41 protein-coding genes and 2 pseudogenes (1 of these 43 running past the window's edge) are annotated in these 44,508 nt (G+C 64.2%); 20 read left to right on the top strand and 23 right to left on the bottom strand.

Annotated elements, in window-relative coordinates; all coding sequences use genetic code 11:
- Positions 1-218, top strand: a 218-nt coding sequence (locus tag AC5ZFO_RS34405; protein ID WP_496123191.1) for a hypothetical protein, incomplete at its 5' end; no start/stop codon positions are given.
- Here AC5ZFO_RS34405 and AC5ZFO_RS34400 read toward each other — a convergent pair.
- Positions 215-1,162, bottom strand: a complete 948-nt coding sequence (locus AC5ZFO_RS34400) for an AraC family transcriptional regulator (protein ID WP_496123190.1) — start codon at positions 1,160-1,162, stop codon at positions 215-217. The two genes, AC5ZFO_RS34405 and AC5ZFO_RS34400, sit on opposite strands and share 4 nt — an antisense overlap.
- Before the next feature lie 248 nt (positions 1,163-1,410).
- Here AC5ZFO_RS34400 and AC5ZFO_RS34395 point away from each other — a divergent pair, with 248 nt between their 5' ends.
- Positions 1,411-1,980 carry a LabA-like NYN domain-containing protein gene (locus tag AC5ZFO_RS34395; RefSeq protein WP_496123189.1) on the top strand — a complete coding sequence of 190 codons (570 nt, stop codon included), beginning with the start codon at positions 1,411-1,413 and terminating at the stop codon, positions 1,978-1,980.
- A gap of 232 nt (positions 1,981-2,212) precedes the next feature.
- Here AC5ZFO_RS34395 and AC5ZFO_RS34390 read toward each other — a convergent pair whose 3' ends face one another.
- Both AC5ZFO_RS34390 and nagA read right to left on the bottom strand, forming a co-directional pair.
- Positions 2,213-3,415, bottom strand: coding sequence for an aspartate kinase (locus AC5ZFO_RS34390; protein ID WP_496123188.1), 1,203 nt, complete (start codon positions 3,413-3,415; stop codon positions 2,213-2,215).
- On the bottom strand, positions 3,416-4,600 hold the full coding sequence (nagA, locus tag AC5ZFO_RS34385) for an N-acetylglucosamine-6-phosphate deacetylase (protein ID WP_496123187.1): 1,185 nt from the start codon (positions 4,598-4,600) through the stop codon (positions 3,416-3,418).
- A gap of 113 nt (positions 4,601-4,713) precedes the next feature.
- Between nagA and AC5ZFO_RS34380 the strand changes: the two genes are divergently transcribed.
- The 7 genes and pseudogenes from AC5ZFO_RS34380 (at position 4,714) to AC5ZFO_RS34350 (ending at position 10,361) form a co-directional block, all read left to right on the top strand.
- Positions 4,714-5,682 (top strand): glucosamine kinase nucleotide-binding domain-containing protein, encoded by a 969-nt coding sequence (locus AC5ZFO_RS34380; protein ID WP_496123185.1) that lies wholly within the window; start codon positions 4,714-4,716, stop codon positions 5,680-5,682.
- Between the two features lie 19 nt (positions 5,683-5,701).
- Positions 5,702-6,658 carry an N-acetylmuramic acid 6-phosphate etherase gene (locus tag AC5ZFO_RS34375; RefSeq protein WP_496123184.1) on the top strand — a complete coding sequence of 319 codons (957 nt, stop codon included), beginning with the start codon at positions 5,702-5,704 and terminating at the stop codon, positions 6,656-6,658.
- A gap of 124 nt (positions 6,659-6,782) precedes the next feature.
- Positions 6,783-7,355 carry an SIS domain-containing protein gene (locus tag AC5ZFO_RS34370; protein ID WP_496123183.1) on the top strand — a complete coding sequence of 191 codons (573 nt, stop codon included), beginning with the start codon at positions 6,783-6,785 and terminating at the stop codon, positions 7,353-7,355.
- 71 nt (positions 7,356-7,426) lie between these two features.
- The gene (locus AC5ZFO_RS34365) at positions 7,427-7,615 is read left to right on the top strand and encodes a hypothetical protein (RefSeq protein ID WP_496123182.1); all 189 of its coding nucleotides are present in this window, start codon (positions 7,427-7,429) and stop codon (positions 7,613-7,615) included.
- A 190-nt stretch (positions 7,616-7,805) separates the two neighbouring features.
- Positions 7,806-8,286: pseudogene (locus tag AC5ZFO_RS34360) on the top strand (transposase); the annotation flags it as partial.
- Between the two features lie 964 nt (positions 8,287-9,250).
- Positions 9,251-9,877: a hypothetical protein gene (locus tag AC5ZFO_RS34355; RefSeq protein ID WP_496123181.1), complete on the top strand. Its 627-nt coding sequence runs from the start codon at positions 9,251-9,253 to the stop codon at positions 9,875-9,877.
- Positions 9,878-10,172: 295 nt separating this feature from the next.
- Positions 10,173-10,361 (top strand): hypothetical protein, encoded by a 189-nt coding sequence (locus tag AC5ZFO_RS34350; protein WP_496123180.1) that lies wholly within the window; start codon positions 10,173-10,175, stop codon positions 10,359-10,361.
- 191 nt (positions 10,362-10,552) lie between these two features.
- Here AC5ZFO_RS34350 and AC5ZFO_RS34345 read toward each other — a convergent pair whose 3' ends face one another.
- Both AC5ZFO_RS34345 and AC5ZFO_RS34340 read right to left on the bottom strand, forming a co-directional pair.
- The gene (locus AC5ZFO_RS34345; RefSeq protein ID WP_496123179.1) at positions 10,553-11,152 is read right to left on the bottom strand and encodes a DUF2147 domain-containing protein; all 600 of its coding nucleotides are present in this window, start codon (positions 11,150-11,152) and stop codon (positions 10,553-10,555) included.
- Between the two features lie 107 nt (positions 11,153-11,259).
- The gene (locus tag AC5ZFO_RS34340) at positions 11,260-12,288 is read right to left on the bottom strand and encodes an NAD(P)/FAD-dependent oxidoreductase (protein ID WP_282523690.1); all 1,029 of its coding nucleotides are present in this window, start codon (positions 12,286-12,288) and stop codon (positions 11,260-11,262) included.
- A 182-nt stretch (positions 12,289-12,470) separates the two neighbouring features.
- Here AC5ZFO_RS34340 and AC5ZFO_RS34335 point away from each other — a divergent pair, with 182 nt between their 5' ends.
- Entirely contained in the window at positions 12,471-12,938 is a 468-nt protein-coding gene (locus tag AC5ZFO_RS34335) for an acyl-CoA thioesterase (RefSeq protein WP_282523689.1), read from the top strand.
- Between the two features lie 15 nt (positions 12,939-12,953).
- On the opposite strand, the gene AC5ZFO_RS34330 is transcribed toward AC5ZFO_RS34335, so the two are convergent.
- The gene (locus AC5ZFO_RS34330; RefSeq protein ID WP_014493954.1) at positions 12,954-13,274 is read right to left on the bottom strand and encodes a 2Fe-2S iron-sulfur cluster-binding protein; all 321 of its coding nucleotides are present in this window, start codon (positions 13,272-13,274) and stop codon (positions 12,954-12,956) included.
- Between the two features lie 166 nt (positions 13,275-13,440).
- Complete coding sequence (locus AC5ZFO_RS34325; protein ID WP_282523688.1) at positions 13,441-13,815, bottom strand: Hpt domain-containing protein; 375 nt, start codon at positions 13,813-13,815, stop codon at positions 13,441-13,443.
- A gap of 397 nt (positions 13,816-14,212) precedes the next feature.
- Between AC5ZFO_RS34325 and AC5ZFO_RS34320 the strand changes: the two genes are divergently transcribed.
- Positions 14,213-20,053, top strand: a complete 5,841-nt coding sequence (locus AC5ZFO_RS34320; RefSeq protein ID WP_496123178.1) for an apolipoprotein A-IV repeat region-like domain-containing protein — start codon at positions 14,213-14,215, stop codon at positions 20,051-20,053.
- Positions 20,054-20,232: 179 nt separating this feature from the next.
- Here the strand turns inward: AC5ZFO_RS34320 and AC5ZFO_RS34315 are convergent, their stop codons facing one another.
- From AC5ZFO_RS34315 to AC5ZFO_RS34305, 3 genes are read right to left on the bottom strand one after another with little or no spacing between them, the layout of a single operon-like run.
- Positions 20,233-21,114: an MlaD family protein gene (locus AC5ZFO_RS34315; RefSeq protein WP_028153328.1), complete on the bottom strand. Its 882-nt coding sequence runs from the start codon at positions 21,112-21,114 to the stop codon at positions 20,233-20,235.
- 16 nt (positions 21,115-21,130) lie between these two features.
- Positions 21,131-21,913 (bottom strand): ABC transporter ATP-binding protein, encoded by a 783-nt coding sequence (locus AC5ZFO_RS34310; RefSeq protein ID WP_496123177.1) that lies wholly within the window; start codon positions 21,911-21,913, stop codon positions 21,131-21,133.
- Between the two features lie 2 nt (positions 21,914-21,915).
- On the bottom strand, positions 21,916-23,049 hold the full coding sequence (locus AC5ZFO_RS34305) for an MlaE family ABC transporter permease (protein WP_038944308.1): 1,134 nt from the start codon (positions 23,047-23,049) through the stop codon (positions 21,916-21,918).
- Positions 23,050-23,192: 143 nt separating this feature from the next.
- On the opposite strand from AC5ZFO_RS34305, the gene dgcA reads away from it, so the two are divergent.
- Together dgcA and AC5ZFO_RS34295 are read left to right on the top strand one after the other, a co-directional pair.
- On the top strand, positions 23,193-24,188 hold the full coding sequence (gene dgcA / locus AC5ZFO_RS34300) for an N-acetyl-D-Glu racemase DgcA (RefSeq protein ID WP_496123176.1): 996 nt from the start codon (positions 23,193-23,195) through the stop codon (positions 24,186-24,188).
- 28 nt (positions 24,189-24,216) lie between these two features.
- On the top strand, positions 24,217-24,528 hold the full coding sequence (locus tag AC5ZFO_RS34295) for a hypothetical protein (RefSeq protein WP_496123175.1): 312 nt from the start codon (positions 24,217-24,219) through the stop codon (positions 24,526-24,528).
- Here AC5ZFO_RS34295 and AC5ZFO_RS34290 read toward each other — a convergent pair.
- Positions 24,516-25,694, bottom strand: a complete 1,179-nt coding sequence (locus tag AC5ZFO_RS34290; RefSeq protein WP_496123174.1) for an MFS transporter — start codon at positions 25,692-25,694, stop codon at positions 24,516-24,518. The genes AC5ZFO_RS34295 and AC5ZFO_RS34290 overlap by 13 nt on opposite strands.
- A gap of 75 nt (positions 25,695-25,769) precedes the next feature.
- On the opposite strand from AC5ZFO_RS34290, the gene AC5ZFO_RS34285 reads away from it, so the two are divergent.
- The gene (locus tag AC5ZFO_RS34285) at positions 25,770-27,104 is read left to right on the top strand and encodes a hypothetical protein (RefSeq protein WP_496123173.1); all 1,335 of its coding nucleotides are present in this window, start codon (positions 25,770-25,772) and stop codon (positions 27,102-27,104) included.
- Between the two features lie 112 nt (positions 27,105-27,216).
- On the opposite strand, the pseudogene AC5ZFO_RS34280 reads toward AC5ZFO_RS34285, so the two are convergent.
- From AC5ZFO_RS34280 to AC5ZFO_RS34270, 3 genes and pseudogenes are all read right to left on the bottom strand, one after another.
- Positions 27,217-27,629 (bottom strand): annotated as a pseudogene (locus tag AC5ZFO_RS34280) (SDR family NAD(P)-dependent oxidoreductase).
- On the bottom strand, positions 27,547-27,984 hold the full coding sequence (locus AC5ZFO_RS34275) for an SDR family NAD(P)-dependent oxidoreductase (RefSeq protein WP_496123171.1): 438 nt from the start codon (positions 27,982-27,984) through the stop codon (positions 27,547-27,549). Before AC5ZFO_RS34275 ends, AC5ZFO_RS34280 begins: the two are co-directional and overlap by 83 nt.
- Positions 27,985-28,105: 121 nt before the next feature.
- The gene (locus tag AC5ZFO_RS34270; RefSeq protein ID WP_496123170.1) at positions 28,106-28,465 is read right to left on the bottom strand and encodes a hypothetical protein; all 360 of its coding nucleotides are present in this window, start codon (positions 28,463-28,465) and stop codon (positions 28,106-28,108) included.
- A 293-nt stretch (positions 28,466-28,758) separates the two neighbouring features.
- Between AC5ZFO_RS34270 and AC5ZFO_RS34265 the strand changes: the two genes are divergently transcribed.
- Both AC5ZFO_RS34265 and AC5ZFO_RS34260 read left to right on the top strand, forming a co-directional pair.
- Positions 28,759-30,447 carry a Na/Pi cotransporter family protein gene (locus AC5ZFO_RS34265; protein WP_496123169.1) on the top strand — a complete coding sequence of 563 codons (1,689 nt, stop codon included), beginning with the start codon at positions 28,759-28,761 and terminating at the stop codon, positions 30,445-30,447.
- A 380-nt stretch (positions 30,448-30,827) separates the two neighbouring features.
- Complete coding sequence (locus AC5ZFO_RS34260) at positions 30,828-32,573, top strand: caspase family protein (protein WP_496123168.1); 1,746 nt, start codon at positions 30,828-30,830, stop codon at positions 32,571-32,573.
- A gap of 79 nt (positions 32,574-32,652) precedes the next feature.
- On the opposite strand, the gene AC5ZFO_RS34255 is transcribed toward AC5ZFO_RS34260, so the two are convergent.
- From AC5ZFO_RS34255 to thiD, 4 genes are all read right to left on the bottom strand, one after another.
- The gene (locus tag AC5ZFO_RS34255; RefSeq protein WP_282523676.1) at positions 32,653-33,636 is read right to left on the bottom strand and encodes a threonine/serine dehydratase family protein; all 984 of its coding nucleotides are present in this window, start codon (positions 33,634-33,636) and stop codon (positions 32,653-32,655) included.
- A 64-nt stretch (positions 33,637-33,700) separates the two neighbouring features.
- Positions 33,701-34,774 (bottom strand): glycosyltransferase family 4 protein, encoded by a 1,074-nt coding sequence (locus tag AC5ZFO_RS34250; RefSeq protein WP_496123167.1) that lies wholly within the window; start codon positions 34,772-34,774, stop codon positions 33,701-33,703.
- Between the two features lie 13 nt (positions 34,775-34,787).
- Complete coding sequence (locus tag AC5ZFO_RS34245; protein ID WP_282523674.1) at positions 34,788-35,600, bottom strand: UDP-2,3-diacylglucosamine diphosphatase; 813 nt, start codon at positions 35,598-35,600, stop codon at positions 34,788-34,790.
- A gap of 228 nt (positions 35,601-35,828) precedes the next feature.
- Positions 35,829-36,629, bottom strand: coding sequence for a bifunctional hydroxymethylpyrimidine kinase/phosphomethylpyrimidine kinase (gene thiD, locus AC5ZFO_RS34240; RefSeq protein WP_496123166.1), 801 nt, complete (start codon positions 36,627-36,629; stop codon positions 35,829-35,831).
- A 128-nt stretch (positions 36,630-36,757) separates the two neighbouring features.
- Between thiD and AC5ZFO_RS34235 the strand changes: the two genes are divergently transcribed.
- Complete coding sequence (locus AC5ZFO_RS34235) at positions 36,758-37,003, top strand: Lrp/AsnC ligand binding domain-containing protein (protein WP_014493934.1); 246 nt, start codon at positions 36,758-36,760, stop codon at positions 37,001-37,003.
- Positions 37,004-37,030: 27 nt separating this feature from the next.
- Here the strand turns inward: AC5ZFO_RS34235 and AC5ZFO_RS34230 are convergent, their stop codons facing one another.
- Positions 37,031-37,960 (bottom strand): c-type cytochrome, encoded by a 930-nt coding sequence (locus AC5ZFO_RS34230; RefSeq protein ID WP_496123165.1) that lies wholly within the window; start codon positions 37,958-37,960, stop codon positions 37,031-37,033.
- Between the two features lie 154 nt (positions 37,961-38,114).
- Between AC5ZFO_RS34230 and AC5ZFO_RS34225 the strand changes: the two genes are divergently transcribed.
- Positions 38,115-38,531 (top strand): CHRD domain-containing protein, encoded by a 417-nt coding sequence (locus tag AC5ZFO_RS34225; protein ID WP_496123164.1) that lies wholly within the window; start codon positions 38,115-38,117, stop codon positions 38,529-38,531.
- Between the two features lie 90 nt (positions 38,532-38,621).
- On the opposite strand, the gene AC5ZFO_RS34220 is transcribed toward AC5ZFO_RS34225, so the two are convergent.
- The gene (locus AC5ZFO_RS34220; protein WP_496123163.1) at positions 38,622-40,190 is read right to left on the bottom strand and encodes a winged helix-turn-helix domain-containing tetratricopeptide repeat protein; all 1,569 of its coding nucleotides are present in this window, start codon (positions 40,188-40,190) and stop codon (positions 38,622-38,624) included.
- Between the two features lie 171 nt (positions 40,191-40,361).
- On the opposite strand from AC5ZFO_RS34220, the gene AC5ZFO_RS34215 reads away from it, so the two are divergent.
- Positions 40,362-40,634: a DUF1127 domain-containing protein gene (locus AC5ZFO_RS34215; RefSeq protein ID WP_496123162.1), complete on the top strand. Its 273-nt coding sequence runs from the start codon at positions 40,362-40,364 to the stop codon at positions 40,632-40,634.
- 34 nt (positions 40,635-40,668) lie between these two features.
- Here the strand turns inward: AC5ZFO_RS34215 and AC5ZFO_RS34210 are convergent, their stop codons facing one another.
- Complete coding sequence (locus AC5ZFO_RS34210) at positions 40,669-41,952, bottom strand: cystathionine gamma-synthase family protein (protein WP_496123161.1); 1,284 nt, start codon at positions 41,950-41,952, stop codon at positions 40,669-40,671.
- Between the two features lie 364 nt (positions 41,953-42,316).
- Between AC5ZFO_RS34210 and AC5ZFO_RS34205 the strand changes: the two genes are divergently transcribed.
- A complete protein-coding gene (locus tag AC5ZFO_RS34205; protein WP_496123160.1) occupies positions 42,317-42,595 on the top strand; it encodes a hypothetical protein in 279 nt (92 codons plus the stop codon).
- 154 nt (positions 42,596-42,749) lie between these two features.
- On the opposite strand, the gene AC5ZFO_RS34200 is transcribed toward AC5ZFO_RS34205, so the two are convergent.
- Together AC5ZFO_RS34200 and AC5ZFO_RS34195 are read right to left on the bottom strand one after the other, a co-directional pair.
- Positions 42,750-43,196, bottom strand: coding sequence for a c-type cytochrome (locus AC5ZFO_RS34200; protein ID WP_496123159.1), 447 nt, complete (start codon positions 43,194-43,196; stop codon positions 42,750-42,752).
- 131 nt (positions 43,197-43,327) lie between these two features.
- Positions 43,328-44,508 carry the 3' portion of a xanthine dehydrogenase family protein molybdopterin-binding subunit gene (locus AC5ZFO_RS34195; RefSeq protein ID WP_496123158.1) on the bottom strand. The gene runs 1,129 nt beyond the window's last position, so only the last 1,181 of its 2,310 coding nucleotides appear in the window; its start codon lies off the right edge, out of view — the gene reads right to left on this strand; it ends in the stop codon at positions 43,328-43,330.

Genomic DNA, 44,508 nt, shown 5'->3' with positions numbered 1-44,508 from the left:
AAGCCGATCTCCAATCAGAGATCGATCATTCCTCGCTCAACGCCTTCAATGGAAGGTGGGGCCGAAACAGCGCTTACAAGCGTGCGACGTCCGCAATAACCTCAAAAACAGACATCAGCGCCGCCTATCGGAAAATCCGCAAGAGGCCCACAAGCAGAAATCATCCACCGATCAATAAACCAACGGAATCGAGCACAGGAGCCGCTAGAACCATTTAATCAGCTGTTGCCGAGCCTGCGGCGGAACGTAGTTCGGTAGGAGCAATTCCATACCACCGCTTAAACGCGTGCGTAAATGTACTCACTTCCTGATAACCCAGCAGCCAAGCAATTTGGGATATTGAGAGATCGCCATGTGTCAAATAAGACTTCGCAAGATCGGCCTTGCTTTGATCCAATATCCCGGAATAGGTGAGTCCTTCCGCTGCCAATAACCGTGCAAGGGTGCGACGGCTTACGCCCAGCTCCTTTGCAACGATTGCGGCCTTGGCTTTCCCGTGCGGCAGCAGGGGACCAATCGCATGCTCTACTCTTGAGCGAAGGCTGGTTCGTTCCGGCGCCCAAGTCGCTAGGGCTTCATCTGCGTACTGCACCAGCATCTCGTGCAAGTAGCGGTCGGCGCCGATAATCGGAAGCGTCTTCACCTGCGCAGGAAGAACAATTTCGTCAACATCCGCTCCGTATGTCACATCACACCCCAGAAACGTGCGACATTCCGGTGGCGTTGCCTCGCGCGAATGCCTGAAGCTAAACCGTTTCGGCGCAAGTCGCGTCCCGGTGATTTGTCGGCACAAACGCACTATCGAAAATAGCCAAAATTCAAATTGATGCCGGTCAGATAGGCGCTGCACGCCGACGCAGTCGATTGTAATGGCTGCGCGGTTGGCCTCAAAGTTTATCTTAATGCTGTCATTGACGATACTCGTGTAGCGCTCGCTATTGCTCATAGCATCCACGAAGCTGTCGGAGGACGACAGAATATAGTAGAGCAGCCCGATTTCGCGCATCTCATAAGCCTGAGATAGTCGAAATCCAAGAAGATCGTCTTGCAGCGCATCGGCTGCAATCTTCAAAAACTTCACCTGGGCCACAACTTCAAGCCGACGGGTCGGGTCTTCAACTTCGTCGACTGTCAGACCTGCCCTGTCCAGCAAGGGCGCCACCGGCACTCCGATGGCGTGCAGCTTTGCACATGCCATTCGCGCGGCAGCGCCGGCCGCACTTGGGACTGCATGTAGCGGTGACCTCGCGGGAAGGCCCATACCAATTACCGTCCTGTCGCAGCTTCGCGACGTAGGCACCAAACATCAAACAATTGGCTCGAAATGACAACTTGCGACACGGCATGTCTCCAAAATTTGCCATCGACGCATCCGAGTTGATCAGCTTAAGAAATTTGAAGAGGAAGTAAATGGCATTCCAGCCATCGTCCAAGATCGGCCTCTTTATTGATGGCGCCCATCTTCATGCAGTGTCCAAAGCGCTCGGCTTCGACATCGACTTCGCGCGCCTTCTCCGGGAATTCCAGTATCTCGGATCAACTTTGCGCGCGTTCTACTACACCACCATTTCCGAGGAGGCGAACCGTTCGATCGGTCCACTAGTCGGGTGGCTCAACTACAACGGCTACACGGTAGTCACCAAGCCAGCCAAAGAGTTCGCCTACGCAAATGGTCGCCGCAAAATCAAGGGCGATAGGAATGTCGAGCTCGCGGTGGATGCAATGGCGCTCGCAAAACAATTTGACGAGATGGTGTTGTTCTCTGGCGACGGCGACCTCCGGCCGCTAGTGGAAGCTGTTCAGCGTCTGGGCGTTCGTGTTTCCGTGGTGTCAACGATTACAACCCACCCGGCAATGATTGCCGACGAGCTCAGGCGTCAGGCTGACGAATTTATTGATCTTGCCGCGCTGCGGCACAAATTTGGTCGCAACACGGCCGAACGTTCGGCTGCGGTCGGACGGGAGGCCGATCCCACATAAAATCGTCACGTCCCTTGAGGGTCACACCCGGGGGCGCGCAGCGCGGGTCTCGCGGGTCGGCGTATCCTCTGGTAGCCGACATGCGGAGACGGCTGCCGCGTTCGCAAATCAGATGTTATGGAAGAAGTGGGCTTGTGGCCGACTTGAGCGGGACGGCGCACTGACTGACGACCAACCCAACTGGGTCCGCTTTGCGCCACATGCTGCCGCTGCACTGACCGCCCGCTTGAAGCTATGTTTGCTGGACAAGCGCATGCAACGCTTTAACAGCGGCCTCCCGACTTTCCACAGGAACAAACAGACTGACCGAATGTGGCGACAGCACGTACTTATCAGGGACAATCCCGTGTCGTTCGAGAACCTGCAATGCCCTGAATGGCAATTCGAACGTGACACCGCCGAAGCAGGTGAGACTCACCGAGCTTGACGCGTCGCAGTGCTGGCGCAGGTCCTTGCTTCGTTTTAGCGTGCGCAGCAGAGCATCGAGCCACTCCGAGTCGCATGCCATCGTCATGTTAGTTTTTCCCGACGCGAAGCTCGAAGCAAGGAGCTGCGGCCAGGATAGGCTGTTTTGCTTGAGATGTTGCGCGAATTTCTCGAAACCGTGATTGAGATCTTTGGAATCGATTTCCACATGCTCAATGCGGGCCATCGAGTTGACGGCCAGAACCTTTCCGTTTTCCATGCCAGCGACCTCTTTCATCACTTGGGTACTGTGTTGAATGCCACCCCACTGCTTGAGAACCAGAGGCACATCCTGACTTTGCGCCAGCTCTACGCTGCGAACATGCAGGATCTTTGCACCCCAGAAGCACATTTCAGACAACGATGCGAAGTCCACTCGCCGCAGGGGCTTTGCATCCGGCACGATGCGCGGATCGGCCGAACAAATGCCGTCGACCTCCTTGATGATTTCACAGCGCTCGGCTTTAAGCGCCGCAGCCATCGCGACGGCCGTGGTGTCGCTGCCGCCCCGGCCAAGCGTGGTGATTTCCCTTGTCGCCGGGCTCACACCCTGAAATCCAGCCAGCACCACAACGCGCCCACGATCAAGTTCCTCGAGCACCCGAGTGGGCCGTACATCCAGAATGCGTGCCGAGGAATGGGAGTCGTCGGTCATCACGCCGGCCTGACTGCCGGTGAAGCTGATCGCGGGCACGCCAAGATCGGAAAGCGCCATGCTCATCAGGGACATGCTGATGCGCTCGCCGGTCGTTAACAGCATGTCGAGTTCACGGCGATTGGGAGTCGGGCTTACCTCATAAGCCATCTGGATCAGCTGGTCGGTCGTCGTGCCCATGGCGGAGACGATCGCCACGACGTGATGACCACTGCCATGCAGGTCGGCGAGACTGCGCGCAACCGCGCGAATTTTCGCCGGTGTTTGAAGACAGACCCCGCCATATTTTTGCACGATGATGGGACGGTTGTGCATCTAACCTCGCTGACAGGCCTCGCTCGCCTCGCCCATCGACCCTGCTCCTCCTATCCATGTGTCGACGATTTCCAAATTCGGGAGGAAGGCGACAAGGTCCGCGCGGTATCCGGGCGCAATCCGCCCAAGCTCGGGCTCAAGGCCCAGAAATGTCGCGGGCGTCCGAGAGGCCATGGTGAGGGCATCAACAAGCGAGATTCCGGCCAGCGCAACAGCGTTACGCACCGCCTCGATCATGGTGAGGTGAGCGCCCGCGAGTGCGCCACCGGGGCCAGTCAGGCGATTTTCGTGCAACGTGATCTGCCGTCCCTGCAACATGAATTGCCGGTCGTTCGTGCCCACCAACGGCATGGCGTCAGTGACCAGCATCAATCGGTCGCGTCCCTTGCAGCGGAAGGCAATACGCAAACCGGTGGGGTCAACGTGGATACCGTCGCAGATGATCCCTGCAAACAGCCGGTCATCCCCCAGCGCGGCGCCCACCAAGCCCGGCTCCCGGGCGTTCAACTGCGACATGGCATTGAACAGATGGGTCACCCCCGAGACACCGCGATCGACCGCCTGCCCGATTTCGGATGCCGTGGCATCGCTGTGGCCGGCCGCGATACGCAATCCGGCGCTGATCAATTCATCGATCATGAACGCGGGCACGCATTCCGGGGCCAGGGTCACAACGGACCGGCCGCAGTCCCCAAAACTCTTGATGGCGGCGAGATCGCGCCGATCGGGCACGCGTATCTCGGCTTCCGGATGGATGCCCTTGCGAGACTTGTTGAGGGCCGGACCTTCCAGATGAAAGCCGTGCACGCCCGGAATTTTGAGGCACGCCTGAGCTGCTGCAGCCAATCGCTCGATGACGTCGCTGCGATCGGTAATGAGGGTTGGCAGGCAGCCCGTGGTCCCCGCCTCGCGGTGCGCAGCGACGATGCGTCGAACGCCAGCCTCGGTCGGCTCGTCGTTGAGAAGAACGCCCCCGCCTCCGTTCACCTGAATGTCGATGAATCCGGGTGCAAGGATCGCATCTGGGGGAAGCTGGATCGACGCGTGCGGCTCTGACTCTCCGAAGGCGACGCCTTCAATTCGGCCATGCGAAATCCTGACCAACCCCGGCCCACCCATGGTGGTACCGTCAAAGATTTGCGGCGCAGCGATCGTGAGAACATCCGAAGAGGAGCAGGCGCCCATCAGGTTTCATCCGAGAGTGGCAGTCACAGACCCGTGAGACGAGCGTCGTAATTTCAAATGGTCCCCATCTAGGCATTGGGGGACCCGGACCGAGGCCCTGGCGTTAACATCCGATGGGAACAAAAGGTACCACGTATCTTGGCATTGATGGTGGCGGAACTCGCTGCCGCGCCCGGATTGAAGACGAAAACGGCAGGCTGCTCGGCGCAGCAAGCTCGGGACCTGCGACTACCCGCATTGGCGTCGAAAAGGCCTGGCATTCCATCGTGGAGGCGACAGAAGCCGCGGCCGCGCAGGCGGGTTTGGCGCGCGAGGATTTTTCGCGGATGCATGCCGGAATTGGTCTCGCCGGGCTTGGTCGCCGGGGCGCGGAAGCGGCGCTTAGGAACATCGCCCTTCCTTTTGCATCCGCGATCTTCATCAGCGACGGCATGGCCGCCTGTCTCGGCGCCCACAGCGGCGCGGACGGGGCGATCGTGGTCGCCGGCACGGGCTCAGTTGGCGTCGGCCTGATCGACGGCCGCGAAATCCGTCTCGCCGGTTATGGCTTTCCCGTGTCGGACGAAGGCAGCGGCGCCGACATCGGCCTGCAGGTCGTTCGACTGGCGCTGCGGGCCGCGGATCGCCGCGGCGAGCTGACCCCGTTGCTTTCGGCGGTGATGGGCGCGTTCGATCACAATCCTTATCAGGCAGTGGCCTGGTCTGAAGAAGCCAAGGCCACAGACTACGCGGCGTTCGCGCCGATCGTGATGCGGCACGCCAATCAGGGCGATCCAGTCGGCCGTCGCATTGTCGAACGCGCGGCCGATGCCATTGGCGATCTGCTCGATCTGTTTCTGGCGAGAGGAATCGATCGGCTCGCGCTGGTGGGCGGGCTCGCTGATGCCATTACGCCCTGGCTGACGCCGGATCTACGCGCGCGCCTGAGGCCTCCTGACGCCGACGCGGTGGCCGGCGCGCTGTTGGTGGCGCGAAGGCGGCTTGATCTGCCCAAGCCAGATCTGCCGAAGCCGGATTTGCCCAAGCTTGATTTGCCCGAGAGAGAAACCGATCATGAACAGGCTTCGAAGTCCCGCGGATGAGGGCGCATGGATCAACTATATGGCTACCGAAGACGTCGATCCTCGCTTTGCCGACCTTGATGCATGGTCGCTGACCTCAGCGATGGAAGCCATGTGGGAGGGCCAGCTTGCGGCCGTCGCAGCGATCGGCCATGCCCTTCCTGCGATCACTGCGGCGACCGAAGCCGCCAAGGCGGCGCTGGGCGATCGCGGACGCGTTGTGTATGTCGGCGCCGGCACCTCGGGCCGCGTGGCGGTCCAGGACGGCGCCGAGCTGACGCCGACCTTCGCCTGGCCCAAAGAGCGCGTCCACTTTATTGTCGCCGGCGGAGACAGCGCGTTCGTCACCAGCGTCGAGGGCGCGGAGGACGATATCGACGATGCGGTCGCGCAGATTGATGCGGCGCGGCTCACGCCGCACGACGTGGTGATCGCCGTTGCCGCCAGCGGGACAACGCCATTCACGGTCGCGGCACTGCAGCAGGCAGGCTCTTTCGGTGCCGTGACGATCGGTGTCGCAAACAATCCCGGCACCGCACTCCTGGCATCGGCAAAGTTTCCGATCCTGATCGAGACCGGCCGCGAGCTGATCGCCGGATCGACGCGGATGAAGGCGGGTACCGCGCAGAAGGTCGTGCTCAACCTGATCTCCTCAGGGATCATGCTGCGCCTCGGCCGGGTGTATCGCGGCATGATGGTGAACATGCCGCCGACCAATGCCAAGCTGAAACGGCGTGCAGAGGCCATGGTGGCGCAAATCGCGCACTGTGATCCCTCGCACGCGGCACGCTCGCTCGAGCAGGCCGAGGGAGATATCAAGACGGCGGCCCTTCTGGCGTTGGGCGTCGACAGGATCGATGCTGAGACGGTTTTGAAAAACTGTGACGGCAACCTTCGGCGCGTGTTTGCCGAGCTCGCCCGGAATCGTGGATCGCATCGCGACCGGCACCCGAATGGAACGGCCACACTCAATCGAGGCGGAGCGGTCGAGCCGTGACGACATCCGCGATGGCGAGTGAAATCGTGGAGAGCGCGGATGTCGTCGCCAAGATTGTTCGCAGTCGCCCCGCCACGCGCGACATCGCACAGCGAATTGGGATTGGCTCAGCCCCCTGTGTATCGTGTGCGGCCGGGGAAGCTCCGGCCATGCTGGAGTTTTCTTAAGATACCTCGTCGAGACGCGGCTTCGCCTGCCCGTTTCTGCCAACGCTCCGTCGGTGATCACCGCGTTTCGCATGCCCTTGATGCTACGCCATGCGTTGTTCATCGTGATCTCGCAATCCGGGCGCAGCCCAGATCTCGTCGCGGCAACCCGGTCAGCCCGCGCCGCGGGCGCCCGCACTGTTGCCATCGTCAATGCGACGTCGTCGCCTGTGGCTGACGAAGCGGAGTTCGTCGTTCCGATCGAAGCCGAAGAAGAGCACTCCGTAGCGGCGACCAAGACAGTGATCGGCTCGATGGCCGCGAGTGCCGGACTTGTTGCCGAGCTGGCGGACGATCATGCGCTGCGGTCGGCCCTCGACAGGCTGTCTGAGCGCCTGCACCAGGCGCTGGCGCTCGACTGGTCCGATATTGCCGATAATCTCGCCAAGGCGTCAGCCGTGTTCGTGGCAGCTCGGGGCCTGGGCTTGGGCTCGGCGCGGGAGATCGCGCTCAAACTTCGGAGATCCTACGCCTGCCTTCCATTGGCCTGAGCGCCGCCGAGTTGCAGCATGGGCCGCGCGCCGCATTGTCATCGCACACGCCGGTTCTCATGATGCGCCTCATGGACGAAACGGCGGGCACGGTTGATGCGCTGGCAGAAGAGTTACGCGAGCAAGAGATCACGGTGCATTTGTGCGGCGGACCACATGGCTCGCTGCCCTGGCTGGCCGTAGATGACCCCGCCACCGACCCGATCACAATGCTCGTCCCGGCCTATCGGATGATCGAGCAGACGGCTCGCGCCCGCTGATTTGACCCGGATCGCCCTCCTCGTCTGAGCAAGATTACCGAGACCTTTTGACACCTAACCAGTCGCTTTTGTGACCCATCGGACTTGGCCGGGATGTTCGCTTTGCGCCGATTTTGTTGCAAAAGTCGGTTGAGACAAGCGAGCAGGCGTGATTCCGTTGTGTTGACGCGAATCGCGACGAGGTCGATCCATGATGGGCCGTCTGAAGAGTGACCAAGGTCAACTGTTCTACGAGCTTCATCTCAGCGACGCGGTCCCCGAAGATCATCTGGTGCGGAAGATCGACACTGCTCTCGATCTGTCTTGGCTTCGCAGCGAACTTGCTCCTCATTATTCGTCCACGGGTCGCCCGTCCGCTCGGAGCGGCTGATCTGTCGTGAAGTGCAGGTGAACCTCGCCTATCGCTGGTTCTGCAAACTCGGTATCGAGGATGCTGTGCCGGATCATTCGGCGTTCTCGCGTGCCCGCAATGAGCGTTTTCGCGCGGGGGATGTTTTTCGTCGCGTGTTTGAACGTGTCGTGAGGTGTGCATTGCAGCCGGTCTGGAAGGCTTTGCCGTTGATGCGAGCCTGATTGCGGCCCACGCCAACAGGCAGCGCTCGATTGCGGGTCAGGATTGGCGCAGGGATCGTGATCCGGCGAGGTCAAGCCGCGCGGTGAAGGAGTATGTGCTGCGCTATCAAGAACGGAGATCGCAAATGAGATGTTATGGAAGAACTCGGCCAATAGCCGATTTCGGATCAGATTTGCCGCCTGGATTCGATGGGTTGCTACGAGAGTTGATCTTGGATTTTCGTTTGCGCCGAATGCTTACATTCATCGTACCGCTGCCCGGCCGCGGGTGCCCTCCGCAAATTTCAATCCGTGTAACCCTAGCTGCCAGCGAGGGTTAGACGGATGGCGAACTCGGCTGCCCGTGCTCGTGCAGTCATCGAACGGCGCCCCGAAAATACGCGCGGGCGGGAAAAAAATCCCTGAATGAGAGTGAGGCCGGTACGTGCGCGGGCGGGCTTGCAGGATCTCAACACCCCCACCTCCTGCCAAGCCAAGTGGGCTTTTTGTTTTTATTTCTGAACTTTTTGCGTGTGAACCAGGAAGACCGGTCCCGCCTAGGAGCTCCTAAACTTTTGACCACCCCCTACCGCGCACCTCGACCTCACCTGCGAGCAACGCAGCGGGCAGCAAGCACCGCCTCGCCAAGCGTCTTATCGTCTAACCGCCCCTGACGCTCCAGCTTTGAGAGGTGAGACCGCTGGTGGTCGTTCATATCACCGAGAATAAGCCAGCCCTCAGAGCCAATCCGCTGAGCGATGCGATTCTGAACGACTTCCAACGGCTCCACTCGCGACTGGAAGGCGCTTAACCTCTTTCACGGAGAGCTTGTGCAACTGTCTACGGGCCATTCGCTACCCCACCTTTTACCCCCCCTTTTGGCTCCGGTTGGGGCCGGTTTCGGCGGGTCACGCGTGAACTAATGGGAACGTTCTAGTCGATCTAAGCCTTTGAATCAACTTTGCTATTTTGAATGTACTTGAAGTGCCTTGAACTACTCAGGTCCCCCACCATGACTGGCATTGGACCGTCAGCGCTATGAGTTCGAGAGAGTTGCTTCCTGGCCAGCAGGATTCGACCGACTTGCCCGCAAGCGAAGTGCAGTTTGCGCTCGTGATTTCGCGCATGCTCGAGACGGTGAAGGACGACGCCGAAGCCAGGCGGCAGATGGTCTACGACCTCGCCCGCTACAAGCTCCAGGAGCAGTTCACCTACGCCGACGCCCGAAATATCGACCAGATGAAGCGGGCGCTCGAGGTCGCGATCGAGGAGGTCGAAAAATTCTCGCGCGACGAGGCGCCGCTGGAGCGCTTGCCGTCCCAACAGCTCACGCCGTCAAAGGCGACTGAGACAGGCGGTCTTCTGATGTCTGGCGACGCGACCGTTTTGCGATCGAGGATAGAGATATCCCGCGGCAAGCTGCCTGCGATCTCGGGCCCGCTCCTACCGGTGATCAAGCGTGCGGCGGCCATCCTGCTTGCCGTTGGCGCGGTCATCCTGATCGTCTCGCAGCGAGACAACATCGCCGCGCTGCGCCGGCAGATTTCGTCCCAGGCCCAGGAGATCGCGCAGGTATCTGCCAAGCCGGAGACGACGATCACGGTCGCCAAACCGGAGATGGTCGCCCCCGCTCCGCCTCCGCCTACGCGCCTATTGCCAACCGACTACGGCATCTACGCATTGACGACGACAAATCGCTGGCGGAGTTGAATGCGACCGGCGTGATGGCGCCGGACATACGCATCGCGATTTCACCGGAGTTCAAGAAGCCCGATCGCCCGCATCTGCCGAACGGCCGCGTCAAATTCATCGTGTTTCGGTGGGACGCCGCGAGCGTGATCCCGGAGCGCGTCGAGGTTCGGGTCGTCGCGAAGATCGCCAGGGAGTTTTCGACCGATGCTGCAGGCAAAAATCTAGGCGGCGGAGAAAAAAATCTAGGCGGTGGAGAAGATATCGGGGTGATCCGAAACTTCTCCTATCCGTTCCGGGCCCGGGGAGGCCCGAGATGTACGAGCTTCACACCGGCGATTCAGGGCTCGAGCTTGCGCCGGGACATTACGTCCTGAGCCTGGGATCGCAGGCCTATTATTTCCAGGTCGACGGCGAGATCACTGATCCCCGGCAATGCCTCGAGCGGGTCGTCGCCGGCAACGGCACGTTCTACACGCCTTGCAAGAAGGCACGGACCTATTGACGGTCTCTCACTGTCATTACGATCGCACCGACACTCAGCTGTCATCGCCCGACTTGATCGGGCGATCCAGTATTCCAGAGGCAGCGCGAGAATACGAAGAAGCCGCGGCGTACTGGATTCCCCGCCTTCGCGGGGAATGACAGTGGCGCGTGAGGCAACAGCCGTGACGGCAACAACGGCCGACGGCGAACCTACTGCTTCGGCGCCGGCGCCATCATCGCGCCGCCCTTCTTCGCCGCGGGCGCGGGCGCAGGCTTCGTCGTCGCGGCGGTCGCCTGTGCCGGAAGATATTTGGCGACGATGGCAGGATCGACCTGGGCGATGTAGGCGTCGGGAAGACGCGTCCAGGTCTCGTCCTTGCCGAACAGGGAAATGCCGAGGAAGCCGCGCATGGTCAGCGTTTGCCCGTCCGGGCTCACCGACATCTTGGCCTTCCAGATGTTGCCGTCGCGCGGATTGACCACGTTGCCGCCGTCATACTTCAAGCCGTCGCGCTTCATGTCGCGGATGAAGGAGAGCCCGAGCACCGGCGCGTTCTTGCGATCATCCGTGCATTTCGCACAGACCTCGTTCGGATCGTCGCCGGGGCGCGGAAAGGTTTTCGCGATCACGCCTTCGAAGATGCCGTTGTGGTCGACGAAGAGGAACCATCCCACCGTCTTGCCCTCCTCGGTCTTCTGCCAAAGACCCGCGGCGGTCGCCTGCTGCGCCTGCGCGGCTACCGGCCCAACCGCGCCAAGCGTCAGCGCGAGGAGCGAGAGCAGCCGTAAGCTGGAAAAGAGAGTCCGCATTATGATCACCTTGCTAAGCCGCCACTGCAATGGCCGCAGACTACGGCGATTTCGCGAACGGTTCCAGCACCAGAAACATGGGGCATTGCCTGCCGAACCCGGTGCCGTCAGTTGACACCGAGCTTCTTTTGCAGACTGGAGGACGAGGTCGTGTACTGGAACACGAGCCGCTTCTCCGGATAGACGTAGCGATGGGCTTTTTGCGACATCAGCGCGCCCTCGTGGAAGCCGCACAGGATCAGCTTGATCTTGCCGGGATAGGTGTTGATGTCGCCGATGGCGAAGATGCCTGATACGTTGGTCTCGAACGCGGACGTCTCGACCGGCACCAGATTGTTCTCGAGCGCGATACCCCAGTTCGCGACCGGACCGAGCTTCATGGTCAGCCCGAAGAACGGCAGCATGGTATCGCAGGAAATTTCGCTCACGCTGTTGTCGTTGCCCTTGACGGTGGCGCCGGTCAGCTTGCCCTCGGTGCCGGACAGCGCGGTGACCTGCCCGAGCCGCAGATCCATCTTTCCGTCGGCCACCAGCGTGCGCATCTGCTCGACGCTATGGGGCGCGGCGCGAAAATCGTCGCGCCGGTGCAGCAGCGTGATGCGCTTGGCGAGCGGATGCAGATTGAGCGTCCAGTCGAGCGCGGAATCGCCGCCGCCGACGATCAGAACGCTCTTGTCGCGGAACGTCTCCATCTTGCGCACGGCGTAGTGCACCGAGGTGCCTTCATAGGCCTCGATGCCCGGCACCGGCGGGCGCTTGGGCTGGAACGAGCCGCCGCCGGCCGCGATCACCACCACCTTGCATTCGAACACCTTGCCCGCGTCGGTGGTGCAGCGAAACAAGGGATCGCCGATCTTCTCGACCGTCTCCACCATCTCGCCGAGATGGAAGGTCGGATGGAACGGCTTGATCTGCTCCATCAGCGCGTCGGTGAGGCCCTGCCCCGAAACGTGCGGAATGCCGGGAATGTCGTAGATCGGCTTTTCCGGATAGAGCTCGGCGCACTGGCCGCCGACCTTGTCGAGGATGTCGATGAAATGCGCCTTCATGTCGAGAAGGCCAAGCTCGAAGGCGGCGAACAGACCACAGGGGCCGGCGCCAATAATCAGCACATCGGTTTTGATCACGTCGCTCATGTCGTCTCTTTATCGATCGTTATCGGTTGGACGGCGCCCCGGGGGCAGAAGTGACCCTGCCTGTCTAGCCAACGGGGATGGATCAGGGAAGGCATAAAAGCGGGAGCACCCCGCAGTCGCGGCCACTTGCCGGGTCAGGATAACTGGGCTGTAACGGGATGCGATATGACGGAGATCAATCGGTGAACGCACCAAGCCGCCTCGATACGACGCCGCGCCTGGAGGACTATCCCTATCGTCTCGGCGACAATGTCCGCTTCGGCGATCTCGATCCGAACCAGCACGTCAACAACGCGGTCTACGCCACTTATTTCGAGACCGGCCGCGTCACGCTGATGAAGAGCCCGGAATACGGGCTGACGCCGCCGGGCCTCGCCTGGATCATGGTGCGGCTCGACATCCATTTCCGCGCCGAGCTGCACTGGCCGAACACAGTCGAGCTCGGCCTCGGCGTGGTCAAGCTGGGACGGACGTCGGTGACCTTCGAACAGGTGGTGTTTTCGGAAGGAAAGTGCATCGCTTCGGCGATGTCGGTCGGCGTCATGCTCGACGAGGCGACGCGGCGGCCCGCACCGCTCACCGCTGAGATCATCGAGAAGCTCAGGCCTTGGCACAAGCGCGGTACCGAGGTCGCGCCGCCGAGCATCTAGTATAGCGAGAGACGATCAGGCCTGTCGTTCCGGCGTCGCCACGACGAGCCCGTCGAGCTCGTCGGAGACCTTGATCTGGCAGGACAGCCGTGAGTTCGGGCGCACGTCGAAACCGAAATCGAGCATGTCCTCTTCCATCGGCGTCGGGCTGCCGACCTTCTCGCGCCAGGCTTCGTCGACATAGACATGACAGGTTGCGCAGGCACAGGCGCCGCCGCATTCGGCCTCGATGCCGGGAATGCTGTTGCGGATGGCGGCTTCCATCACGGTCGCGCCGTTCTCGACTTCCACCGTACGGGTTTCGCCCTTGTGGTCGACAAAGTTAATCTTGGCCATGTGTGCTCGTGCTGCCGCGATGTTGCGAATGAAGGAGGGTCCGGGCTGTCCTATAACGGGTCGATCCGCCCGGCGCCATAGGGTTTTGAAGCGACGTGAATCCCGCTTCGCGGGAAGAAAACGCGTCAAAACAAAAGACTAGAGCGCGGTTTCTGACCCTCTCGCCCTAAGGCTTCAGGATCGCCTCGATGGCGGCGCGAGCCTCGGTCACCGCCTCTTTCAGCGCGGCGAAGGCGTGCGGCCGGCCATGGCCGGTCCGGACCGCGGTCTCCAGGCTGGCTGCGGCGTCCGCCACCGCAAAGGCGCCGATTCCGCGCGCCGAGCCCTTGAGCTTGTGGGCGAGTGCGCCGGCCTCGGCCGGCAGTGCTGCCATCGCCGCGACCAGGCGGACCGCCTGCTCGGCGAACATCGCGAGCACTTCCTGTTCCAGCTCAGTGTCCCCGAGCGTCATGCGCGAGAGGTGATCGAGGTCGAGCGGGCTGTCGATGGGTGCAAGCGGGGGCGAAGGCATCCAGTCCATCCGTTGCAGTTCAGGCGTCATGGCGCAGGCCCCGGCATCGCGCGATGTCCGCCGGTTCGGCGGTCACGTTTCCCCCCACCCAAGCATGGAAATGGTTAACGAAGTGTTTGGGCCGTCTTACGCAAATCCGCCCGTTTATTGACGAAAAGTTGCCGCAATCCAGCGAGTCCGGTGGAGAATTCCATTTATTGCTAAGGCGTTACGGCACTATCCTGTTAACGATGATTAAGATTGTCTTAATCCCGGGCATTTCATTCGCGACGCTCTGCCAATAGGATGTTGCGGAAATTGGCGGACAAGCCGTCCGGGTGGGGACGGCTGGAATCCGCGCAAGCGGCATGATCCGGTCTGTGGGCTTGCGTAGCGCGCGCAGGGCTCGCGGGGGGACGCGTACAAGTAACGAGGGCTCGGACTGAACATGGCGAACACTCCGAAAAAGGTCAAAGACCCCACAGAAGTTGCGCTTTCTGCGATCCAGGAAGCCCTGAACATCAGCGACACGGCCGCGGACACCAGCCGCAACGCCTCGATGCGCAACGAAACGTCGGCTCCGATGGGGCCGCCGGCTCCCCCGATCTTCGACGAGCCGACCTTCGAGCCGCGTCCTGCCGCCAACGAGCGGGCCACCGTGTTCGATACGATCGAGGAGCCGCGCACCTCGCGCCGCGCCGCCAACGACGACCGCGAGACCATCGGCCAGTTGCTTCAGGCGCTTCAGAAGGGCCGCCCTGCCCGCAGCGTCTACACCTTCGCCACCATCTTCGCCGGCGTCTGGCTCGCAGCCTGCGCCGCGCTCACCGTCGGCTTCCTGCCCTCGATCCAGGCCGCCATGGGCCAGAGCGGCGGCGTGCTCGTCATCGCCGGCCTGATCGCGATGTTCTTCGCGCCGATCATGCTGTTCTACTTCCTGGCGAGCCTGGTCTGGCGCGGCCAGGAAATGCGCATGATCGCGCAGGCGATGGCGCAGGTCGCGATCCGCTTCTCCGAGCCCGAGGGTTCGGCGTCCGATTCCATGGTCACCGTCGGCCAGGCCATCCGCCGCGAGGTCGCGGCGATGGGCGACGGCATCGAGCGCGCCATCGCGCGCGCCGGCGAGCTCGAGACGCTGGTCGCCAACGAGGTTGCGGCGCTCGAACGCGCCTATTCCGACAACGAAGTGCGCATCCGCTCCCTGCTCCAGGACATCGCGCACCAGCGCGACAATCTGGTCGGCCAGGCCGAGCAGGTCCGCAGCGCCATCTCCGGCGTGCAGATCGATCTGCGCCACGACATCGCGCTGATCTCGGACGCGATCGCCTCGCGCGTCGACGAGGTCGCCAAGAGCATCACCGGCGCGCTGGAAGAGCGCGGCGCCCACATCACCGGCGCACTGAGCAACGCCGGCGACAACATGATCCTCGCGCTCGGCGAGCGCGGCGGCGACCTGCTCGACCGCCTCGAGGAGGCCAGCAACGAGACCACGCGCGCCGTGCTCGACGCCAGCGAGCGGCTGACCACCAGCCTCAACTTCAAGACCGGCCACGTCCACGACGAGTTCGTCGACCTCGCCGACCGCGTCCACGAGATGCTGAACGAGCGTATCGACCGCATCACCGGCGAGTTCGAGCAGCGCTCCGCCGCCATCGTCGACGGCATCTCCGAGCGCACCGAGCAGGTGCACGACAGCCTGAAGAATTCGTCGGACTCGCTGCTGCTCGAGCTCGAGCTGCGCTCCAGCGACCTCTCCGCCAAGATCGACGATGCCGGCAACCGGCTCGCCGGCCACATCATGACCTCCGGCGACAAGGCGAGCGAGGCGCTCGACGCCACCGTCAACACGCTCGTCGCGAAGGTCGTCAGCCAGACCGAGACCGCGCACGACTCGCTGTCGCTGCAGATGAGCGCGTTCGACGAGCTGGTGAAGAACCAGGGCACCGAGCTGGTCGAGAAGTTCGCCCGCGACTCCGGCACGCTCGGCGCGCTGATCACCCGCCACATCTCCGAGTTCGACCGCACCGTGAAGACGTTCGGCGGTGAGATCGTCGATCGCATGGGCCAGCGCACCCAGGACATCTCCGAGAGCCTGAAGACCTATGTCGACAATTTCGATACCCGCTTCACCTCGCACGGCGGGGCGATCACGGCCGTGCTCGACCAGCGCCTGGTGCAGTTCGAGACCACGGTCGGCGAACGTGTCACCAACCTCGACGCCTCGCTGAACGACAAGATCGTCAACCTCGACGGCACGATCGAAGGCCACATCAAGACCTTCGACGACCAGCTCGTCGGCCGCGTCGCCGCGCTCGAACAGTCGTTCGACACCCGCGCCAAGTCGGTGACCGAAACCATCGACGGACGCCTCAACACCCTCGCCTCGTCGCTGACCGACGGTGCCGCGCAGGCGATCCAGTCGATCGACTCCCGCCTCACCCACCTGACGACGTCGCTCACCGACGGCGCATCGCAGGCCATCGAGACGATCGATACCCGCCTCAACCATCTCGCGACCTCGCTCACCGATGGCGCATCGCAGACCATCCAGTCGATCGATACGCGGCTGACGCACCTCACGACGACGCTCTCGGGCGGCGCCTCGGAGGCGCTCGAATCCATCGACACGCGCCTCACCTACCTGACGACTGCGGTGACGAACGGCGCCTCGCAGGCCGTGCAGTCGATCGACACGCGCCTCACCCTGCTGACCTCGACGCTCACCGACGGCACCGCGCAGGCGATCGAGGCGGTCGACCGCCGCATCACCGGCGTCGCCGAGATGATCGACGGCCGCAGCACGCACCTGACCGACACGGTCACGGCGCGCTTCCAGGACATCCACCAGGCCATCGAGACCAAGGTCGGCTCGGTCGCCAACGACATCGACGTGCGCGTGGCGCAGTTCGAGGACCTGCTCGGCTCGCGTGTCGAAGCCGTCGCCGGCCGCATCGAAAGCAGCGGCCGTCAGGCCAGCGAGGACATGATGTCCCGCGCCGAGATGATCTCGACCGCGATCCGCTCGCATGTCGAGGACGCCGAGCGCTCGCTCACCAACCTCGTCGTCAACACCAGCGAAACGATCCAGACCGGTGCGCGCACCGCGCAGCAGTCGCTGATGATGGTCTCCTCCGACGTCAACGCCCAGCTCATGATGACCTCCACCGAGGTCGAGCGCGCGCTGACCGCGGTCGGCACCGGTGCTGCGAACTCGATCCTGAGCAGCGCCCGCGAGGCTCAGTCGACCCTGGTCGCGGCCTCGGGCGATGCCTCCAACCAGATCAAGGGGCTCGCGGTCGACGTCGAACGCACGCTGTCGGCGGCCGGCACCGGCGCTGCGAACTCGATCCTGAGCAGCGCCCGCGAGGCTCAGTCGACCCTGGTCGCGGCCTCGTGCGATGCGTCCAACCAGATCAAGGGGCTCGCGGTCGACGTCGAACGCACGCTGTCGGCGGCCGGTTCTGCCACCGCAGCCTCGATCCTGGCCGGCGCCCGCGAGGTGCAGACCACGCTCGTCACGGCGTCTTCGGACGCGGCCAACCACGTCAAGACCCTCACCGCCGACGTGCAGCGTTCGCTGTCGCTGGCCGGCGCCACCACCGCGGAATCGATCACCGCCGGCGCCCGCGATGCGCAGAGCGCGCTGATCGCGGCCTCGACCGAGACCGCCAACCAGATCAAGGCGCTGTCCTCGGACGTGCAGCGCTCGCTCTCGATGGCCGGCACCTCGACGGCCGAGACCATCATGACCGGCGCCCGCGAAGCCCAGACCACGCTCGTCAACGCGTCCTCGGATGCGGCGACCCAGGTCAAGTCGCTCGCGGTCGAAGTGCATCGGTCGCTCTCGCAGGTCGGCCAGTCGACCGCCGAGACGATCACGACCAGCGCCCGCGACGCCCAGAGCACCCTGCTCTCCGTCTCGGCCGAACAGACCAGCCAGGTCCGTTCGCTCGCGGCCGAGATGCAGCGCGCGCTGGCGACCGCCGGCGGCGCCACCATCGAGGCGCTCACCAGCGGCGTGCGCGAGGCCCAGGGCACGCTGATCACCGCCTCGACGGACGCGGCAAGCCAGATCAAGTCGCTGACCACGGACATCGAGCGCACGCTGACCTCGGTCGGCGCCGACACCGCCTCGACCATCCTCAACAGCGCGCGTGAGGCGCAGACCTCGCTGACTTCGACGTCGGCGGATGCCGCAAGCCAGATCCGCACGATCTCGACCGAGATCGAGCGCGCATTGAGCACGGCCACGACCAACGCCACCAACGACATCCAGACCAGCGCGCTCAACGCCCAGAACGCGCTGATCAACGCCTCCAACGAGGCAAGCTCGCGCGTCAAGTCGAGCTCGGCCGACGTCGAGCGTTCGGTGCTCGCCGCCAGCAGCAGCTTCGGCCAGGCCATGACCGGCAAGACCGACGAGATCGTCACCTATGTGCAGCAGCAGGCCGACCGTCTGTCGAACATGATCGACGCCAAGCGCGGCGCGCTGGTCGATGCGATCGGCTCGAAGACCAGCCAGCTCACGCTCGACATCGACCGCGTCACCTCGGATGCGCTGAAGTCGATCGAGACGCGCGGTCATGCGTTCTCGCAGACGATGATGGGCAACGGCTCCGAAGTCGCCCGCACCATCAACGCGGCGAGCGAGATGGCCACCGGCGCGGTCGGCAAGTCGCTCAAGGACCTCGAACAGGCCTCCCGCTCGGCGATCGACCAGTCGCGCCAGGTCTCGATCGCGGCGGTCACCGAGATGCAGGAGACCAGCAAGATCCTGCGCACCGACACGGTGGCCCTGTTCGAGCGTCTGCGCGAAGGCAACATCCTGCTCCAGGAGGTGCTGACCGGTGCGCACGACAACCTCAACTCGCTCGAGCGGGCGCTGGTGACGCGCGTCGCCGACTTCGTCTCGGCGATGAACGACGTCACCTCGCGCAACGGCGCTGCGACGCAGAACCTGGAAGACCAGCTCAACGTCTTCAATACGAAGACCACGCGGGCGCTGCAGGACCTCGGCGAGCTGTCGACCCAGTTCGACGCGCACGGCAAGGCGCTGGTCGAGGCCGCGCAGGTCGTCGAGGTGAGCAACAAGAACACCACCGCTTCCCTCGCCGAACGCAAGCAGGCGCTGGAATCGCTCGTCACGACCATCGACCTGCGCACGGCCGATCTGGACCAGCGTCTGTCGCGCTTCACCGGCCTGCTCGATGAATCGCTGGCCGCCGCCGAAGAGCGTGCCCGCGACATCGCCCGCGTCGTCGCGGAGACCGCCGGCGCAGGTTCCGCCGCGATCACCCGCCAGTTCGAGGCGGTGCGCGTGGCGTCCGAGGAGGAGCACCGCCAGACCATCGAGGCCATGCACGACATCTACCGCCAGACCACGGACGAGGCGGATACGATGTTCAAGCAGTCGACCGAGAAGTTCACCAACCTCGTCTCCAGCATGAAGCAGATGGCGTTCGAGATGCACAACGAGCTCGAAGCCACCCGCAACGAGCTGCGCCGCGGCGTGCTCGAGATGCCACAGGAGGCCGCCGAGAGCACTGCGCAGATGCGCAAGGTGATCGTCGACCAGATCGAGGCCCTCGCCGAGCTCAACCGCATCGTGGCCCAGCATGGCCGTGGCCTCGACGTCTCCACGACGGGCCGCGCCAGCGCGCAGCGCCAGGAAGAGCCGTTGCTGGCAGCCGTCGGCACGCGCAACACCGAGACCCGCAGCCGCGACACCGGCAGCGCCTCGACGCTGCCGCCGCCGGACCTCGGCATGCCCGCCTCCTCGCGCCGCACCGAAGCGCCGCCGGTCGCGCCCGCAGGCAACGACCAGGGCCGCGACGGCTGGCTGTCGGACCTCCTGAACCGCACGGACGCCAACCAGGGCGCTCCGACCGGACGTGAGGCCCCGCGTGGCCGCGCGACACCCGCGCCGCAGCCGCAGGCTCCGCAGGGTGGCAGCAATCCGCTGGAGTCGCTGTCGCTCGACATCGGCCGCCTGATGGACCGCAACCTCGCCGCCGAGATGTGGGACCGCTACCAGCGTGGCGAGAACAAGGCCTTCACAAAGCGCCTCTACACGCCCGCCGGCCAGAAGGCCTTTGACGAGGTCGCCCGCAAGTACCGCGCCGACCGCAACTTCAAGGGTACGGTCGACCGCTACGTCGCCGAGTTCGAGCGTCTGCTCGACGAAGTCGCCCGCGACGGCCGTGGTCCGCAGGAGCTGCGCAGCCACCTGACCTCGGAGACGGGCCTGGTCTACACCCTGCTCGCGCATGCGGCGGGTCGGCTCGGGTGATCAGCCCGTAGCGACAACGAATAGCGAATGAGAACGGAGGCCTCACGGCCTCCGTTTTTATTTGAGCCCGTCATTGCGAGGAGTCCTTGCGACGAAGCAATCCAGACTGCTTCCGCGGAGACGATCTGGATTGCTTCGCTACGCTCGCAATGACGAGGTGAGGTCCGTGTACTAAACGCCTACTGCCGCCTGCCGCTCGCGGCGGGCGCCTGCCTCGGCGGCTCGGCCGGCGGCGGAGCGGCGGCCGGGGCGCTGTTGCTGGCGCCGAACAGCACGCGGGTCGGGTTGCGATCGAAATTGTTCACGGCGCGGCTGATGTCACCGAGGGTGCGGCGGCCATCGGTCATCAATGCGCCGGAACGCTTGTCGAAGTCATCGGCGAGTTCGCGGATCGACTTCACCGCCTGGAACAGCTCGCCGCCATCCTTGCCGCCGGCGAGCGTGTTGAGGCCGAGCATGAGGCTGTCGGCCTTGTGCATGACGCCGTCGACCTTGGCCATCACGCCGTCGATCTTCTCGGAGTTGCGCGCGAGCGAGTTGGTGAAGGTCTCGAGGTTCTTCAGCGAGTTCTTCACCGATTCCTGATTGTCCGCGACGATCTTGTTGATGTTCTGGAGCGTGCCGCGGATCGCCTCGGTGACGTCCTGGAGCTTGTTGGGATCGGCCGTCAGCGACGGGATGCCGTCCTCGTCGAGCGGCGGCGGAGGCGCCGCCTCCTCGCCGCCCTTGAGCGAGATCGCGGCGACGCCGGTCAGGCCCTGGAATTCGAGGCCGACCAGGGTGTCCTTGCGGAGCGGGGTGTTGTTCTCGACCATGGCGAGTGCGACAACCCGCCGCGGGTTGTCGAGCTTCACCGAGACCACCTCACCTACCCGGATACCGTTGAAATTGACGCTGCCGCCGTTGCGCAGGCCCGCCGCCGGGCCCTCGAACACGACGCGCAGGGGGCTGCGCTGCTTGGTGGTGTGCAGCGACTGGAACCACAGCACGAAGCCGATCGCCGCGGCGATCACCGCCAGCGTGAATGATCCGATCAGTACGTAATTGGCCCGCGTTTCCATCAGCTACTCCGGCACCTCAGCCCATCACCGCACGGGCGCGCTTGCCGTGGAAATATTGTCTCAGCCAGGGATGCTGCGAGGCCTGCATGTCGGCGATCGACCCTGCCGCAATGATCTTACCGTTCCCTAAAACGGCGATGCGGTCGCAGGCTGTGTAAAGGCTGTCGAGGTCGTGCGTTACCATGAAAACGGTCAGGCCCAAAGTACGCTGGAGCGTCCTGACCAGCTCGTCGAAATCGCCGGCACCGATCGGATCGAGGCCCGAGGTCGGCTCGTCGAGGAACACGAGATCCGGATCGAGCGACAGCGCGCGCGCCAGCGCCACGCGCTTGATCATGCCGCCCGACAGTTCCGAGGGAAAGCGATCCGCGACTTCCGGCTTCAGCCCGACCATGGTGAGCTTGGCCATGGTGATCTCGTCCATCAGCCGCTGCGACACGCGCAAATATTCGCGCATCGGAAACTGGATGTTCTGCCGCACGGTCAACGAGGAGAACAGCGCGCCCTGCTGAAACAGCACGCCCCAGCGGCGCTCGACGCTGCGGCGCTGCGAGGTGCTGGAGGAATCGAGGTCGACGCCGAACACCTCGATGGAGCCCGCGACCTTCGGCACGAGGCCGATGATGGTACGCGTCAGCACCGACTTGCCGGCACCGGATGGGCCGACGAAGCCGAGGATTTCGCCGCGCTTGACGTCGAGGTTGAGGCCATCGAGCACGCGCGTCGTGCCGAACTGCACGGTGATGTCGCGGACGCGGATGATCGGATTTTGAATCGCGTTCTGAGTTTCTTGCGCCATCGTCACATCCCGATCGAGGCGAAGAAGATGGCGAACACGCCGTCCATGACGATGACGAAGAAGATGCCCTTCACCACGGAGGCCGTGGTGTGCTGTCCGAGCGATTCCGCGCTGCCCTGCACGGCGAGCCCCTCCACGCAGGCGACGATGCCGATCACGGCGGCCATCACCGGTGCCTTGACGATGCCGACGATGAAATGGTCGATCGAGATGGCGTCGCGCAGGCGCAACAGGAAGGCTTCGGGATCGACGCCGCCATAGAGCCAGGCGACGAGGCCGCCGCCATAAAGCGCGGCCATGGCGCCGAGGAAGGCGAGGATCGGCAGTGCCAGCACCAGCGCCAGCATGCGCGGCAGCACCAGGACCTCGATCGGATCGAAACCCATCGTGCGCAGGGCGTCGATCTCCTCGCGCATCTTCATCGAGCCGAGCTCGGCCGTGTAGGCGCTACCCGAACGACCCGCGACCATGATCGCGACCAGGAGGACGCCGATCTCGCGCAGCACCAGCACGCCGAGCATGTCGACGACGAAGATGTCGGCGCCGAACCTGCGGAAATGAAAAATGCCCTGCTGGGCGATGATGCAGCCGATCAGGAACGTGATCAGCACGATGATCGGCACCGCGCGCCAGCAGACCTGCTCCATGTGGTGCACGGTCGAGGTCAGGCGGAACGAGCGCGGGTGGATCAAGACGCGAAACCCCGCCGCGAGCACCGCGCCGAGCATGTCGACGAGGCCCGCAACCGTGCCGGCGACCCCGGCCACGGCCCGCCCGATCTGCTCCAGCATGCCGGTGATGGTGACCGCGCTGCTGTCGACGACAGGCGTCGCCCTGACCCGCCGCACCTCGTCCACGAGGCTCGAATAATTAGCGGAGAGGCCTGCGATCTGCGCCTCGACGGCGCCCTGGGTCAGGCTGCGGCGCAGCCGTTCGATCAGCCAGGCGCCGAAGGTGTCGAGCTTGGCGACCTCGGAGACGTCGATGAAGATGCTTTGCGAACCGCCGGCAAGCTTCTCGGCGTCAGCCACCATCCGCTCCAGGACCGGCGCGAAGCTCGCGGTCCAGGTTCCGGTGGCGCAGAGTGCCAGCGCGTTGCCCTTGGCAATCCGTTCAAGCTTCGGATCGCCGCTCAAGGTGTCCGCTCCCGTGCCGGGGCGCGAGAAACGGGTAGAATCAGATGGTTGCGCACACGCCCTTACCCAGAGAAGGTATCCCCAACTGGTTAATGTTAGTTGCTAGAGGTAACTAGCAGGTTCAGATTTCGCCAGAGTTCAAAATGACTTCCAGCAAAGTTCCCGCACTTCGCGCGCGAATCGAGCGCTTTCCCATCGCCGGCAGTTTCACCATCAGCCGGGGCGCCAAGACCGAGGCCGTGACCGTCGTGGCCGAAATCGTCCAAAACGGCCTGACCGGTCGCGGCGAATGCGTGCCCTATCCCCGCTATGGCGAGACGCCCGAGGCAACCCTTGCGGCCATCCAGGCCATGCAGGCGGCCGTCGCCGGCGGCCTTTCGCGAGAGGCCCTTCAAGTCGCCATGCCGCCCGGAGCCGCCCGCAACGCGCTGGATTGCGCCCTGATCGACCTCGAGGCCAAGGCGACCGGCCTGCGGGCCTGGCACCTGCTGGACCGCCCGGTGCCGGGCGAGCGCACCACGGCCTACACGATCTCGTTAGGGACCCCCGAGGCCATGGCGGCGGCGACCGCCAAGGCGGCGCACCGGCCCCTGCTCAAGATCAAGCTTGGCGGCGACGGCGATCCGGAGCGGATCGCTGCGGTTCGCAAGGCCGCCCCCGAATCCGAGCTGATCGTGGATGCCAACGAGGCCTGGACCGAGGCCAATCTGGAGCAGAATCTCGCCGCCTGCGACGCCGTCGGCGTCACCCTGGTCGAGCAGCCGCTGCCGGCCGGGAAGGATGGCGCGCTGGTGCGGATCAAGCGGCCGCTCGCGGTCTGCGCCGACGAGAGCGTGCATGACCGCAAATCGCTGGCGCCGCTCCGCGAGCGCTACGATGCCGTGAACATCAAGCTCGACAAGACCGGCGGCCTCACCGAGGCGCTGGCGATGGCCGATGCCGCGCAGGCGCTCGGCTTCGAGATCATGATCGGCTGCATGGTCGCGACCTCGCTGTCGATGGCCCCCGCAATGCTGGTGACGCCACAGGCGCGCTTCGTCGATCTCGACGGCCCGCTGCTGCTGGCGCGCGACCGCGATCACGCCCTGCGCTACGACGACAGCCTGGTCTATCCGCCGGACTCCTCGCTCTGGGGATGAGGTCGCCTTCGTTGAGCCTTGAGGAATTATGGGGCCTGCCGTCACCCTTCTGTTCGTATCCTTGAGCGCGGGAACGCTCGTAGCGATCCTGTTCTGTATCCTGCTCTTCAAATATTCGGCCCGGATGGCGCTTGGGTTGGCCCTCGCCTTCGTTGGCGGAGCGATACTCTCCGGCGCTCTTGCCGTCCTAGCCGCGACGTTGGTGATTGGCATCGGGCCGACACTCCAGTCCACGTTAGCTGTCGTTCTCTACTTGGCCTGGCTCATTTCTGCGAGCGTCGCGGGTGGCATTGCCGCGGCCCGCGTTGCTTCGCATCTGCAAGAGCGCTACTCGGCGTGAGCCTTGAGTCGATGCCGCGCCGACCAGATCACGAGCGCGCCGGCCGCGGCCATCGCCGCCATCACGTAATAGAGGCCATCGCCGATGCGGGCGTAGATCGCGCCTGACGCGATCGAAGTCGCAGCGCCCAGCAGCCCGTTGCACGCGGCGTAATAGCCCTGCCCGCGCGCGATCTGATGCGATGGCACGCGCTGCACCAGCAAATTCATCGTGCCGACGATGGTCATGCCGAAGGTGAGGCCGTGGCCGAGCTGCACGATCACGAGCAGCGCCAGCGGCGGCTCCTGCGCGGTGACGATCCAGCGCACGACGGCGCTCACGCCGCCGATCGCGATCAGCGTGGATGGATGCAGCGAGAACCGCGGCGACAGCGCGAAGACGACGATCTCGGCGATCACGCCCAGCGTCCAGAGACCCGCGATCGTCAGTCCGCCGAAGCCGTGGAGCTGCCAGTTGATGGCCGAGAACGTGTAATAGGCGACGTGGCTGCCCTGGATCAGCGCGGCCGACGCGATGACGGCCCAGAAGGCGCCATCGCGCAGCAAGGCCTTGCCGGCATGCGTCTCCGTCGTCCTTCGCCTGGCATCGTCGAGCGGCTGGAGCAGCAGGCTGGCGGCGACCGCAACGACGGCCCACGCGACGATGATCCAGATCAGATCGCGCGCCGCGATGTGGTCGACGAGAAAGCCGCAGGCGAGCGAGCCCGCGGCGAAGGCCGCCGAGCCCCACAGCCGCAAGGGCCCGTAGTCGAGCCCATAGCGTGCAACGCCGCGCAGCGCATAGGCATCGGTCAGCGGGGTCGTCGGCGTCCACATCATGCAGGTCAACGCATAGATCAGGAATAGCGCCAGCGGCTGCTGCTGCAGGCCGACCGCCGTGAACCCGATCGCGGTTGCCAGCACCGACACCATCATGCCGGCGCGAATGGCATGCCGCTTCTCGGCAAGGGCGGTGATCTGCGGCAGCGTGGTGAAGCGCGTGATCGCCGGCAGCGCGTTGATGAGGCCGATCCAGCTTGCGTCGATGCCGATCGCCTTCAGCCAGAGCGGAAAGAACGGCAGATGCGTGCCCGACACCGCGAAGACCGCCGAATAAAACAGCGCCAGGCTCACGGCGAATCGCCGCCTCACGGCGGCTTGCGTGGGGATTTGTGATTCGCCTGCCATCAAACCAATTGCGATTCGGTCGATATCGTGGTGATCGTTACAGTAACGCGTAGTGATTTGCGCGACGAGATTGATATGGCCAACGAAGCATTCGCCCTCTCGCCTATGTCTGCCCGTGCGGCCGAGCCGAACGAGCAGGATTACGACGCGATCCGCGAAGCCTTCATGGAGACCGCGCGCGGCCGCTGGTTCCTCGGCGAATATGCCAAGCGCAACCGCAATGCGGATACCCGCATGGTGCTCGATGCGGTCGCGAAAATCGAAGAAACCCTTGCGGCACAGCGACAACCGGTCGTCGAGGATCGCCTGCCCGAGGCGCTGGTCGAGATCCGCCGCGCCATCCGCGAGGCCGAGACCATCGCGATCGCCGCCTTCGATCCCGCGGCGATCGAGGCCAGCCTCGCGCCGATTCCGCGCGGCGTGCGCATCATCAAGGAGATCTCCTGGCGCTGGCGCGAGATCGGCGCCGACGGGCGAATCTGCGATCTCATTGATTCGCAGCTCTCCTCCATCGAGGCGGCTTGCGGGCAGCTATCGACCATCGACCCCCGCGTCGAGCTCAAGGCCGCATTCGATCTGCTCAGGGATCGGGTCGAGCAGCTTGATGGTGACGGCGACACAGCGCCGCAAGCGGCGGTGCATTCCGCACCTGCACGGGTGCAGGAAGCGCCCGTGGCTTTTACGGAGGTGCCGCAGGACATCGCAGCGACTCCCGCGCCCGAAGCAGCGGTCGAGGCCAGCACCGTCGAAGCACTCGCCGTTGGCGAGGAGGCAATGGACGCCGCCATCGAGCCGGAGGTGATCGCCGGCCATCAGGTCGGACCCGAAGAGGAGGTCGCAGAGGCCGCCGCTTTCACCGAGGTGACTGACGGGGTCTCGCTCGACGCCGCCGCGGAAGCCGAGGACGAAGCCATACTCGATGCCATCGCGCTGGAAATGGCCGCGCCCGATCCGGAGTTCGACGAGATCACCGAACCGGTCGAGCTGGAAGCGGTCATCCCGGAGCCGATGGCCGCGGAGGTCGCAGCCCCGATTGCGGCAGAGCTTCCCGAACCTGTCGCAGCCGAGCCGGCTGCCATCGCAGTCGTGGAGGAGCCCGCCGAAGACGCGCCGATCGCAATGGACTCGCTCGCGCGCCTCACCGACGCCATTGCCGGGGCCGCCGCCGAAGTGATGGAGCAGCCGGCCCCGGCCATGGCGGCCGCCGCGACATTCGGTGCGGCGCCGGCCGCGACGCTTCCAATGCCCTCACCCTTGTCCGCGTCCTTGTCCGCGTCCCTGCCCGAGCCCTCGCTCGGCGCCACCATCCTCGCCAGCGGCATTCTGCAAAACCCCCGCGCGGCGGCCAACGACCCCATGGCGCCAATCCGCCGCATGACCCAGGCCGAGAAGATCGCGTTCTTCTCGTAAGGAGCGCAGCGTACTCACTCTCGTGTCCCGGACGCGCTGCAACGCCGTTGGCGTTGCGGCGCAGAGCCGGGACCCAGGCTGTGGCACGGGTGCTCTCGCAAACCAATCCGCGCTACACGAAGGGCGCCTGCCCGGTCGATGCGTCGACGCCGCCGTCGACTGGCAGGTTCACCCCGTTGACGAAGCTGGCGTCGGCGCTTGCGAGAAATGCGATGACGCTCGCGACTTCCTCGGACTGGGCTGCGCGCCCCAGGGGATACGTTCCACCAGCCTTACGAACAATTCCGGATATTGCTCCATGATCGGCATCGTCAGGTCGGTGAGGGTCAAGGATGGGCACACCGCATTGATGCGCACGCCTCTCGGGCCAAATTCGAGCGCCAGGCTGCGCGTGAGATTGCTGACGGCCCCCTTCGTTGCGTTGTAGAAGCTCACGCCCCGGTCACCGCCGAGCCCGCTGAGAGACGACACGTTGACGATCGAGCCGCCACGTTCGATCAGGTACGGAAGCGCGGCGCGCGTCATATAGAGGACACCGTCGACATTGACCGCGAAGACGTCTCGCCACAGCTGAATCGGCGAGCAGGAAATCGATCAGTGCGCCCGTCCCGGCATTGTTGACGAGGATGTCGATCCTGCCGAATTGCCGGACCACGTCGGCGACCAGGCGCTCGACGTCAGCGGCGATCGAGACGTCGCCGGATCGGATCATGCAGCGATCGGTGCCGAGCTCCGCGACGACTTCGGCCAGTTTGAACTCGCGCCGTCCGTTGAGCACGACAATGGCGCTTTCGCCGTGAAAGCGCCTTGCGGCTGCGGCGCCGATGCCGCTGCCGGCGCCCGTGACGATGACGACTTTATCCTTGAACCGATCATTCATGCCAATAACTCCATCCGAACCCGCGAGGTCCGGACAAGAGCTAGGACACCGGAAAGACAGTCTGGTTTCAGCCGAACCGGATTCGGTTACGATTGAAATCTGTCGCGCGAAGCGATGCCGATCAGCCGCAGTTCCAGACCGCGCCGATCGGGGTCCGCGTCCAGCACGGTCCGAAGCTGCCACCATTGTAGCGGCCGCCGCCGAAGCCGGGCCGGCCGAAATAGCGCCATTCGCCATCCCAGCCGTAATACTGCGGGACCGGGTCGATGTACCAATGGCGGCGATCGCTGCGCGACATGCGCCGCATCGCCTCCTTCTGCTTGTAGAGCGGAATGCTGTTGCTCAGCGGCTGGCGATAGCCCGGCAGGAAGCCGTAGCCATGCCAGGCCTGTTTTGGGCGTTTTTGAATGGACGCAGCCGGCGCGACGGCAGGCAGCAGCGACAAGATGACAGCAATGGATAGACACATAAGGCGCGACATGGATCGACCATAGACAGTAAGGGTCAGACAGGCCACTCAAATTCGAGTGCGAGACTATTCGCTGCCTCGATCAAATCCCGCACACGCAGCCATGCCGGCTTTCGCGGAATCGTTATGCGTTGGCTCGCGGCGATCGGGTGGCTGGACCGATTTGATGACGTGCTCCCGGCTGATCACGCCCATCCGAAACGCGGGCAGCCCGACCATCGTGCAATGATTGATCCGACCTATCAGCACTCCGTTGCTGTACTGTCTGCTTCGCTATTCATGGTGCCCTGTCGGAAGGAGCGCACATGTCCACGGCGATCTCGACGCTCGGCGGGGTAGGTCTCTTCCTGCTCGGCATGACCGTGATGACGGATGGCCTGAAGACGCTGGCCGGCTCTGCGCTACGCACGGTGCTCGGCAAGGCTGCGTCGACGCCGCTGCTTGGCTCGTTTTGGGGAGCCGTGGTCACGCTGCTGGTGCAGTCCTCCAGCGCAACGACCATGACGACGATCGGTCTCGTCAGCGCCGGCCTCTTGACCTTCCAGCAGGGGTTGAGCCTCGTCTTCGGCGCAAATATCGGCACCACCGGGACCGGCTGGCTGGTCGCCCTGATCGGCGTCCGCGTCTCGCTCACGGCCGCGGCGCTGCCGATGATCTTCGTCGGCGCGCTGACCAAGCTTCTCGGCAAGGGACGAATCTCCGGGGTCGGCGCCGCGCTCGCCGGCTTCGGACTTGTGCTGTTCGGCTTGACGACCCTGCAGCAGGGCATGGGCGGGCTGGCTGAACGATTGCACCCGGCGGACCTGCCCGCAGTTCTCGGCAGTCCCGGGGTGTCATGGTGGTCGGGCCTCTTCGGCGTGCTGGCGCTGGTCGTGATCGGATTGGTCATGACCGCGCTGATGCAATCGTCGACGGCCGCGATCGCGGTGACCCTGTCCGCCTATTTCGCGGGCGCGATCGGGTTGGACCAGGCCTGCGCCCTGATCATCGGCCAGAACATCGGAACAGCGACGAGTTCCGCCCTGGCCGCGATTGGCGCGAGCCCGACCGCGAAGCGGCTGGCCATCGCCTACGTTCTTTTCAAGCTGATTGCCGCACTCATCGCGTTGGTGGCTTTTCCCATAGTAACGCCCTTGCTGCTGCGCGCCTCGGACACGATCGACGGCGTCACGCTGCTGGCCGGCTACCACACGGCCTTCAACGTCGTCGGTGTCGCGGTCCTGCTGCCCCTGATCAACCCGTTCACGCGACTGGTCGAACGGATTCTGCCCGAGCGCGGCTCGCCGCTGGCGCGATGTCTCGATCCTTCGGCGCTTGAGACCCCGATCGTGGCGGTGGAAGCGGTACGGCGCACGATCGCGCGCGTGCTCTTGACGGTGTGCAGTTCGGTCGAGACGAAACTGGCCGGCCGCTCTGGATCGATACGTCTGGGGAAGGACGCTGTATCCGTAGAGGAGGCGGCCGATGCCGTGCGCCAGGCACAAATATTCCTGTCGGATGTAGCTGGACCGCCTGAGACCGACGACGAGCAACAGCGTCTGACGAGCACGCTGCACGCCCTCGACCACGCGTCCCGGCTGACGGACCTCGCAAGTGGAGGAAACAATTTCGCTTCGGTGGCAGGCGGACCGGAGGACATCCGCGCCGGAGAGCTATGTGCCGAAGTCATGCGAAGCGCGGCTGCGATTGCGCGCGGCGTGGCGGTGCCGCCCCGCGTCGACGGATCGCCGCACTCCGTACCCGCCTCGCGCGCCGGCGACGCCATGGCCGGTCCGCGCGCCGACCCGCCCGACGAGGCGATCGCCGAGCTCGAGCGTTGTACGACACAGCTCGCCGAAATGCTGCGCACCCATCGCAGTGCGACGCTCGGTGCGGTGGCCAATGGAACCCTGACCGCCGACGCCGCCCTGCTTCGTGTCGAGGCGGTGCGAAACCTCGAAGCCCTGTCGCAGCACGCCTGGCGCTCGGCGGCTCATCTGGTGGGGCGGGGCTAGCGCGGAGATATGTTCGAACAGCAGCCTGAAGCGCGATGACCGTTCGCCCCAATCTCATCGCGATTCAGATCACGCCCTTCCTGATCAGGAAGCATCCATGGCCCCTACTGTCGCCGACCCACACCAAAGCTCGCCTCCGCCGCGCGATAGAATTCCGGGCGCGAGAGCTTGCAGAGCATGTGACGGCATTCCCCAAAGCATGGTCTTCGCGGGCCGAACCGGCGCGGCCGGTCATCGGCCGTTCATCATAGCAGGTTCCAAAGCGTGATTCAGATCACGCAACCTACCATGGTGATTGCGATCACGGACCACAGGCTCGAACGCGGCCAAGCTTCCTCGCAACCAATCTCGCATCGAGATCAGTGCCAGAGGAGCACGCCATGTTCCGCCTACCGCCTTTCCTGATGACGGCTAGCCTCGTGGGAAGCCTGTTCGGCTTCGCCTGCGGCCCTGTTTCCGCGCAGGTCGCCCCGGTCGCGCCGGCCCCCACCGCGCTGCAAGGCCCGGAGCAGCGGGTCGCGCTGGTGATCGGCAATTCGAACTACCGGAACGCCCCGCAGCTCCAAAACCCCGACAATGACGCGCAGTCGATGGCGCAGTTCCTGAACTCCGCCGGCTTCGAGGTGGTCGCCGCGACCGACCTGACCCAGAACGACATGCTCCGCGTCGTCCAGGACTTTTCCGCCAAGGTTTCCGCGCGGGGTCCGAACACTGTCGCCATGGTCTACTACGCCGGTCACGGCGTGCAGCTCGCCGGCGAGAACTATCTCGTCCCCGTGGATGCGAAAGTCTCGAACCCCACCGAGCTCGTGAGCAACTCGGTGCGCCTCGTCGACGTGATGTCGACGCTGGAGACGATCCCGAGCCGCATGCGCATCGTCATCCTCGATGCCTGCCGCAACAATCCGTTCCCTGATGTCAACGATGCCGGCCGCGGCCTCGCCATCGTCGATGCGCCGAACGGCTCGATCGTCGGCTACTCGACCGCGCCGGGTGCGGAAGCACAGGACGGCACCAACGGCCACAGCCCCTACACCCAGGCCTTCCTCAACGTCGCGCGCGAACCCAACGTGCCGATCGAGCAGCTGTTCAAGCGCGTGCGCCTCGAAGTGAACCAGACCACCAGCGGCGCGCAGATCCCGTGGGAGAGCTCGTCGCTGACGTCAGATTTCACCTTCTTCGGCGACACCGCAATTGCCGCCACCCGCGCGCCGGTGAATGCGCCTGTCGTGCAGATCGCGTCCAACCTGCCGAGCCGTTCGACGCGCCAGGCCTATGACTACGTCGTGTCCGAGGGACGGCCGGAGTACTATCAGGAGTTCATCCAGATGTACCCGCACGACCCGCTGTGCGACCACGTCCGCTGGCTGCTCTCGAACCTGCTGATCACGCAGGCCTGGCACAAGGCGGTGCTCGCGAATTCCCCGCTCGGCTACAAGAGCTTCTACGACAGCTACGGCAACAGCCCCTATGCGCAATCCGCGCTGAAGCTCCAGACCCAGCCGAAGCTGATCCCCCTGATGCAGGCGACCAAGTTCCTGGCGCCGCAGAACGTTGCCCCGACGTTCAAGATCGGCAATCTCGGCCAGCCCAAATACATTCCGCTAATGCAGCAGGGCAATGGCGGCCAGATCGTCAACCTGCCCTCGGGCAACAACCAGCCGAACGGCACGCAGACGCAAACCCCGGGCAAGATCGTCACCCTGCCTGCGCCGACCAACATCAATGGCGGCGTCGGCAAGATCGTCACCCTGCCCGCGACCAACACTACGCAGAACGGCGGTAGCAACAATGCCGGCACTGCCAACGGCAAGACCAACGGCACGCCTGGCAAGATCGTGAGCATGCCGGTGAATGTCGACAACGGCGGCTCGACTGTCGAAAAGAAGCCGGTCGTTCAGACCCAGAACAACCCGATCCGCGTCAACAACGGCAACACCGGCATCGTGAAGCTCAACAACAACCCGGTGAACAAGGTGCAGGTGCAGAACGACCAGCAGAACAACCGCCCGCAGTTCAATGCGACCAACCGTGTGGTCAACTACGGCGGCAACAACTTCCGGCAGTCGATGAACCAGGCGCCCTCCATGGGCGGCGGCAACAATCACCGCGGCTTCATGCGCTGATCGCGATCAGCCACACACATACGACAGAGGGGCAGAGCGCCAACGCTCTGCCCCTTCCTCATGTTAGAAGATCCGAAACTTAAGCAACCAGCTCGGCAAACAGATCCGCATCCACATTGCCGCCCGAGAGCACGATGACGACGTTCTTCCCGGCGACGTCGAGACGTCCTGCCAGCAGCGCAGCAAGGCCCACCGCACCGCCCGGCTCCACTACGAGCTTCAGCTCGCGATAGGCAAACGCCACGGCCGCGCCGACTTCCTTGTCCGACGCAGTCACGCCGCGCGCCAAGAGCTTGCTGTTGATCGCAAAGGTCATCTCGCCGGGGATCAGGGCCATCAGCGCATCGCAGATGGTGCGGCCCGCAGGCCCATGCGGCTCGCGGTGGCCGGCGGTCAGCGAAATTCCATGATCGTCGAACGCCTCGGGTTCGGCCACCACGATCTCGGCGCGCGGATAGCGCGCCTTCACGGCCGTGGCGACGCCCGCGATCAGGCCGCCGCCGGAGGCCGGGGCCACCACGATGTCGGGGCTGAGGCCGAGCGCAGCCATGTCCTCAGCGATCTCACGACCTGCGGTACCCTGCCCCGCGATCACGAACGGATCGTCATAGGGCCTGACCAATGTCGCGCCGCGCTTCTCGGCGATGCCGCGCGAGATCGCCTCGCGGTCGTCGCGATCGCGATCGTACAGCACGACCTCGGCCCCATAGGATTTGGTGCGCTCGCGCTTCGACAGCGGCGCATCCGCGGGCATCACGATGGTCGCGTGCATGTCGAGGATCTTTGCAGCCGCCGCCACGCCCTGGGCGTGGTTGCCGGACGAGAACGCGACGACGCCGCCGGCGCGCTTGTCCTGCGGGATCGAGGCGACCTTGTTGAAGGCGCCGCGGAACTTGAAGGAGCCGGTGCGCTGGAGCATCTCCGGCTTCAGGAAGACCTTTGCGCCGACGCGCTCGTTGAGCACGGGAAAGGACAACAGCGGGGTGCGGATGGCGAAGGGCGCGATCACGCGTGCTGCTGCATCGATATCGGCAGGGCCGATCGGGAGGAGCTGTTCGGTCATGCCTGATGTTATCGCGCCGGACGAGGCGCGGGGCAAGACACCTGCGCGCGATGAACCTTGGTTTTCAGGCTACGAAACTAACCGGCTCCGCCCCATTCCTGCCTGGAAGCACCGCGCCAACCGCCTTGATGCTGTCCACAAACGCCCTCGCCGAGGCCTCCCAGGTGTAATTGGCGGCGAATTCGACGCAGTCCTGCCGGGACACGTCGAGTGCGGCGAAGCAGGCATTGCGCAGATCGTGATCCAGGGCGCCGACCGGTGCATCGCCGATCACGTCGCGGGGGCCCTTCACCGGGAAGGCCGCAACCGGCAGGCCGCTGGCGAGCGCTTCCAGCAGGACCAGGCCGAACGTGTCGGTCTTGCTGGGGAACACGAACACGTCCGCCGCAGCATAGATTGCCGCCAGCGCCTCGCCGTGCTTCTCGCCCAGGAAGATCGCATCCGGGTAGGCTTCTTCCAGCGCGACCCGCGCCGGGCCGTCGCCGACGATCACCTTGGTGCCGGGCAGATCGAGATCAAGAAACGCCTCGAGATTCTTCTCCACCGCGATCCGGCCGACCGAGAGAAACACCGGCGCCGGCAGGCAGAGGTCGATCCCACGGGGGTGGAACAGGCTGGTGTCGACGCCGCGCGGCCACAGCACGACGTTGTCGAAGCCGCGCTCGCCAAGCTCGCGGGCGAGCGCAGGCGTTGCCGCCATCACGGCGCGGCTGGGCGCGTGAAATCGGCGCAGCGCCCGCCAGATCAGGGATTCCGGAACCGGCACGCGGGCGCGGACATATTCGGGAAAGCGGGTGTGGAAGCTGGTCGTGAACGGCAGCTTGCGCTGGCGGCAGTAGCGGCGGACCATCAGGCCGATCGGCCCCTCCGTCGCGATATGGATGCTGTCGGGGCGCGCCTCCGCGATCAGCTTCGCGATTCGCGCCGGGCGCGGCATCGCGAGCCGCACGTCGCGATAGCTCGGCATCGCGAAGGTGCGGAACGATTGCGGCGTCAGGAACGTGAACTCGACGCCGAGGCCTTCGACGCCAACGCCTTCGAAGCTAAGCGCCTTGGCGGCGTCTGCGAGCTTGGTCAGCGTCCGAACCACACCATTGACTTGCGGGTGCCAGGCGTCGGTCGCGACCAGGATGCGCATCAAGCGGCCTCTGTTATGCAGCTCTGGCTGCGACCTGCGGGACTTGCGCCGGCTTCTGCGCGTGATCGGCCCAGGTGATGATCTCGAAATGACCGTCGTCATGCTCGACCAGCGCCGTGCAGCTCTCGACCCAGTCGCCGCAATTCATGTAGCGGATGCCGCCCTCGTCGCGGATCACGGCATAGTGGATGTGGCCGCAGATCACGCCGTCGGCGTCGTGACGCCGCGCCTCGGCGGCGAGCGCCTGCTCGAACGCGCCGATGTAGTTGACGGCGTTCTTGACCTTCTGCTTGGCCCATTGCGACAGCGACCAATAGGGCACCTTGAACATGCGCCGGAAGAAGTTGACGAAGCGATTCATCTGGATCGCGAAGTCGTAGGCCTTGTCGCCGAGATGGGCGAGCCAGCGCGCGTTCTGCACCACGAGATCGAAGATGTCGCCGTGGATGACGAGATAGCGTTTGCCGTCCACGCCGGTGTGGACGGTGTTCTCGACGACGTCGATGCCGCCGAAATGCGTGCCGTAATAGTTGCGCAGGAACTCGTCGTGATTGCCGGGAATGTAGATGACCTTGGCGCCCTTGCGCGCCTTGCGCAGCAGCTTCTGGACCAGGTCATTATGCGACTGCGGCCAGTGCCAGCTCGATTTCAGCGCCCAACCGTCGACGATGTCGCCGACGAGATAGATCGTGTCCGCATCGTGGTAGCGCAGGAAGTCGAGCAGCAGGTCGGCTTGAGAACCGCGGGCTCCGAGATGAACGTCGGAGATGAACAACGTGCGAAAGCGCCGCTCCGGGCTCTCGTCACTCACATCGTAACTTCCCATGCGCCAGCCTGTAACAAATGTCCCGTGACAGGGGGATGACAGATTGAACCCTTGAGGCATCCTCAGATACGAATCAGACCTTGCCTCGCCCTCCCCGCGAATATCAGTCGCATGCGACAATCAGGCGACATGGCGCCGCAGCCGCCTCCGCAAGACCCCGGAACCGATGGCTGAACAGGTTAACGGCAGCGGTCCCGCGCGCCGCTGGCGGTGCGCCTGCGGCCCGGGTCAGTAAAATTTGTGGAAATGATGGATCGGCCCGTGGCCGTGTCCGACGCTGAAGCGGTCGGCGGCCGCGATCGCTGCGCTGATCCAGGCCTTGGCGTTCCGCACGGCCCGCGCGAGATCCTCGCCCCTGGCGAGCCCCGCCGCGACGGCCGAGGACAGTGAGCACCCCGTGCCGTGGGTGTTGCGGGTGGCGACGCGCGGCGCCGCAAGCGCGATCGTGCTCTCGGCATCGATGAGATAGTCGATGCTTTCGGCGCCCTCGCCGTGCCCGCCCTTGATCAGGACCGCGCGGCAGCCCAGCGCCAGCAGCCGGCGCCCCTGGCTCTCGATCTCGGCCTCGCGTGTCGCGACGGGCTCGTCGAGCAGAGCCGCGGCCTCGGGCAGATTAGGCGTGATCACCGACGCCAGCGGCATCAGTTTCTTGCGCAGGGCATCGACCGCCTCGGAGGCGAGCAGGCGATCGCCGGATGTTGCGACCATCACGGGATCGAGCACGATATGCCCCGGCTTCCAGCGCGTCAGCGAAGCTGCGATCGCATCGATGCTGGCGGCCTGCGCCACCATGCCGATCTTCACCGCGCCGACCTCGAGATCGGAAAACACGGCATCGATCTGCGCGGTGACGAATTCGGCGGGCACCGCGTGGATGCCGGTGACGCCTTTTGTGTTCTGCGCCGTCAGCGCCGTGATCGCGGAGGCGCCATAGACGCCGAGCGCGGCAAAGGTCTTCAGGTCGGCCTGGATGCCGGCGCCGCCGCTCGAATCGGAGCCGGCGATGGTGAGCGCCACGGGCGTCGTCATGGGGCGATTTTCCGCGTTTTTGAGACCATCGCCCGTCCTAGCGCGCACCCCGGTGGCCCGCAAGTTCGCTTGCTAAATCCGGCCGGTTTTGGCCTATTAGCCGCCAGATATGCTTCGGAGTGGCTACAATGGTTCCCTTTTTCGTCCAGATCAAATGCAAGCTCGGCCAGTCCTACACGGTCGCCAATGCCCTTGCCGAAGCCGAGATCGCCTCCGAGATCTACTCCACGGCCGGCCATTACGATTTGCTGGTGAAGTTCTACGTCGACAAGGACACCGACATCGGCCACTTCATCAACGAAAAGGTGCAGGTGCTGCCGGGCATCCAGGACACCCTCACCATCATCACCTTCAAGGCGTTTGGGGCGAGCTGACTGCGCGTCAATTGCAAAGGGCCTGCTTCAGGCGCCGCCTTCCTTGCGCTTGGGGCGCGGCGGCCCGTCCACCGGCGGTAGCGATTTGATGTAATCCGCCATCGCCGCGAGATCTTCGTCCGGCAATTGCGAGGTGTTCTTGATCACGCGCGTCATCGCGCCGCCGACGCTGTCGCCGTCGGGCAATTCGCCGGTCTTGAGGAAATAGGCAATATCCTTCGCGCTCCACTCGCCGAGACGCTTCTGCGTGATGTTGGGCACCCAGCCCTCGCCTTCCGGATTGGGTCCGCCGGCAAAGCGTTCTCCGGAGATGATGCCGCCAAGCGCATTGCGCGGGCTGTGGCATTCGGCGCAATGGCCGAAACTGTTGACGAGATAGGCACCGCGATTCCATTGCGGCGACTTCGTGCCGTCGGCGACGAAGGGCTTGCCGTCCAGAAATAGGAATTTCCAGATGCCGATATTGCGCCGGATGTCGAACGGAAAGCGCACGTCGTGGTCACGCACCTTGCCTGCAACGGGCGGCAGCGTTTTCAAATAGGCAAAGAGGTCGAGCACGTCCTCGCGCCTGGCGTGCTGATAGGACGTGTAGGGAAAGGCCGGAAAGTAATGCTGTCCGTCCGGCGAGACCCCGTGCATGACCGCGTTGACGAAATCGGCGTCGGTCCATTTGCCGATGCCGTAGGTCGGATCGGAGGAGATGTTCGGCGCGTAGAACGTTCCGAACGGCGACTTGATCGCGACGCCGCCGCCGAGCCTGGTGCGATCGGGCTGGCCGGGGACGGCATGGCAGGACGCGCATCCGCCGGCGTTGAACATCACCTCGCCAATGGCGAGATTGGGGACATGGGCCGGCGTGGCGGCACCGGCCGCGACCACCGGCGCGCTGAGCCACCAATAGACGCCCGTAGCAGCGACCGCGGCAAGCAGCGCCACGACAATTGTTCGTTGCAACATGCAGATCCATTCATTGCTTGCCGCGAACTTATGACTGATGTCCACGCGGCTCCAACCACGAAGAATTTAGCCCGCCCCGGCCGGAAACGGGAATAAACTGAAACGGCCAATGTTGGAAGGTTGGCAGGGCCAACGAGGCCTCAGGGAGAATGTCATGAACAAGACCGTCATCGCCATGGTCGCGCTCGGCGCCGCAGCTTTTGCAGCCCCCGCCGGCGCCGAAAAGCTGAAAGCAACGCTCGACGGCAAGTCCGAGGTGCCCGCCACCACCACCAGCGGCAGCGGAACCGCCGATCTGGACTATGATGCCGCCAGCAAGAAGCTGTCCTGGAAGGTCACCTATTCCGGCCTGTCCGGCCCGGCAACAGCCGCCCACTTCCACGGGCCGGCCGAGTCCGGCAAGAACGCCGGCGTCGCGGTCGCGATCCCGAATGCGACCTCTAGCCCGGTCGAGGGCTCGGCGACGCTGACCGATGCGCAGGCCGCTGATCTGCTCGCCGGCAAGCTCTACGTCAACATCCACACCGCGGCCAATCCGGGCGGCGAGATCCGCGGCCAGGTGACGAAGTAAGCCTCAAGGCTGCTTCGTACGCGAAGGCCGGGCGCTGGAGGGAGCGTCCGGCCTTTTCGATTCCGCATGCTGCGAGGTGGCCGCGCAGGCTCATTCCGGCATGCCGGCAACACGGAGCGCTTGCGTCAGCTTTTCGACATCTTCCCGTCGGCGGTAACGCCACGTGTACGCATCGATACGCTTGTTCGGAAATAGTTGCATCGCACGGTCGCAAATCCGCCGAGCTTCCTCAACCCGGTTTGACGTCGCATGGCATGCCGCCAGAATGAATTGCGCAGGCGGAAAGATCGGTATCAGCCTGATGGCGGCTGCCGCGCAAGCCAGGGCGTCATCATTACGGTCAGCAAGAAAATGAGCGTAAGCCAAGCCCGTCTGGGCGTTGGCGCTCCCATGCGGATGAAGCGGGTTCAAACGCAATGCGGCGCCGAATTGCTCGATCGCGGCGTCACCACGACCAAGCCAGAGTTGGCTCCAACCGTTCCAATGACGTGCGACAACGAGATTCGGATCCAGCTTTATCGCACGCACGAGAAGAGCATCGCCTTCCTCGACCTCGCCTGCCACCTGTGAGAGCGCGTGTCCGGCCATCGCAAGCACCGACGGATCATTCGGGTCAAGCTCGACCGCTCGTCTCGCCAGCCGCGCGGCTTCACTGCATTCGTGGGCCGCATCAGTGACCCAGTCGAAAACGTTCCTCAGGACATGGCAACGGGCGCCGAGCGCATATGCGCGCGCAAATTCCGGATCGATGCCGCGGGCCGTCTTTGCGAGCTCCATGGCCTCGATGCTTGCCTCCTCCGTGAATCTGAAGAAGGCGGCGAACGCCCGGAGATAATAGTCGTAGGCCTGCAGGTTGTCGGTGGGTTTGCGTTGGGCGCGCTCGATTTCGGCGCGCTCCAGTCGCGGGGAGATTGCGCCGATGACGCTGCTCGTCAGCCGATCCTGCAGGTCGAAAATATCCTCGATCTCACTGTCAAACCGGTCCGTCCAGAGATGCAGGCCGGTCGCCGCGTCGATCAACTGGCCCGCAATTCGGACTCGATTGCCGGCCTTGCGCACACTGCCTTCGAGCACGTAGCGAACGCCCAGCTCCTCACCGATCTGTTTGACGTCGATCGCCCTACCCTTGTAGGCCAGAGTCGAATGTCGCGCGATGACGAAAAGTGACTTCGAACGCGACAGTCCCGAAATGATGTCCTCGACCATACCGTCGGCAAAATAGTCCTGCTCCGGATCCGGGCACAGGTTGGCGAACGGAAGCACCGCGATCGAGGGTTTGTCGGGAAGCGCGAGCGCGGGTTTCGGCGTCCCGGCTCCGCCGTCGGCGACTGCTGCGCCCTCGGCGGCTAGCGTTTCCCGGACCTGACCCACGAAGCGGAAGCCTCTGCGTGGCAGTGTTCTGATCAGCCGCTGCTCTTCGCCGGAATCCCCGATCGCGCATCGCGCACTGTTGAGGCGGGTCGTCAGCGCAGCATCGGACACGCAGCGCCCCTGCCAAATGGCATCGATGAGTTCATCCTTGCCGACGACGCGCTCCCGGTTGCGGATCAGGTAATCGAGGAGATCGAACACCTGCGGCGCAACGGAGATCCGATCCGCTCCGCGATGCAGCTCTCGCCGACCGGCGTCGAATGCATACTCCTCAAAGAGATAGCGCAAGATGCGAATCCCTTGGATGAGCCCTCCGGGGGCGACCCGGGTGGGCGTTTTGGCCCGCTGGACGTCGCAAGAATAAGCTGTCGGCAGGGAAAATGTAAGCTGCCGGTCAAGCACGCGCGGCGGTCTTCGGGCACCTTCTCGGGATGCAAAATACCCTCCGGAGGCACTGCAATGACCATGATCCAAGGTACAATGTGGCCGGAACGGGCGTCCGTATCGATCCGGCATGCCCACAACCTGATCTGGAAGTGCTGGGATGTCCTTCAGGCACGTCGCGATCGCCAGAGATTGCGCGGCACGTTGTCCGGCTTGAGTGACCGGGAGCTGATGGACATCGGCACGACGCGCGGCGAGATCGATTACGTTGCCTCCAGCCGCGATCTCGACCCACGAGACATCGTGCGCCATTCGCGCGGGGCGGCACGGCCGACCTCATTGCGTTGATTGGGCACGCCCCGGCAATGTCGGGTCTGCGCCTTCACGCCGCGTTCAGCGCTTGCGCGAGATCGGCGATCAGGTCCGACGGGTTTTCAATGCCGATCGACAGCCGGATCGTGGAATCGAGCACGCCGATTTTGCGGCGAATGTCGGCGGGAACGCCGGAATGGGTCATGGTTGCAGGCAGGCTCGCAAGCGACTCCGTTCCACCAAGACTCACCGCCAGCTTGAGGATTTGCAGCGCGTTGAGGAATTTCACCGCCGCCTCCTTGCCGCCGACGATGTCGAACGAGAAGGTGGAGCCCGCCCCCAGGCATTGCCGCGCGAACACCATTCCGGCTGCCGAAGCCTGCTCGAGATGGCCGAGATAGTGGACCTTGGCCACCTTGGGGTGATCGCGCAAATAGTCCGCCACGAGGCGCGCGTTGCTGTCGGCCTTTTCCATGCGCAGGCTCAGCGTCTCGAGCGAGCGGTTGATCATCCAGCAGGAATGCGGATCGAGCTGGGTGCCGATGGCGCCCCGGAGTGCTTTGATCCCCTTCACGATCGCCTTCGCGCCGAGCGCGGCACCCGCGATCAGGTCCGAATGACCGCCGACATATTTCGTGAGCGAGTACAGGGAAATGTCCGCACCATGCTCGATCGGCCGCTGAAACACCGGACCGAGCAGCGTATTGTCGCAGGCGATGATCGGAACATGTCCCTGGGTCTTTCCAATGGCTTCGGCGACACGGCGCATCATCGCGACGTCGACCAGCCCGTTGGTCGGGTTGGCCGGAGTTTCGATCAGAATCATCGAGACCCGGCCCTTGCGCATGGCCTCCTCCGAGGCCTGGCTGACCGCCGCTTCATCAACGCCATCGGCGAAGCCGACGGCGCCGATCGACAGACGCGCAAGCGTGTTCGTCAGCAGGGTTTCCGTCCCGCCATAGAGCGGCTGGGAGTGCAGGATGACGTCGCCGGGCCGCACGAACGCCAGGATCGTGGTTGCGATCGCCGCCATGCCGGATGAGAACAGCGCACAGCTCTCGGTGCGCTCGTAGATCGCGAGCCTGTCCTCGACGATTTCGCTGTTGGGGTGATTGAAGCGCGAATAGACCAGTCCCGCGCCCATCCCTTCCGGTGGCTCGCGCCGGCCGGCGACGAAATCGAAGAAGTCCTGCCCGTCATCGGCCGTCTTGAACACGAAGGTGGAGGTCAGGAACACCGGCGGCTTGATGGCGCCTTCCGACAATTGCGGATCATAGCCATAGGTCAGCATCAGCGTTTCAGGATGCAGCATATGGTTGCCGATGTGCGTCTTCGACGGGAACGGTTTGACCATGGCCTGCCTCGCTGTTTGGATTCAGATTCTCGCCGCGTATTGGAACTCTGCGATCGAAGCACACGACTCGGATGCGCCTGCATTCGACTCGTCAACGTCGCAGCAGCTGCGGTTGAAGATAAGCGCATACGTGGCGCCCTGACAGCGATCAGCCAGGCCTTGCAGACAAATTTTGCCTTTGATGCGGTTCGACGAAGCGATGCCTCAGTAACCGAGGCACCTCAACGCAATGGTCCGAGCCTCCCCCGCCGCCGCCCTACCTTTGACGGGCCGCCCGCAAACATCCCCGATTCCGTCCATCCATTTTCGTGTTGCCGCCACAAACAGCACTCACGAAGGCGTAACCGCGTATGGGGAGAAAAAAGTGCGCGCAAGAAGACCATGGAAAGTCGTGGGGGCCAAACATCACCACTCAAGTGTCGAGCAACTTCAGCTCGATCTGGCGGCGATCAACCGGTGCATACACGTGCTGGAAAAGGCGGACGTCAATCCTCAGGACATTGAGGTACTGACCGTTCATGCGCTGACGCTCGCCGAACAGATCGATGAGGCGCGCTGGTTGAACCCAGCCAAGGCTTTGGGGTGGTTACTCGATAAAGAGGCTCGCAAGCCTGCCGCTCGAAAAGCTTCAGGAGCCGGCTGAGCAATTGCGCTCGCCTTCGATCCGCCCGGATGCGCGTCCGACCGAGAACGCGTACGAGTCAACCGGGGCGCCCGCACACCACGCAAAAAGGGCGGATGCCGTGCGCATCCGCCCTCACTTTTTGCCGGCGCCGCCTCAGCTGTTCTTCACACGATCAGCTGTTCTTCACACGAAAGGTCTCGTGGCAGCCGCCGCATTCCTTGCCGACCGCGGGAAAAGTCGCCTTGAGCGAATCCAGGTCCTTGATCTTGCCCTTGGCCTCGCCGACGACCTTGGCGAAGCTTGCGATCTTGGCGTCGAAGCCGGCCTTGTCCTCCCAGATCTTCGGCGAGGCGCTGTAGTCGCCCTCGGGCTTCTGGCCCTTTGCGCTCGCCGGGAACAGGTTCGGCAGCTTCTTGGCAGTATCCGCGAACTGCGCCAGCGCGCTGTCCACCGTGGCCTGGTCGTAAGGCTTCTCGCCCTTGACGATCGCCGCAACCGCGCCGGCGTTCTTGCCGTTGCCCTTCATGAGGGTCTGGACCTCCTTGACGGACTCCTGCTGGGCCCAAACCGCGCCCACGCCGAGCAGCAGCGCGCCGCCAACAACCAACACTCGCTTCATTCGCAAAATCCCTTTCCCTGATACAGGATCGTGCTGACCCCACATTGGGCCAACACCGATTGGCAGAGTTCATTCCATCCAAAGCGCGGCGATAGATCGTCGCACTATGGATTATTTGGTCGAGCTCGAGATTAAAGGCTGTGACGGCGGTGGTGCTCGTTGACGGCGATCCACACCCGCTCCGGGGTGGCCGGCATGTCGATGTGGTCGATCTTGTATTCGCGCCAGAGCCCGTCGACGATGGCGTTGACGACGGCCGGACAGGAGCCGATCGCGCCGGCCTCGCCCGCCCCCTTCACGCCCAGCGGATTGGTCGTGCAGGGAACGTTGCTAGTCTCGAACACGAAGTCCGGACCATCCGCCGCGCGCGGCAGTGCGTAGTCCATGAAGGTCGCGGTGATCAGTTGCCCGTCGGTGGCGCCGTAGACCACCTGCTCCATCAGCGCCTGACCGATGCCCTGCATGGCGCCGCCATGCACCTGGCCCGCCAAAAGCAGCGGATTGAGCGTCTTGCCGAAATCGTCGACGATCACGTAGTTGACGATCTTGATGATGCCGGTCGCCGGATCGATCTCGACTTCCGCCAGATGCGTGCCGTTCGGATAGGTGCCGTCGGCGCTGGCAAAGGTCGCGCTGCCGTTAAGCTTCGATGGATCGGTGCTCCCGCGCTTGGCCAGATCGGCGAACGACATCGAACGGTCGGTACCGGCAATCCGCACCACGCCGTCGGAGAGCTCGAGGTCGCCGGCACTGGCTTCCAGCGCCTGCGCCGCGATCTCCTTCAGCTTTTGCCCGAGCTCACGCGTGGCGCGCTCGACGCTGACGCCGCCTGACGGGATCGAGGCCGAGCCGCCGGTGCCGAGCCCCGTGGCGATCTCGTCGGTGTCGCCCTGGCGCACGTGCACGCGCTCCGGGGGCAGGCCGAACTGCTCGGCGACGATCTGCGCATAAGCCGTCTGGTGGCCCTGCCCGCTCGACTGTGTGCCGATCAGAACGGTGACGTCGCCGCTGGGATCGAGCCGCACGTTGGCGGTCTCCTCGCCCATCACGCCGCAGATCTCGACATAGCTCGCCAGCCCAATGCCGCGGATCAGGCCATTCTTCTTGGCCGCCTTGGCGCGCTTCGGAAACTCCTTCCACTCGCCGATCTCCATCGCGCGCTTGAGATGCGCGGCGAAATCGCCGGAATCATAGACCTTGCCCGTGGCCGTCTTGTACGGCAGCGCCTTCGGCGGGATGAAGTTCTTGCGGCGGATGGCGTCCGGCGTCATATCGAGTTTTCGCGCGCACGCGTCCACCAGACGTTCGATCA

The organism is Bradyrhizobium sp. Unk1 (assembly GCF_059512345.1).
This window is presented reverse-complemented; position numbering and strand designations above follow the sequence as displayed.

What these genes read in the sequence shown, in the direction of transcription:
- AC5ZFO_RS34270 (WP_496123170.1), bottom strand. Translation starts at nt 28,465, where the DNA reads ATGTCGCGCCTTATGTGTCTATCCATTGCTGTCATCTTGTCGCTGCTG.
- AC5ZFO_RS34260 (WP_496123168.1), top strand. Translation starts at nt 30,828, where the DNA reads ATGTTCCGCCTACCGCCTTTCCTGATGACGGCTAGCCTCGTGGGAAGC.
- AC5ZFO_RS34215 (WP_496123162.1), top strand. Translation starts at nt 40,362, where the DNA reads ATGACCATGATCCAAGGTACAATGTGGCCGGAACGGGCGTCCGTATCG.
- AC5ZFO_RS34250 (WP_496123167.1), bottom strand. Translation starts at nt 34,774, where the DNA reads ATGCGCATCCTGGTCGCGACCGACGCCTGGCACCCGCAAGTCAATGGT.
- AC5ZFO_RS34235 (WP_014493934.1), top strand. Translation starts at nt 36,758, where the DNA reads ATGGTTCCCTTTTTCGTCCAGATCAAATGCAAGCTCGGCCAGTCCTAC.
- AC5ZFO_RS34395 (WP_496123189.1), top strand. Translation starts at nt 1,411, where the DNA reads ATGGCATTCCAGCCATCGTCCAAGATCGGCCTCTTTATTGATGGCGCC.
- thiD (WP_496123166.1), bottom strand. Translation starts at nt 36,629, where the DNA reads ATGACGACGCCCGTGGCGCTCACCATCGCCGGCTCCGATTCGAGCGGC.
- AC5ZFO_RS34380 (WP_496123185.1), top strand. Translation starts at nt 4,714, where the DNA reads ATGGGAACAAAAGGTACCACGTATCTTGGCATTGATGGTGGCGGAACT.
- AC5ZFO_RS34225 (WP_496123164.1), top strand. Translation starts at nt 38,115, where the DNA reads ATGAACAAGACCGTCATCGCCATGGTCGCGCTCGGCGCCGCAGCTTTT.
- AC5ZFO_RS34310 (WP_496123177.1), bottom strand. Translation starts at nt 21,913, where the DNA reads ATGGCGCAAGAAACTCAGAACGCGATTCAAAATCCGATCATCCGCGTC.
- AC5ZFO_RS34275 (WP_496123171.1), bottom strand. Translation starts at nt 27,984, where the DNA reads ATGAATGATCGGTTCAAGGATAAAGTCGTCATCGTCACGGGCGCCGGC.
- AC5ZFO_RS34290 (WP_496123174.1), bottom strand. Translation starts at nt 25,694, where the DNA reads ATGGCAGGCGAATCACAAATCCCCACGCAAGCCGCCGTGAGGCGGCGA.
- AC5ZFO_RS34265 (WP_496123169.1), top strand. Translation starts at nt 28,759, where the DNA reads ATGTCCACGGCGATCTCGACGCTCGGCGGGGTAGGTCTCTTCCTGCTC.
- AC5ZFO_RS34345 (WP_496123179.1), bottom strand. Translation starts at nt 11,152, where the DNA reads ATGCGGACTCTCTTTTCCAGCTTACGGCTGCTCTCGCTCCTCGCGCTG.
- AC5ZFO_RS34320 (WP_496123178.1), top strand. Translation starts at nt 14,213, where the DNA reads ATGGCGAACACTCCGAAAAAGGTCAAAGACCCCACAGAAGTTGCGCTT.
- AC5ZFO_RS34200 (WP_496123159.1), bottom strand. Translation starts at nt 43,196, where the DNA reads ATGAAGCGAGTGTTGGTTGTTGGCGGCGCGCTGCTGCTCGGCGTGGGC.
- AC5ZFO_RS34210 (WP_496123161.1), bottom strand. Translation starts at nt 41,952, where the DNA reads ATGGTCAAACCGTTCCCGTCGAAGACGCACATCGGCAACCATATGCTG.
- nagA (WP_496123187.1), bottom strand. Translation starts at nt 4,600, where the DNA reads ATGGGCGCCTGCTCCTCTTCGGATGTTCTCACGATCGCTGCGCCGCAA.
- AC5ZFO_RS34340 (WP_282523690.1), bottom strand. Translation starts at nt 12,288, where the DNA reads ATGAGCGACGTGATCAAAACCGATGTGCTGATTATTGGCGCCGGCCCC.
- AC5ZFO_RS34325 (WP_282523688.1), bottom strand. Translation starts at nt 13,815, where the DNA reads ATGACGCCTGAACTGCAACGGATGGACTGGATGCCTTCGCCCCCGCTT.
- dgcA (WP_496123176.1), top strand. Translation starts at nt 23,193, where the DNA reads ATGACTTCCAGCAAAGTTCCCGCACTTCGCGCGCGAATCGAGCGCTTT.
- AC5ZFO_RS34330 (WP_014493954.1), bottom strand. Translation starts at nt 13,274, where the DNA reads ATGGCCAAGATTAACTTTGTCGACCACAAGGGCGAAACCCGTACGGTG.
- AC5ZFO_RS34295 (WP_496123175.1), top strand. Translation starts at nt 24,217, where the DNA reads ATGGGGCCTGCCGTCACCCTTCTGTTCGTATCCTTGAGCGCGGGAACG.
- AC5ZFO_RS34350 (WP_496123180.1), top strand. Translation starts at nt 10,173, where the DNA reads ATGTACGAGCTTCACACCGGCGATTCAGGGCTCGAGCTTGCGCCGGGA.
- AC5ZFO_RS34230 (WP_496123165.1), bottom strand. Translation starts at nt 37,960, where the DNA reads ATGTTGCAACGAACAATTGTCGTGGCGCTGCTTGCCGCGGTCGCTGCT.
- AC5ZFO_RS34255 (WP_282523676.1), bottom strand. Translation starts at nt 33,636, where the DNA reads ATGACCGAACAGCTCCTCCCGATCGGCCCTGCCGATATCGATGCAGCA.
- AC5ZFO_RS34365 (WP_496123182.1), top strand. Translation starts at nt 7,427, where the DNA reads ATGGACGAAACGGCGGGCACGGTTGATGCGCTGGCAGAAGAGTTACGC.
- AC5ZFO_RS34285 (WP_496123173.1), top strand. Translation starts at nt 25,770, where the DNA reads ATGGCCAACGAAGCATTCGCCCTCTCGCCTATGTCTGCCCGTGCGGCC.
- AC5ZFO_RS34245 (WP_282523674.1), bottom strand. Translation starts at nt 35,600, where the DNA reads ATGGGAAGTTACGATGTGAGTGACGAGAGCCCGGAGCGGCGCTTTCGC.
- AC5ZFO_RS34315 (WP_028153328.1), bottom strand. Translation starts at nt 21,114, where the DNA reads ATGGAAACGCGGGCCAATTACGTACTGATCGGATCATTCACGCTGGCG.
- AC5ZFO_RS34375 (WP_496123184.1), top strand. Translation starts at nt 5,702, where the DNA reads ATGGCTACCGAAGACGTCGATCCTCGCTTTGCCGACCTTGATGCATGG.
- AC5ZFO_RS34390 (WP_496123188.1), bottom strand. Translation starts at nt 3,415, where the DNA reads ATGCACAACCGTCCCATCATCGTGCAAAAATATGGCGGGGTCTGTCTT.